This is a genomic window from Sphingobium sp. B2 (genome assembly GCF_007693735.1).
Classification (GTDB): Bacteria; Pseudomonadota; Alphaproteobacteria; order Sphingomonadales; family Sphingomonadaceae; genus Sphingobium; species Sphingobium xenophagum.
Genome location: NZ_VDBZ01000008.1, coordinates 1 through 51767, shown reverse-complemented (window position 1 = coordinate 51767; position 51767 = coordinate 1). Strand labels below are relative to the sequence as shown.

Genomic DNA, 51767 nt, shown 5'->3' with positions numbered 1-51767 from the left:
AACATGGCCAAAATCGCAGCTTCGGGCCGACTGGGCCACCTACGGAGACGTGGGCGGGGGCGTGGAAACCCTCTGATAATCGAGCCGGTCGAGCTTAACGACCGGGTGGCGGACGCGCATGTCCAGAAGCCACCCGGCTTTAAAGGCGTTCGCGCCTGACGATTATCAGGTTTCCAACACCCGGTTCCAAGCGGGCACGCCTCCAAAATGGGGGCGTGCCGCTGGCTTTCCGGCCTACTCCCGACAGCACAGTTTTGGAAATGGCGCGAGGTCGCTGCCATCGGTTTTGCTTGTTGGGGGGGTAAGTGACCAATTCGGAAAATTCATCCGGCTCGATACTGGAATGGCTTGGCTTTCGCGGCGCGCGCGGGGGGCGCAGCGCGGACGGGAAAGCAGCGTTCGCAAACGGCGCTGGCAATGTCTTCCAGCAGGCGCGCCGCCATCTGCTCGATGAAATTGCGGCCTTCCTGCTCACCTATGAGCTGGACGTGACGCCCAATAATCTTCTCACCGCGCACGGGGCCTTTTCCGGGTCCAATCCCGCCCTTGCGCGCAAGATCGCCCAGCATGTGACCGCTGGCCTAGCCGTGACACAGGAATGGCTGGACGAAATCACGGCGGCAGACGAGACGATCGACAAGCACGATGGCATCCAGCACCTCATGGCGAGGTTGGAAACGACGCTTGAAAGTTTCTCGAAGAACGCCAACGCCACGCGCAGCGCGACGGCCGATTATACCGACGAGCTGGAACAGCATGTGGCCGAGCTGGATCAGGTTCAGGGAACGGGGCAAATCCTTTCCAGCCTAGCCGATTTGGCGAAGGCGATGCTTGAGCGAACCCGCAAGCTGGAAACCGACATGCGGCGCAGCGAGGAGGAGGCCAAGGCGCTCCGCCGTAGTCTGGAACAGGCGCGGCGCGAGGCGGAGATTGACCACATGACCGGCCTTCCCAATCGCCGGGCTTTCGAGACGGTCCTAGAGCGGGAATATCGTGACGCCAGAGCGAGCTTTGACCCGCTGACCGTAGCTTTCTGCGATATAGACCATTTTAAGCGCATCAATGATACGCACGGCCATGATGCAGGCGATCGGGTCATTCGACTTATCGCGGAAATGCTTGCTACGATTTCGGACGATAATTGCCATGTAGCGCGCCACGGTGGAGAGGAGTTTGTTATGCTGTTCCGAGGCGTCAGCCTGTCCGAAGCGCATAAGAAACTTGACGGCTTGCGCGAACAAATGGCCGAACGTCGCTTGCGAAACCGCAAGACGGATGAACCATTGGGCCAAATTACATTCTCCGCTGGTATTGCGGACGTGTTTGATTTTCCTGATCCAAGGGCGGCCCTCAAAGCGGCCGATGAAGCCCTTTACGCCGCAAAACAGGGCGGCCGAAACCAAGTGATAATCGCACCCAAGGGAGGCGCGCAGGCCGCATGAGCGAGGGGACGCCAGATGAAGACGTATTCCCCGGCGCGAAGCTCTCCGATCCGGCAATGGTGCGGGCGATGGGCGGGGCGCTGGCGGTCCTCGCCGGGTTGCTGGAAGGGAAAGGCGTCTCAACGGTGGAGGAAACCTCCAATGTGCTGGGGATTTACGCTGTCATCACCGGGGAAACCGCACCCGATGAAGGTTTGATCCTCGCTTGCTGGGCGGGAATGTTGCGTGATGCGGCACAGGAGAAGGCCGAAAAGGACGGGGAGCCGGGAAAATGGGATTAGGATCGGGCAGCGCGGCCGTGCTGGTTGTGGAGGATGAACCCCTAGTGAGGACGATGGCGGCCGACATTCTTATGGACGCGGGCTATCGCGTCTTTGAGGCGTGCGAGGCGGCGGACGCTCTGGCGATCCTTGACGGCCGCGATGACATTGGCGCGGTGTTCACCGATATTGAAATGCCCGGAGGGATGACCGGCCTTGCCTTGGCCGCTGCCGTCCGCGACCGATGGCCGTCCATGCCGGTCCTCGTTACCTCTGGCCGCGTGCGACCAGGTGCTGGCGAATTGCCGAACGGCGCTGCCTATATCGCCAAGCCCTACATGCCCGGTGAATTGGTCGCCACGCTCGGCAAGATGCTTCCTCACCCCGATTCCGGCGATTAATGCTCCATCAGGCTGAATGAGCCGCGAACAAGGGCAAGCCCCACGGAAAGCCGTTCGGCCGCCTCTTTCTGCTCGATGCCTAGTCGTTTGGCGATTTGCTCGATCGAAAGCCCGTTCTGCCGATGCAGGAACAAGACGCGATCGGTCAAATGTGGCAATTCATCAACACAATCCCAAAATTCATCTTCGGGAAATGTCATGCGCGGTGACGCCATGCACGTATCTATTGATTGTTGCAGATAACAATCTGCGGCTGAATCATCGACCTCAACGAGTATCGCAAGAGCTTTTTCCATGAACTCTAGGGCAACCGCTTTCTGTTGCTCTCGATAGATATTGGAAGAATCAACCATAGCCTAGTCCTCCTTTCGGTCGCTGTAGGGAGGACGATGACTCAACAATAGGGAAATTGCACGCGCAACTAGGGCCAGATTGAGCAGTAATTTTATTACAACGGCAAGCAGCCCTCGCCTGCCCGGACAGGGGCGGCGCGTGGCATCGGCTAGATTGTTTGTTGGTCTTCCGACGATGGCTAGTCCTTGCGGGCCATCGTCGGAAGTGGACGGCCGCACAAATTGGGGGGCGTGGGCCGCGCCGGGCCTCTAGCATAAAATTACGGCCCTGCATCCCCGGCGTTGATACATTCGTCGCGCAGGGCGCTCGATTGAGCCGCCCCGATCGCGGTCGCCTCAATCGGCATAGCGAGCTGGCAATATGCACATACGCGCATAATTTCCGCTTGCGGGCTATGTATATTTGTGCATAATAGCCGCGATGGATACGGAACGGCCGGTTCGATGGGTGGCATCGTCAAAGCGCGATTTTCGGGAGTTCCCGGACGATGTGCAGGACGTAATGGGCTATGCCCTGCACCTTGCGCAGCAAGGCGGGCAGCACGCCAGCACTAAGCCGTTGAAGGGCTTTGGCGGCGCTGGCGTGGTCGAGATCATAGACGACCACCAAGGCGATACGTTCCGCACGGTCTATACAGTCAAATTCGCGGAGGCGGTCTATGTCCTGCACGCCTTCCAGAAGAAATCCAAGCAGGGCAAGGCCACGCCGCAGGCCGATATGGATTTGATCCGAACGCGGCTGAAATCCGCCGAGGAGCATCACCGGCAACACCAGACCCCGCGAGGCACAGCATGAGCGCACAGGACGAAATCATTGAGGAAGGCAGCGGCAATGTCTTTGCCGATCTAGGCTTTGCCGACCCCGACACCCACCTTTTGAAAGCCCAGCTCGTTACCCGTGTGGCCGAGGCCATGCAGGAGCGGAAGTTGACGCAGATCGCCGCCGCCAAGGTTACGGGATCTACCCAACCGGAATTGTCGCGCATCCTGCGAGGCCAGTTCCGCAGCGTCTCGGTTGAGCGGCTTCTAGCCATGCTCACCCGGCTTGGCTGCAAGGTCGATATTGTCGTGCGCCCGCAGGGGCGGACCACTGAATCGGCCGTGATCCACTTCGCCTAATGTGCGATGATTTCGCGCAAGCCCGGCTCGATATGTTCGAGGCCGGGCTATTCGGCCAAGGGCCTGCCTTCTGGCGCTGGATCGAAACCGACGCGGCGCAACCCTATCTTGCCGCTTTCGCCGCCGATCGACGGCCGCCCGAACCCGGCGAACCCTTCGCTATCGACCTTGCGGCCGACGACTTGCTTGCTCCCGATCGCCTCGCCCAGCTCGCCCTACAGATCGAGGCCGACCATGCTTGATCCCAATCCGTCCGTAGCCGACCTTGACGCATTGCTAGATCGCCACCGCAATGACGATGCGGCTATGGAAAAGATCGTTCGCGGGTATCTCCGTTGCGCGATCTACAGCTATCAGAAGCATTGCGTTTGGCGCGCCTTGCGCCACATCGGCAAGGACGATTGGAGTTTCAAAGAGGAAGACGTTGCCGCCTTGAGGGCCGAAGGCGCGAAATCCATTTCGGACTTTCGAGACTGGCTCATTGAGGAGCTGGCCGGGATGGGGATCAGCGCCCACACCGGCTTGCCGAATTGAGCGCCTAGCGCGCCGTCGCTTCAATTGCTGGCGGTGATTGTGCGCGGAATAAATCGCGGGTCCGCCGTGGGATCGGTAGGCGAAGGATGCAGCATGTCGCGCCGGAAATTCACCGCAACGGAAATAGGCGCGGCGTTCGGCCGAGCCGCCATGACGCGGGCTTGTGGAGCTGGCGCAGCCTCATAGCTGGCCATCGGCTGCACGGCCGCCGAGGTTAGGCCCCCTACCCCGCGTTCCGCTCTGGCGACGACAATTTGAGCGCGATCGAGCGGCCGAGTCTGATCGCCGGTATAGAAAGCCAGATGCCAATGATCGGCATGGCCCCGGTCCCCCGGCCCCAGCAGCTCCGCCACGCGAACACCATGTTGCGCCATCACGGCGCGGATTTGCTCGCGCGTGATCGTGTGCAGCCCGGCACGCGGCACGAAATCCACCGCCTGCCCATATTTGTGAAAGCTGTTGGCGGCCCCGTAATTGGCTTCCAGCGCCCGCCACGTATCGGTTATGCGAGCATTGAACGCAGCGGCCAAGATCGAGGCGACATAGCCCGCCGAGGCGTCGGCGCTGCCTTGGGGCTGGACGATCGCCGGTTGCGCCGCGAGCTGGCCCCCGCCCGTCGCGTCGGCCGCCGTGATCGTGAGCGGGATCGAGGCCGATCGCGCAGCAGGAGCGCCGCCGCTTACCGGGATGCCGTTCACGCTGTAGGTATTATAGCGCGAGGAAAGCCACGCCTCCCAGCGCGCACCTTTCGCCATAATCAGCGCCCGATAGCGGGCATTATGGACCGGCGTTCGGGAATGATAATTGGCAACCCGCGTCCACAGGTCGCCCTTGTCATCCCGGATATGGTTTCTGATACGCCATGCAGCGAGGTTGTAGGGATAGCACCCCGCCGCAAGCACATATTCGGGCCGGATGCCGTAGCGTGCCAGCGATTGAATATAGCTGGAATTGAGCTGCATCGAGCCAAGATCGGCGGTGTTATTGGTGTTCTGGACGCGCGCGCCGGGCCGACCGTTCTCTTGTTCCGCGACCGCCAGCATGACGTTCGCCGGAATGTTATAGCGCAGCGCCGCCGCGATCGAGCATTGCACCCGTTCTTCTATGACAACCGGAGGCAGATCAGCGGCCATGATTAGCTGTCCCCCCTTCTCTGGACGAAGGCCGCAACTTCATCCTCTGGCGTCTCCATGTCGCCCGCATCACGGGCGGCCGAAATGGTATCGCCCGCGAATTGCGCCGTGGGGGGTGGCGATGAATCGGACGAGCTGGCGGGACTGCCCGCGCCGGTCGCGGGAGCGAGCGTTTCACTTCCCGACGATGCCGAGGCGGCCGACGCGCGGATATTGGCCGCCAGTCGGCCGCCCACCGTATTTCCCACCCGCTCTTTCAAAGCGCCCACCGCCATACCAGCGGCAGCGCCGCCGAGGATGCTTGCGGTTTTCGCCGCACGGCTAAGGCCGGTGCGTTGCGTGCCGCCAGTGTCGCCACTTTCGGGCGCGCCTTCACCTTGCGAGCTGGCGGAGCTGGCCTCCCCCTCCCCCGCAGGCGAGCCACCGGCAGCGCCGCCGCCGTTGCCGTCTTCACGATCGGCCGCCTCGCTACCCGCAGCGGCGCTTGCAGCCGTGCCGCCGCCCGCGCTGGCGGCTTCCGAGCCGCCTTGAAGGCCGCTGTTGTCATTGGCCGGGGGGGAACCGCCATCGCCGCCCATAGCGACGCTAAGGGGCGTGCCGCCGCCCCCACCGCCACCGCCGCCGCCGTTATCGCCGCCTCCCGGCATGTCGCCCGCCGACGAAAGCGGTTGCCCGCCTCCCATGCCGGTTTGGCCGCCTTCACCACCGCTCCCACCAGCGGCAGCGAAGGCGGCCTTGATCGCGCTGGCTCCACCCGCAGCGTTCATCGCGCCAGCAGCGATCATAGCCCCACCCGTGGCCGCCGCCCCAGCGGCCATCCCGGCAGCACCCAGCGCGGCCCCTGCCCCAAAGGCTCCGATACCGCCCGCCGCGTGGATCGAGCCGCCGCTTATAACGCCCCCGACCATCGCGGGAACCTTGTTTACGAGCGCCAGAAGGACGACCGCGAAGACAAGCATGGTCCCTAAATCTTGGAGAGACGAACCCTCGCCCGTTGCGGCATAATATTGGTCAAGGAAGGTTTTGCCGACGCCGACGATAAGAACCATCGTCATCAGGGACGCGCCCACCGCGACCACCGTTTTGAAATAGTTCAGCGCAATATCGCTGGTCCACCGCGCGCCGCCGAAGCCCAAAAAGATAACCCCGGCATAGGCGAGGACATAGCCGGAGGCCAACAGCAGCAGCATATTCACGCCGACGAGAGCCAAAACAATCAGGATGCCCAGCGAAACCAAGATAGAAAGAGCGGAATCGACCGGAGTTAGGACGCTGGACGCTTCGACAGCTTGGCGGAAAATGTCGAAACCAATGTCCACAATACCCGATGGCGCGAGATTGTTAGGCAGGCCGGATGCCTGCGCACCCAACGAGCGCAGCCCTTCAATGATCGCCAAGCCGATCGCCGGGCCGTTGATGAGCAGCCACCAGAAGAAGCCGCAGAAGATGGCGAAGCGAATTGCTTCCGAAGCAAATTCGCCAAGATCGGCGCGGCGCAACGCCATTACCCCGAACGTCCAAATGAGGCTGACCGCCGCTAGTGTGCCGAATAGAATTGTCGCGTGCGTTGTGAAGACGCTCGCCCACGCCGCCGCCATGCTCTTATATTTGTTCAGAACATTATCGAGCATACCTTGCGATTGCGCATAGGCGGGAGTCGCGGCGAGCGTGAGCGCCACCCCCAAGGCGGACAGGTGTAGGCGAGCCAGAGCCTTCATAGTGCTATCCTCAATTCTGATAGGTTCCGATCGGCGTCGGCTTGGTTTCGTGCGCTAGTGCGCTGCCCGCTTCTTGGCACTCCGCGTCGGTTTCGACGCCGGATTTGCATCGGGCGACCTTCTCGCGGGCTTCGTCTAGGTGTTGAGAGTAATAGAGCATCGTTTTCGGTTCGGCCTCGGACTTGCCGCAGGCCGCGAGAAGAAGTGTAGCGGTGCAGCAGGACGCGGCGATAAGTTGACGCAATTTCGGCATGGGCTTTCCTTAATTCTGATAGGTTCCGATCGGCGTCGGTTTGGTTTTCCGCATTGCGGCCGATGCCTCTGTTGCCGCAGCATCGCGATCGAGCTGATATTGCGATTGAGCCGTCAGCGCGGCGCTTTGCGCGAGCAGGACGCCGCGAATTTTCTGCAACTCACTGGCTTGTTGGGCCGCAAATTGATTGGCGTAGGACAGGGCTTGCATTTGCCCGCTCGCACCCGTGGCATTGGCCTGCAACTGGTCGAGGCGCTGGCCGTCAGACGCAAGCGTTGTCATGGCGCTGTTGATGCCGTTCATAGCGTCGGCATTTGCGGCCATCTGGCTTGTCGTGCGGGCGCGAGTAGCGGACAGAGCCGCCGCGCGCTGCGCCGCCGTGCAGTTCCCGAACGTGCAAGCATTGGTCTGATAGTAAGACGGATTTTTGAATTGATTCATGTAGGTGTTCACGTCGCCAGCTTGACGAGCGAACGAGCTGATTTGATTGACCTGCCCTTGGAGGCTGTCGATCGTTTGCGTAGCCTGCTGCCAGAGCTGGACCGGCGCGCCGACCGTGTTCTGAATCATATTTTGGTATTGCTGTAGCTGCGTCTGATACTGCTGGATTTGCTTCGCCACCGTGGCGACGTTTTGCAGCGCGGAAACGGTTGTCTGGCGGACGTTCGCAACGTCGATAACCGAGATTTGCGCATTGGCGGACGGGGCCGCCAGCGCGAGAGTGATCGCCAAAGAAATTTTAGCGGCTAAAATTCGAGACTTCATTTTGCTTGCTCCCTTTCATCTGGCGTCAATAATCGAATGAGCGGTAAGGCTTTGAAAATGTGAGGTCTTTCACGACGACCACATTGAAGCGGAAGCCGGGCCGGATAATCAGCGTGGGCGATATGTTCAGATTGCGCTCAATCATCATCGCCGTGGTCTGTCCGAGCTGCTGGCCGAGAGCTTGGCTAAGGGCTTGGCTGGCGGACATGGTGCCATTGGCGTTGAGGCCGGTTTGCGGCTGACTAAGGGTTACGCCAGCGGTCACACCAGACATGAGCAGAGCGGAGCCGAAGATACGGAACCAATGCGCGTTCACTTGGTCATGGAACCCGGCATAGCCCGCGCTGTCCGACCCCGGCATAGCGCCAAGGTCGATCGCCTTGCCGTCAGGAAAGATGATCCGTTGCCACGCGATGAGCGCGCGCGTCTGCCCAAAGACCGGGTTGGAATCATACGCGCCGACAAGGCGGGAGCCTTGCGGGATCAGGAGATAGCGGCCCGTCGCGGTATCGAACACGTTTTGGGAAACTTGCGCGACAATCTGCCCCGGTATTTGCGAGTTGATGCCGGAGATCAGCGTGCCGGGAATTACGAAGCCCGCGCGGAGCTGGTAGCGGGAGGGCGCTTCTACTTGGCTGTTCGAGGCCCAGCGATTGCCACCCGCATTGTTGGCGAACTGGCCATAGTTGGCAGGCGGGCGGGCATTGGCGGCACCCTGCCCGGCTCCGGCTCCTCCCCCGGCCACTTGGTTTGACAGGGCCGTAAGGGTGGCAATGTCGGAGGCCGAGGGCTGGCGGCCCTGCGCCATTGCAGCGGCCATTTGCTGTTGCAGGGCGACGAGCTGGGTTGCCGGATCAGCGCCGCCACTCATGCCGCCAGCGCCAGAGGATGCCCCATTGCGGCCGTCCTGCCATTTCAGGGCGGTAGGAGAGCGCACGGCGCTGCCAAATTGGGCAAGGCGTGCTTCGCGTATCGCTTCCATGCGTGCCCGGCGCAGATCGGCCGCCGTGGGGCCGTTGGGTTGCGCTGGCGAGGCGGTGACGGTTGGCGGCGCATTGGGATCGACCGGCGCGACCGGGATGCCATCGGCAGGCGGCAGCGGGGGCGCGTTCGCCATGACTTCCGCAGCACCGCTTGGAGCGGTCCCCGCAACCTTGTTCGCAACATCGGCCGAGCTTTGACCGACAGCCGGTTGAACCTTGGTCGCCGCATTGTCCGAGGAGCGATCAATCATAATCGACACCACGATGGCGATGAACAGCGCCACAATGCCGAGGACGATCAGCAGCGGCGCATTATTGACCCTGCGAACTCCCGTCACCAAGCGCCCGCTGTTCCCGTCCGCTGCACCGCCCGGCGAGGCTTCCGGCGACATGCTATCAGCATCAGACATAAACCTATCCCCTTACCCGGCCTTGACGACGCCACAGCGCGCGGCACGGATGCCCTTGCACTTGGCGCGCGCCGTCGCGCTGGATTGAAACTGTCCGAATTGGATGCCGTGAGAGCGTCCGTTTTGGACAAAGCGCGGCGTCACGCTCGCCCACGAAGGGCGAAGGCGCGCCGTCGCGCGCCAATAGGCGCGTGCTGCGCTTTCGGAGGAGAAGCCCGTCAGGCTGACAGACCACGTTCCGGCCTCTGTTCCATTGCCGCCGAAGCCGGGTTGCGTGCTGGCGACGGGCGACGGAACGGGAGGAGGTGCGGCAGGCGCTACGGGCCGGTTCGCCCGTTCGATCAGCTCCGGCGTTGCGCCGGTCAGATCGAGCGCCCACCCGGCAGACGGGTAGATACCCTTTTCATCCACGCCATAGATGCGGGAGAAAGTTTGCGCGCCGACCCGCAGCGTCACGCGGTAGGAATCGGCAATTGGCTGATCGACGTAATAGCGCAACGGCGTGGCCGCAGGATCGGGCTTCACGCCCTTGCCCGCCTCAATCACCGCATAGCCTGCTTGGCGCATCGCGGAGCGCAAGCCGTCACCATAGGCCCCGCCCCCGGTAGTCGGGATCAGCACCCGGCTAATCGCAGGCGGGTAGAGTTTCACCAGCTCCGCCACGGAATCGTCAACGAGGGCTTGGGCCTGATCGGGAGGAGCCGGAACGGCGAAGCTGTCCCGGTGCGAAACGCCCGCGCAGCTCGTAAGCAGGAAAGCCACTGATACAAAAATCGCACCGCGCACGATCAGCCCCCCCTTGTGATGGTGACGCGCTCTTGGCGCTTGCCGACACCGGAGATGAGGACCGCTTGGTCAAAAATCTGATCGACAATGTAGCGGCCATCTTGGAGCCGGTAATTGACGATGGAGGTATCAGCCGCCTTGGAGACGCTGCCCCCGGCCCGGACGATCAGCAGCGATGGCGCTTCCGTCTGCTCCATCGCGTGCGGCATTTCGATGATGGTTTTGACGCCATCATTGTAAACCCGGACGGGCTTCCAGCGTGCGCGGCCGTCAACGCTATAGTGGAAATCGAGATTGGAGAGATATTCGCTCCCTCCCCTGCCCGTCCCGCGCGCGCCATCGGGCACCGCCATCGTGTTTTCGGCGCGCGCCGTGTCCGATCGAGCGCGGAAAGCGGCCCATTTGGCTTGCGCTTCATCGGGATAGGTGAACGCCACCCGCGACATGAATTGCGTCCGGTGCGACACCAACCGGATATGGTAGGTGCGGCGATCGGTCGTCACGATCAGCGTTGTATTCAAGTTCGCATCGAGCGGCTTGATGATAAGATGCTGGGTTTCGTTCGGCCCGGAATTGGAAACGGCCGGTTCGATCAGCCAGCGGGCGCTATCGCCCACGTTGACCGAATTGATGTTCTCGCCCGGCTGCAACTGCACATCGCAGATTTGCAGCACAGCACAGACCACGGAGGGTTCGGAGGTGCCGAAGGCGAACAATACCGCGCCTTCGGTGCCCGGCACCGGCTTGATGCCTTCGGCGCTTTCCGCCTGCCAGCGCCGCGCGATCGACAGACCCTCGCGCTGGGTGCGCGTCAGGTTCGGATTGCGCGGGCTGATATAGGCATTGGGATCTACTTGCGCCCCTCCCCCGGCAGGCATGGGCGCGTTCGCGGGCGGCATGTCGTCGGGAAGCGGCGGGCCGTCCTGCGCGGACGCGATCGAAGGCAGCGCCGCGAGGGCGGCGGCGAAATAGGCGATCTTCTTCATGTTGATTGTCCCTCCCATCAGAGTGTGCGCGACCAAGAGAAATCTTGGACGAACACGCCCAAGGGGTTTTGCTTAATTTGTTCCTCCGTGGTGGCCGAGCTGGGCGGCGCAACGCGGATCGTGACGAGCGCGCGCATTTTCGCCGGAGGCTGGATAGGCTGGCCTTGCCGATCGCGCTCCGTCTCGGTCCAATCGACCTGCCAAGAGGTCTTGGTTTGCTGAATTACCGAGGCGATTTCGACCGACACGGTTTCCCGCGCCGCGCGGGCGAAAGGCGTATTGTCGGGATTGCCGTTGAGATAGTCGGTCATCTTTGCCAACGCCGGATCGTTCGGCGCGAGCATCCCATAGACCCGGAAAATGGCTTGCTTTTGGAGTTCAACGTCAGCCGTCACCATGCGGGCCGACTGGATGAAGGAGCCGACTTGCGCTTGCACCACGCGCGCATCGACCGGCGAAGCCACATCGGCCCGCTGGGTCGCTATCGCGTCCCCCAGCGAGTCCACGCGGACCACGTAAGGGATGAATTTCGACTGACTGCCAATCGCTATGATGCCGCCGACAGCGGCGAGGACGATCAGCATCGAAAGGATTGCCATAGTCTGCCACAAGCGCCGCGAGGCAGCGATGCCGCCCACATGCTCATTCCATTGCCGCCGCGCGTTCAGGTAGGGGTTGGGATCAACCGGGGCGCTTTCCGCAGCTCGCCGCCCCCGCAGCTTGTCAAACAGACTCATGCAGCTTCTCCGAGGTATAGGGGGCCGCCGCCGCGCGGCCGATATTGATGGTGGATTCGACGCCACGGATGGCCAGCCACTCGTTGACCCATGCCGGGCCATAGGCCGCTTCAAGGGCCTTAATGGTGGCGATGGATTCCTTGTCGGTCGCGCCGACGAAGGACAGGGCCACGGGGCCTAGCGCCAGCTCAAAGAGCCGCCGCCCCTGTTCCGAGAGATAGTAATATTGGCGCTTGGGGATGGCCGTCGCCAAGATTTCAATCTGGCGTGTATTGAGGCCCATGCGTCTGTAGAGTTGGGCGGTATCGTCATCGCGCGCATAGACGTTCGGCAGGAAAATCTTGGTCGCGGTGGACTCCACGATAACGTCAAGGATGCCCGAATTTGCGGCGTCAGACAGGCTTTGCGTTGCCATGAGAACAAGGCAGTTGGACTTGCGCAGCACCCGGAGCCATTCGCGGATTTTGGCCCGGAAGGCGGGATGCCCCAGCATAATCCATGCTTCATCAAGGATGATCGCGGCAGGCTGGCCCTTCAAAGATCGCTCGATACGCCGGAAAAGATAGAGGAGGACCGGCAGCGCGTATTTTTCACCGAGGTTCATCAGCTCCTCGACTTCAAACACGGTAAATTCCGACAGGCTCAGGCCGTCATGTTCCGCATCGAGAAGATGGCCCATAGAGCCGTCCACCGTGTAGGGGTGACTGCACGAAAGTGACTTATCTGCACGCTAAGAGCGAACGGACCGGGAACGCTGGGACTTTGTGTTCTTCTCCGTGGCTTCGAGGGCTTTGTAGAGGGCGGTTTTGCCGATCTTGAGGCGCGCGGCGGCCTCGCGAACTGTGAGGCCGGAAGCGATATGTTCGCGCGCCTTGCGGAGCTTGTCAGGTGTGACCACTGGCCGCCGCCCACCGGGGCGACCTCGCTCGCGAGCGGCCTTGAGGCCTGCATGGGTGCGCTCCCGGATCAGATCGCGCTCAAACTGGGCAAGCGAGCCGAAGATGTTGAACACCAGCATCCCGCCCGAAGTGGTGGTGTCGATGTTCTCGGTGAGCGAGCGGAACCCGATACCTCGCGTCGCTAGCTCGCCGACCTTCTCAATCAGATGGCTCATCGAGCGCCCAAGACGGTCGAGTTTCCAAACCACCAGCGTGTCGCCGCTGCGCAGATAGGCGAGCGCCTCGGCCAGGCCGGGCCGATCGGCTTTTGCACCAGATGCGTGATCGTCGAATATCCGGTCGCACCCGGCCGCGTTCAGCGCGTCGAGCTGGAGTGAGAGCTTCTGGTCTGCCGTCGAGACGCGCGCATAGCCGATCAACGCCACATGCAGCCCAATCCTGTCCGTTTTCCCATCATTATCTGATCTTGTCCGAATCGCCGTTATAGGTCCAGAGTTAACGGACATATTCCTGCTGGCCGCCAGAGGACCGTCTGACGGACAAGGACGCGGAAGGAGATAGTGCTTGGCGAGACGGCGACTGGTGAGCGCGGAAATCTGGGCAGGGCATTATGGCGCGCCGCTCGATGAGCGCGAGATTGCGCGGCACTATACGCTGACCGGTGACGACCTGGAAATTGTCGGCCGCCGTCGCGGCGATGCCACCCGGCTCGGCTACGCGATGCTCCTACTCTATATGAGATGGCCTGGCCGTGCGCTGGAAGCGGGTGAAGTCCCGCCCGCTCCTGTGCTCGCCTATGTGGCGCAGCAACTCGGCGTCGCGCCCGAAGCCTTCGCGGACTATGCCCATCGGGACCAGACCCGTCGCGAACATCTCGTTGAAATCCGACGATCGCACGGGTTCAGGATTTTCGACCGCAAGGCTTTCCACGAAGTTGTCGCATTCTCGATCCCGATCGCACAGACCATCGTCCACCCCGGCCAGATGGCGGGGGTCATCGTTGACGAACTTCGGCGCCGGCAGATCCTCCTGCCTTCTTCATCGGTTCTCGAAGCGGTACTCCGGCGTGCTCGCCAGCAGGCCGAACAGCTTACCTATGAAGTGCTCACGAACGGCCTGCGGCCCGATACGCTGCAGGGGCTGGACGATCTGCTGGCCCGACGAACAGGGCAAGCCGCGACATGGCTATCCTGGCTGCGCAATGCACCACAGTCGCCGGCAGCGCGCAACATCCTACGCCTGATCGAACGGCTCACTCATATCCGCGCGCTGGATCTCGATCGCGCCCGTGCCGACATGATCCCGGCTTTGACTTTTGACAGGCTGGCGGACGAAGGCAGCCGGATCACACCCCAGCACCTTGGCGAACTCAATGCCCTGCGCCGCCATGCGACGCTGGCGGCGCAGGGCATCCGTCTTGAGGAAAGCCTGACCGATGCCACCCTGACGATGTTCGACAAGCTGTTGGGCAGCATGTCGCGTCGCGCCGAGAACCGGACCCGTGACAAAGCCCTCAAGACGGTGCGCGAGTTGCAAGGCCATCTCCGGACGCTCACAGGGTCTTGCCGCATTCTCATCGAAGCGCGCACCAACGGTGTGGACTCTCTGGCGCAGATCGAGGCGCTGGATTGGCAGCGCTTCGCCGTGGCGGTCGCGCGGGCCGAAGTACTCGGGCGACCGGAAACCGNGACTCTCTGGCGCAGATCGAGGCGCTGGATTGGCAGCGCTTCGCCGTGGCGGTCGCGCGGGCCGAAGTACTCGGGCGACCGGAAACCGTCGATCGCACCGCTGAATTGATCGAGCGGCATCGCACGGTGAAGCTCTTTGCCGGTGCCTTTCTCAACACCTTCGAATTTCGCGGCGCCGGTGCGGTGCAGGGACTCCTGTCGGCGCTTACCATCATCGCGGAGCTATACCGGACCGGCAAACGGCGCTTGCCTGATCGCGTGCCGCTGCGCTTTGTGCCCTCCGCATGGCGGCCGTTCGTCCTGCGGGACGGCATCGTCGATCGCGCCGCCTATGAACTATGCGCCTTGTCCCAGCTACGGGAGCGGTTGCGAGCGGGAGACATATGGGTCTCGGGAAGCCGCCAGTTCCGCGATTTCGATAGCTACCTCATCCCGCCGGCCACCTTCGACGCGCTTCGCGAGAAGGGGCCGTTGCCGCTCGCCATCGAAACGGACTTCGATCGTCATATCGAGGAAAGGCGCGCCAGGCTCGACACGGCGATCGAACAGGTGACGGTCCTCGCCCGACAGGGCGAGCTGCCCCAGGTCAGGCTTGACGAAAGCGGCCTTATCATCTCGCCGCTGAAAGCGGCAACGCCACCCGCCACCGAGATTGCCCGTCGCGCTGCCTATGACCGACTGCCGCGCGTGAAGATCACCGATCTCCTGCTTGAGGTCGATGCCTGGACCGGGTTCAGCGAATGCTTCATCCATCGGCGTTCGGGCCGGGAGGCCGACGACCGCAATGCGCTGCTCACCGTCATCCTTGCCGATGGCATCAATCTCGGCCTCACACGCATGGCGGAAACCTGCCGAGGCGCAAGCCTGCGCCAGCTCGCCCATCTCCACGACTGGCACATCAGCGAGGCCGCCTATGGTGAAGCGCTGGGAAGGCTGATCGACGCCCATCGCGCCATGCCGCTCGCCGCGCTGTGGGGAGACGGCACCACCTCGTCGAGCGACGGACAGCAATTCCATGCCGGGGGCCGTGGCGCCGCAATCGGCGACATCAACGCGCGCAGCGGCAACGAACCGGGCGTTGCCTTCTACACCCATGTCTCGGATCGATATGACCCCTTCGCGACCCGGGTAATCGCGGCGACCGCCGGCGAAGCTCCCTATGTGCTGGATGGCTTGCTGTATCAGCAGACCGGCCTGACAATCGAGGAGCACTACACCGATACAGGCGGTGCATCGGACCATGTGTTCGGCCTTATGCCCTTCTTCGGCTACCGCTTCGCGCCGCGCCTGCGCGACATCAAGCAGCGTCGTTTGCACCTCCTTCCCGGCCAGGAAGCCGGCCCCTTGCTTGCCGGCATGACGGCCGAACCGATCGCATTGGGTCATGTCGCGGCGCATTGGGATGAACTGCTGCGGTTCGCCACATCGATACGCACCGGCACCGCCACCGCTTCGGCGATGCTTCGCCGCCTGTCCGCCTATCCGCGACAGAACGGACTGGCCCTCGCGATGCGCGAGCTGGGCCGCCTCGAACGCTCGATCTTCATGCTCGACTGGCTGCGCGACATTGATCTGCGCCGGCGTACCCAGGCGGGCCTCAACAAGGGCGAGGCCCGCAACGCGCTCGCACGCGCGCTCTTCTTCAACCAGCTCGGCGAATTGCGTGATCGGCGGTTCGAGAACCAGACCTATCGCGCCTCCGGCCTCAACCTGCTCGTCGCCGCCATCATCCTGTGGAACACCCGCTATCTCGAAGTGGCGCTGGCTGATATCGGCACGCCCGACGAAATCGCACGTCACGTCGCGCCATTGGGCTGGGAACATATCTCGCTCACCGGCGACTATAGCTGGAATGTTGAAGATCGGCCCGATCCGGATGTCCTGCGGCCACTGCGCGCCATCAGTTCGTTGCTCGCCGCGTAACGTTCACCATACGTTCGCGCTTAGCGTGCGGATGCGTCACTTTCGTGTAGTCACCCCGTGTAGGTGCGGATCGCCTCGCGCACCGTTTCATCCTGAATCGTGACCACAAATTCAGAGAGGGTTTTGCCCCCGCTGGCGTGCATGTTGACGATGGCGTTGCCGATTTCGTTGCGTTGCGCGGGCGTGGTCGCCACGCCGTTGAGGGCTAGGATTGTGTCGATCCAATCCATTGCCCATGCGCGATCGGACTTGGTTTCGAGGAATTGGAGCGGGCAGAAGGCGAGCTTTTCGTCATCCCCGGCGACAGTGAAATGCGCCCCGCCCACCGCCTTCGCCAGCGGGTAGAGCGACAGGCCCTTGTCGAACGCGAAAATGGACATGCCGGGATAGCGGCGGAGCTGGGCGGCGAGCAGGCCGAGCAGCGTTGACTTGCCTGCGCCCGTGGGGCCGAAGATGAAGCTATGCCCCACGTCGCGGACGTGGAGATTGAGCCGGAACGGCGTGGAGCCGTTGGTGACGCCAGACATGAGCGGGGGCGAGCTGGGCGGATACATCGGGCACGGCGCATGATCGAGGCCGGTCCATATCGAGCTGGTCGGCATCAGGTCGGCTAGGTTCATGGTGTTGATGATCGGGCGGCGGACGTTTTCGACGCCATGCCCCGGCAGCGTGCCCAAGAACGCCTCTAGCCCGTATAATTCATCGCGTTGTTGATCGGGCGTCAGGATTTCGGTTTTTGGTTGGAGGCAGGCGCGGTGCATCACTCCCGGGGATGAGCCGAAGGTCGGGTATGTTGAGNCGAGATGGGTTTTCCACGACTTGATGTGATTTTCCGCCTGCCCCCGCCGGCAATAGACCTGCTCGTAGAGCCAGCGGGGCGAGCCCTTTTTGAGATTGGTGACGACGAAGCGGGTGTCGGCCCCCTGATCGCCGACTTCGACGCGGGCGATGATCCGCTCGACGCGGCTCCAGCTTTTAGCGCCGTCGTGGAATGCCTTGAAGCGGCGCACCTTGCCATCGTCGGTTGCGGCCTCGAAGCGCGCTTTGGTGCTGGTTTCGAGATCGGTGACATGGCGGCGCAATGTCGAGGTCGGCGCGACGCCCAGGATGAAGTCGTGTCCGCCCGCCCGGCACCAGTCGATGACCTCGGGACAGCAATAATGACTGTCGCCGCGCAGCATGATCTGCGTTCTTGGCCAGTTGGCGCGGATTGCACGCATCAGGCGGCGCAGGAAAGCCCTGATTTCCTTGCCGCCGGGTCGTTTGGCCGGGCGTAGCACGGCAGTGATGAAGCGGCCCTCGCCATCGAACACGACGATGGGTTGGAAGCCATATTCGTCATGATGGGCATTGAATAATCGCAACTGCTGGCCGCCATGCACGGCATCGAATGTGTCATCAATGTCGAGGACAATACGCTTGGGCACGGTGCGGAAGGAATCGCAATACAGATCAACCATCGCCCGGCCCATGCCCAGCAACGCACGCGTATCAGGCAGGTTCTCCAGTCGCGAGATCGTCGGCTGCGAACATAGCGCGCGATCCGAAGGTGCCAGATCAAGGGCCAGCTTGAACATCGGGTCGACGCGCAGACTGGAGGCGTCATTGCCATCCTCGTAACCCGCCGCAATCATCATCAGCCGGAAGCGGATAATGTCGGTAAGGCTGTGGGTGATCAGATCCGGCGCGCGGGGATCTTTGATGCAGGCCGCCATGCGATCCGCAACGCCAAGGCGCTGCTCCACCTCGCGCAACAGCAAAATCCCGCCGTCTGACGATAGCAGACCGCCGTCAAATCTGACGTCCAACCGCTTGCCCGAAACAGGTGACAGACCAGGTAGCGGCAGCGTAGGATCGTCCATGGCGGGTGTAGCTTTCTTGAAATGACGTTGATCGGATTAGACAACCAAATCATACGTTAAATCAGATGCTTACGCTACATCCGCCAACCCCCGATGAATTATACGGGCTAGGTTGTTCACCGTCTCGATACGGGCCGCGAAACCGAGTGCGTTGATAGCCTTTTCAAGCTGGCGCGCGGCCTGTTCTACCTTATCGCGGCTTTCGTCCGTTAGGACGACGACGCCGGTATAGTATCCTTGTGCAATAAGGCCGGAGTTGACTTCCTCCAGCGCATTATCGGCATCGGCCACCATCGAAAGGGCGTCCTGATCTATCTTGCCGCTGTTGGTCTGGAAAACCTGATCGAAGAAGCCGCGAACCTTTTGCCGCCACTTTTTGCGGAAATCCTCAAGGTGTTTCACAGCTTCATGGAGGTCCATAAATATGAACCGCGTGGACCAGCGATATTCAATCGGCAGCTCGCCCAGCGCCGAGAGGATGCCCGGCGTCGATTCCATCGGGAAACCTTCGATCGCTACCGTCTGGACGAACTTGTTGCCGATGCGCGGGATTACGCCCGTCCACATTTCGACACCGCCGATGATGGAATCGAGATACATCGGGTTCGAGGGCAGCACGACCGGCTGATTTTTGCCGGTGACGCAGAATTGCAGCCACCGCAAAAAGTCGTCGTGCGTCACGGTCGAGCCGTCCTCATTTTCGACCTTGTGAGCGCGAAGGCGGGTCAGCTTCACGGCCGAGGACAGACGGCTTTCAAATGTGGTGATTTCGCGCTTGAAGCGTTCAACCAGGTCGGCCGTGCGTTGCTTGTTGTTCGGCCGCTCCCGATCGTCGTCAAACATCAGCTCGACAAACTTTTGCTCCGCTATGACCGGAGGGAAATAGGTCGCGGTAATGACGAAATAGCCCTCATACATGGTGCCGAGGGACTGGAATAATTCGCGCCTTTCCTGATCTATGGCGTCCGTCACCGGGTCAGGAAAATGTGACAGACCCGCAGCCGAGTAGGCGGCAGCAGGGCGGCGCGGCGCGTCAACGTGGATCATCCAGCCATTGCCCAGCCCGGCGAGAGCTTGGTTGATCCGAAAGCTGACCATATCGCGCTGGCGGTCGGTGGAGCTGGCGTTATCGTCGCCCTCATAAATCCACGCGGCCATGAACGAGCCGTTCTTGCCGACGATTACGCCATCATCGACCATCGCCCCATAGTTGAGCAGATCGGCAAGCCCTTCATCCTTGGAGCGATACCGGGCCAGCTTGCGTTCGGCCGCGTTGGCGAAGGACGCAAAGGCGAGGACCGCGAGCAGGGCCGCCCCGAAGATCGCTATGACGACAGCGATTGTCTGGATCATTTTTTCTTCCCCGGTTGCCGGTAGCGGCGGAATTGCAGGCGGCCGTTCTTGCGGAAGGGCGTGGAGTGAGCCGGGTAGTAGGGGCGATAGGTGCGGTGCCGCATGTAAACGAACCGCATCAGCGGGTCCGATTTCGCCATGAGACGACAGGCCCACACGCCTGCAAACCAGATCAGCAGGCCAGCGGCCCACGCCTTCAAGGAATTGATGGCCGGAACGATCAGCGCCATCGACGCTAGGCCCGTGAGCATGACCAGCTCGCGGTCCCCACCCAAAAACAGATTGTTGCGGACGCCAGAGCGGCGAATAGGCACTGATCGCAGAGCCATGTTGACCGGCCCTCCCCTTTAGCCTGCCAGCGCGGGCGAAGCGGTGCCGGTAATCACCGCACCGCCGCCCGTGATGGAGGACAGGACCGAGTTAGCGCCGACGAGCATCGAGGCGACGAGGACGATCAGCAACAGCGTTCGCACAAAGCCGTTGAGATCGCCGCCGAAGATCAGGACACCACCGGCAACGACGATGCCGACGAGGGCGAAGGTATAACCGACGGTGCCGGTCATCGACTGGCGCACCTTGGTCAGATAGGATTCGTAAGGCAGGCCGCCCGTGGTATCCGAGGCCCAAGCCGCGTGAGGCCAGAGCAGGAGCATGACGAGCGCCAGCCCCAGCATACCCCATATGAGCGCCTTACGGCGGGCGGCGGCGTCATTCCAAAACAACGTCATATGTCATGCTCCTTCACAGTTTGCGCAAAATGTATTTCCCATCCACGAAGCCCCCGACTTCCAGCAGGCTTTCAATGCGGCGACCCTCTGGCGTGCGCGCGATGTGGACGATCAAATGCACCGCATCACCAATCAGCGGCTCAATCGGCCGTGGTGAATCGGGGTGCATACTGATGAGCATTTGGAGCCTGCTAAGGCCCGCTTCGGCGTTGTTGGCGTGCAGCGTGGCCGCTCCGCCCTCGTGGCCGGTGTTCCACGCCATGAGCAGGTCGAGGGCTTCCGGGCCGCGCACCTCGCCCACTAGGATACGATCGGGCCGCATCCGCAGCGTGGTTTTGAGCAGCGCCGTCATGGTGATTTGCGGGGACGTGTGGAACTGGACGTAGTTTTCAGCGGCGCATTGAATCTCGCCGGTATCTTCAATGATTACGAGCCGTTCGGTCGGGTCCGCGTCCACCATCCCGTTGATAATGGCATTCACTAGCGTTGTTTTGCCGCTGCCGGTGCCGCCAATCACCAGAATGTTGCGGTGCGCGCGGATAGCCTCATGGATGAGGCTGCATTGCTCCGCCGTCATAATCCCGCCCTCCACATATTGTTCGAGGGTAAAGATCGCCACGGCGCGTTTTCGGATGGCGAAGGTCGGCGCGGGCACGACCGGGGGCATCTGTCCGGCGAAGCGCGAGCCATCTATAGGAAACTCGCCTTCCAGAACCGGGGAGGCCCGCGTCACTTCCTTGTTATGATAGCCAGCGACCGCCTTGATGATCGCCTCGGCCCGGCTTGGGGCGACCTTACCGATGCAGATCATGCGTTCGCCAAGGCGTTCCAGCCATAGCTTGCCATCGGCGTTCAGGATCAGCTCAACGGTCTTGGGGTCGGCAAGCGCATCCAACATAAGCGGTTGCATGGAGCGGCGAAGCATCTCCTTCGCACGCTCTTTTACCGTATCTTGAGCGGGTTCCCCCTTGGCCTCCATGAAGCACCGTCCCTGCCAAAACAAAATGGACGCAAGGGATATACCGGAATTTTCATGGAGGCAACCAGAACGATTGCAAAGAATTAGGTTCAGATTGGGGGGATTGTCAGGACCGACGCAACTTAGCGTGGGCAGCCTTGTGCCATTGTGCTATCTGAAACGCTTGATGATCCGTGACGATAGCGGAAACGCGCTTATAACCGGGAGGAAGCCCCAGCTTTTTATCTTCTTTTGATAAGGTATCAGCTAGGCTGGCGTCCCAGCCATCGGTGCCGATAGGCGGCGGTTCCAGTAGCGCGACGAGCGGGACTTCCAGAGCATTTGCGATGGCGGCGATTGTTTCGAGCGACGGGTTTCCCTTACCGGCTGTAACGTCAGATACGAAGGACACAGACAGCCCCGCGTTCTCCGCGAGGTCTTTTTTCTTGAGCCGTCTTAAGGCCAAGAAGCGGTTAATGTTAATCGCGAGAACCTTCCGATACACAGGTTCGGTTTCTTTCTTCCGCAAGGGGGTTGGTTTTAGCCGCTAAAATTCCGGGTAGCTGCGGAGGATATGCCGGAGCGCGCGAGAAAGGAAGCGGTATGACGCCGAATATGATTGTTTATAGCATCATTTTTGGACGAGCCGGGCCGAGCGCGCGAGCGCGCATAACGGGTGGCAGCGAACGGATTGAAAGAAGAAAGTGACGCGCGAGAGACAAGATCAGGCTTCCGCGTAATTCTCTTTGGCGTCCATTCCGTAAATGCTCGCAGGATCGAGCGCAGGCCCCAAGATGCTAATTGCCGATCAGATCGCGGCGACCAATTTTGAAAATTACGGCTGTAGCGCGTAGCTCGATAATGTAAGGCTATAGCTTCGATTCTTTCAGTTGGTAGGCCCAAGAAGCCACTCGTTGATGCTCTTGAACTGCGGACTTCGACGTAAACGCAGACCGCTTTTCTATATATGTCTTTCAGTCGCCAGCATATTTTTTCAGCACTGAATTGCCAGAACCTTTAATGTCCTTTAAGCCGGGGCATTATGGCGAATCATACGCAACTCAAACCCTCCACGCTGTCCCAGCGCAAACGCGCCAAGGCACAGAGCGAGCAGGGCTTTAAGCGCATGAGTTTGGCCTTGTCCCCTAAAGCCGTCGAGATCGTGGAGAGGGTGAAAGCCAGCAAGGGATTCACGTCCCGCGAGGCTGCAATCAACGCGATCCTAGAGCGGATCGGGGACGATATGTTTCTGCAACAGGAGTTTCTGGCCGTGAGTGGATAAGAAAATGCCCGGCTCGAAGCCGGGCACCCTCAAAACCGCTTAGTGGGACAGTGCGCCAACACTGAACCTACAGACAATTTCCCACTTAGCGGTTTTCGGACTTCGGTTCAAGGGCGCTTGATTCGCGCAACGGGATTTTTTTGCCTGTCTCCCGGCCCTTCGCAAAGGAGGGACGACGATGAGTGACACCAGAAGAAAAGGGCCGCTGGCGATCGGGGAGCTGACCCAGCAGCTTTTCGGCCGAGCCTATGGCGACCGTAGCCGGGGCGGGAAGCACATCACCAAGGCCCGCGTGCGCGGCGGCAGCAAGGAAGCCGGGAGCGACGTAGAAAAGGGCTTCCTCGCGGCGCGAGACACCAAGACGCGCAAGGGATGCTGGCGTGCGATCAATCTGGCGTTTGAAAAGGGCCGCGCCCTGCGCGCGGAGCTGCGTCGCGAGCCGCGCGAGATAACGCAGTTCGAGCACTATTGCATGAGCATCACCAATTCCACGATCCGGGTGTATCAAGCCCTGTTGCGGATGGAGGAGCGTTTCAGGGGCAACGTGGTGCCCAGCTATGAAATGATAGCCGAATGGGCGACCGTCTCTAGGGCCACCGTCGCAAGGGCCTTGAACGCCCTTACCAGCATCGGCTTGCTGGCGCGCCTGCGGCGCTACGTCCACACCGTCACAGAGGACGGGGCGCGATCAGAGCAGACCTCCAATGCCTATCGGGTGGAATTGCCGAGGATGCTTCTCGAATTGCTCGACCGGCGCAAGCGCCCTGCCCCGGTGCCCGACGACGAGGCCCAGCGCCTACAGGACCGGCTTGAAGATGAGGCTTGGATGCTCTCCCGGTTGAGCAAGGCCGATTACATACGGGAGACGACGACATGCAAGGCCACAGCGGAGGCCCTAATCAGCCTATGGAACGGCATTTGCGCCCGTGATGGCGTTGTTGCCTAGCCGTGAGTCTCATAATGGTTCTGAACCTCCCCTTGAGTTTATTTATCTAAGGTGATGCGGAGTTGCGCTAGTCGCGCAACGCTTAATTGAGGCTGTTTGAACACCAAAAAGGGGGTAAGGCTCCGATTTGGGGAGCTGACATGCGTGTCCATTCGGGGCGCGGATAGCGGCACTCTGTAAAACTGCGGGGCAGCGACCAAATATGCCTTGCGATGGAGGCCATTTTAGCGGCTAAAAGATTTTCATGGCGGGCGAGCGTAACTTGACAGCAACCGGGAAACTTCCAATATATCGGATATGGCCGGGCTATGGTGCCAAGGTCGAAACCGGAGAAGTCCGATGAGCAACAGAGAGAGAATTGCCGCCGTGCTGGTTGGCGAAGAAGACCGGATTATGTGCCTGCCCCGGCTGTTCGGGCTGGCGCGCATGATCGAGGTCGAGGCCGTCACCTATGGCTATATGTCCAAGCTATCCGCCGACTACACGGGCGCATATTGGCATTTCTACACCCTATCGAACGGCGGGTTCTACATGGCCCCCGGCGATCAGCCCCAATATCGTCTGGAATGGGACGGCAACGGCTTCTCTGGCGACGTTTCGGCCGACGCGGCGGGCCTTATAGCCACCCTGTTCATGCTGGGGCATATGCACGAAAAATACGGCGAGGATCAATTTGCCCAGCTCTATGCGTGGGCATCTGCCTATGCCGCCCAACATTCGGAAGCGGGGCCGATCGGTGCCGCGCTCGACTAGCGCCACAGGGGGGCAGCGTGCCCCCCTTCCCTTCCCTGCCTATCGGGCATATTCCTCATTCGGCCGCCATGAGGAGCAACGCCAGCGAAGGAACAGACGCGCGCATGATTGATGTTCGGCCAGATTGCCTATTGCCCGCCGATCAGGGGTGGCAGCAGCCGACGCCGGATGAGGTAAGGGCGGTCCTCAAAGCAGCGGACATGACAGGGGGCAGCGCGTCCAAGTTTCTAGGCTTGAGCAATACCCGCGTTATTCGGCGCTGGACGGGCGGCGACGATCAGATTCCCTATTCGGCATGGGCGCTGTTGTGCGCGGCTGCGGGCTTGGGAAATATTTGGGAACACCAGAACGACGATTTTAGCGGCTAAAATTATTGCCGTTCAGACTTTACGGGGGCTTGACACGGTTCGGGATGCTGTCATTATATCGGTTGTGACCGGGCAACCCGCCAAGGTCGAAACCGGAGTATTCCGATGAAGGCGAAAATTCCCCCGCTGCCCGCACGTTTTGCGGTCATGCGGCTTCCCAATCCTCCACCCGCATGGGAGGGCAACCGCGTGGATTACGTCATTGCGGCCGTTTGGACGTTCGGAGTCCTGATCTGGACCGTCGCGCGCTTCATCATCCCGCTTGTCGTCTTCTGGCAGTTCTGCCGGATGCTCTGGTATTGGAACACGCCGGATGTTCATGCCGGTTGGCAGTTCCTCGCCTATTATGCGGTCTATATCGCCCTCTACATCTTCCTTGGCGTCTATGAGCCGAAGCTATACCGCGAGAAGAATCGCGGCAGGCGCAATGGATAAACGCTTGAGCGCGTCGGCCTTTGAGCAAGCTGCTGGACGGCTCAATATCGCGGCGCGTCCGCTCGACATGGCGCGCGCCGTTCTGGTGGACGGCGAGGCCCAATCGGCCGTGGCGAAGCGCGAAGGCGTGTCCCGCAATGCCGTTTGTCTGGCGGTCAACCGGATTTGGAACGCGCATAGCGAGGTTCCCGAAGGTTTCGAGCGTGTGACGGCGATTTTACCGAAACATAAAGCCTTCCTTGTGCGGCAATGGCAGCGCGAGGCGGTGGAAAGATTGGACGCCAAACGATGAAAACACTTGTCATAGCGAACCAGAAAGGCGGCGTTGGTAAAACTTCGACGACCGTTCATCTTGCCTATTACTTCAAAGAACAGGGATTGAAGGTCGCAGTTATTGACTTGGACACCCAAGGAAATGCCAGCTTCACCCTTGGCGAATATGATAGCGGAGCCTTGGCGAGCGGCCTTTTCGATGCCGTGTCACAATTCGACCTGGCTAACGCCGGGGGGATCGCTGTCTTTTCCGCCGACGCGCGGTTGGCCGATCTTGAGAAACTAGATCTCGGTGCGGCTGCTGGCGCGTTCAAGCGCAGTCTGGCCGTGATCGAGGCGGAAGGCTTTGACGTGTGCCTGATAGATACCCCCCCTTCCCTTGGGGTCCGAATGGCAGCGGCGTTGCTATCGGCCGACTTCGCCGCCTCGCCCATCGAGCTTGAAGCCTACAGCTTGCAGGGCATTGAGAAGATGGTGACGACGATCGCCAATATCCGGCGCGCGAACCCGGCGCTGAAATTCCTTGGCATGATACCGAGCAAGGTTGATGGCCGGAATCCCCGTCACGGGCAGCACCTTGACGAACTGACCCGTGCTTATCCCCAGTTGGTCATTCCGACGCCGATCGGGAACCGGAGCAGCGTTGCGGACGCGCTGGCGTCGGGCGTGCCGGTTTGGTCGATCAAACGGACTTCGGCGCGGAAAGCGGCGCAGGAAATGCGAGCGATGGCCCGCCACATTCAGGAAAAGATGGAGATTTGACGATGGCCGACAACACCGAGGACAAGAAGCCGGGCAAATCGTCCACCAAAGCCGCGCAGAAGCCCGCGCAGAACGCGGGGCTAGGGTTGGAGGGGTTGGGCGACCTTTCGAGCCTCCTAGCCTCTCCTGCGGCCCCGGAGGGCGGTTCTGGCGCTCCGCTCGAATTGGAGCTGGCGCTGATTGACGAAGACCCGAACCAGCCCCGCAAGCAGTTTGACGAAAATTCGCTGGCGGAAATGGCCGAGACGATCAGGGAGCGCGGCGTGAAGACGCCTATTTCCGTTCGGCCCAATCCCAAGGTGGAGGGGCGCTATCTCATCAACCACGGCGCGCGCCGCTATCGCGCATCCCTGTTGGCCGAGAAAGTGACAATTCCGGGCTTCATCGACCCGGATTATACCGAGGCCGATCAGGTCATTGAGAATTTGCAGCGGGACGCTCTCACGGCCCGCGAGATTGCCGACTACATCGGCCGCGAGCTGGCCAACGGGAAAAAGAAGGGCGAGATTGCCAAGGCCATCGGGAAATCCCCGGCCTTTGTCACCCAGCACGCGGCATTGCTCGATTTGCCGGAGCCGATCGCCAAGGCGTTCCAGAGCGGGCGTTGCAAGGACGTGACGTTGATCTATGACCTTGTGGGCCTCCACAAGAAGCATAGCGAGGGCGTTGCGCGCTGGCTGGCCGATGCCGATCAGGAGATTACGCGCGGATCGGTGCGGCTCTTGAAGGAGTTCCTTGAGTCCGGCTTGAGCGGCGAGGCCGAGGAGGAATCGGGCGACGACGAGGGCAACGGCGGCGCTAGTGACGACGCCGGGGCCGGAGAGGAGAAGGAACCGAAGGAGGAAGACCCGCTAAAGCTGAAAAAGGCCATTGTGCAGGTTTCTCATAACAAGCGCCCTGCCCGTCTGATCCTGAATAAGCGGCCCTCGCGCGATGGCGTGGCGTGGATCAAGTATGAAGACAGCGGCGAGGAAACCGAGGCCGATCTTGGAAAAGTGCAGCTTCTTGCGCTTCTTGAAGGATAGTCCCCTCCCCTGCCCAGCCTTACAGGCCCCGCTTGTGCGGGGCCTTTTTTATGGCGCGAGAGGTAAGAAAATCGGATATAGTGCAAGCTAGAAATTTTAGCCGCTAAAGGAACGGCCATGCAGGACACGCCGATTGCAGACCCGGACAAGTTTTCGCTGGACGAGGGAACGGGCGACCCACAGGCCGACGCCGACCGGCTGTTAGACGAGGCGCGCACGCTGGATAGTCAGGAAACGGCAGCTATCGCCACCGCGCCAACCGAGGAAACCTATAACGCCCAGCTACAGACGGTCATTGAGGAGAAGGTTGAACAGGCGAACCAGATCGAGGACCGCCTAGAAAGCATGATGGAGCAGCAAACCGCCCGTTTGCAGCAAATCCAGCAGCAGCCCCCCGGCTTCCTGTCCCTGCCCGGCAAGCGCCAAGCATGGCAGGCGCGGATTGCCAACGCGCAAGCGGCCGTGCAGCGGATCGCGGTAAGGCTGGAAGCCGTGCGCGAAATCCGCGACGGCATGGCCGTTCATGGCCCGCGCGTGGAGACGATCGCAGCGGCGAAGCTCGAATATCGAGAGCCGAAACTTGTCGATGATTTCGAGGAGCTGATGCAGGCACGCCGGTTGCATGAGCTGCACATGCGCGCGGAGCGGGAGAAGGAACAGATCAGGGAAAAGACGGTCGAGCGCGGGGCGGACGATCGGAAACCGGCAGGGCGCACGCTCGCGCGCGGATTGGCGAGAGACGGGGGATAGCGCGACATGGGGGAGGGGCCTTCGCTGGCGTCAATGATGGAACAGGGCAGCGGCCAACACTACCAGCGCCGCGATCAGCGTCAGGCCCGACGCTAGGAGATTACGGTTAGCGACGGCCCGGCCATCGTTCAGGGGCTTTTGCAGCCCCGTCCCGATATGCTCCCCCACTTCCTTGATGATCGCCTTCGCTGCGGCCTCCATGCGCTCGTTCATGGCGGCTTCCGAGGCATCCAGCGCCGCGTTCAGCACCGATTCTGCCTTGTCGGTGATGGCAATCGACCAACGATTGCTCATGTCTTCCAGCTCGCTTTTGAACGCCTTTAGTTGCTCCTCCTGCGCATCGGCGCTTTCGCCCAGCAACATCGCGTTGATGGTTTGGAGGATCATCAAGGGATCATCGGCGGACAGCGTGACCCCGTGCTGGCGCGAGATTTCCGCGATCAGCGCCGCGATTTTTTCGTGATCGGCCATTACACGACCTTAGCCTTGTCGAGTTCGGCAAAGACCGCATCACGAACGCGGCCGAGGCGGTGACGCTGCATCAGGGCTATGTCGCCATCGGCAAGCGTTTCCTCAAAAGTCTTGCGCGCGGCCAGCATGTCCCGAACGTCCGCCCCGAAGGTTTCCTTTTTCAGATCGGGAAGGGTGACGATCGCGGCGACCCGATCCTTTAGCTCCCGGTAGGCTTTGAGCTGTTCAAAGCTCTTGCCCTCTGCCTCCACAGGCCCATGATAAGGGTTGAGCCACACGACGATTGCAGCCGGATCGGGGAAGGCTTCGGCTACCGAGGCGAAGCCTTGAAGCGTGTCGATCAGCGATTGCCCGCCCACGATAATAGTGTGCAGGATGAGCTTATGGCCCAGATCGGCAATCACGTCTGGCGCGCCGTTGTCGAACATATAGGAGGATAGGGCGCTGTAGCTGCTCGCGCCGCTGTCAATGACCACCGATTCCTTGGAACCGGCGATCATTTCCATCATCGCATCGAATTTGCGCGGGTTTATGTCGCCGTTTTCCAGCAGCTCGACCTTGGACACGTTGAGGGACTGGAACCCGGCGAGGGTGGCGTTGATCGGATCGGTATCAATGCAGAGCGGGCTTTCCCCCCGCTTGGTCAGATATTGGGCGAGCATCGAGGCGGCGAGCGATTTGCCGACGCCTCCCTTGCCCTGCAAAACTATGTGGACGTTACTCATACCAAATCCTCTTTGTTCGGAGTGGCCGGGTGATTGAAGCGCGCCGGTTTGGGCCGGGGCGGCGGATCAGCGTCGGCCGAGGCCGCCGCTGATCGGGAAGGGGAGGGGGGCGCTGGCGCTGCCTTGGGCGGTTCCCCGGTAGCTGGCGCGCGATACCGGCGAACGAATTTGGCGAACCACGCATAGCCGAAGCTAATGCGGCCTTCCTCCGTCAGCAGCTCCCATATGCCGCGCACCGGCCATCCTTCCGCAAGGGCTGCATCTATGTCCGATCGAGCCGCGAGGAATTGTGCGAGGTTCCGGTTTTTGCCCCCCGGCTCCCGTGAGGCCGCCCGTTCGCGCAATCGCTCCGTGAAGGATTTTCCGCTGTCTGTCATTTCCACCTACGATATTTTTCGGCGCACAATCGGCTATAAAGCGTTCATAAACCGGCTACGATCCGATGAACTCCCGCTATATCCTATTTTTCTGCCAGATTGGGCCGGGTGGCGCTAGATATTTTCGGGGGTGAACGATATATGATCGTTCCAGCAACAGTTTCTATTTGGCGTCTAAACGTCGAAGACGGGGCAGGATAGGTAATGGAGGCATCCACGCAAGCGCGGACACCCCCATTACTCCCCTTATTCGCACCGGGGGCGCTCAACGGGAATCCTGCTCTGCGAGGCCCGCCGCTACCGCGTCGAAAGGGAGAGAGTTGAACGACAAGCCCAAGGCCAAACGCGAGCGGCACCACGTCAAGATATGGTGCAGCGCGGAGGAGAAAGCGGAGATCGAAGCCGCCGCGCAGGCAACCGGCTTGAGCGCATCCACCTATCTCCGCGTCCTTGGATTAGGGCATGAGCCGCGCCCTCTGATCGACATAGAACAGGGGCGCGAGTTGGTGCGCGTGAATGGCGACCTTGGCCGCCTTGGCGGCCTGTTGAAGCTATGGCTTACCGACGACGCCAAGTTGGAGGAGATGGCCCCGGAGCGGATGCCGGTTATCATCCGGGGCGTGCTGGCCAAAATCGAGGCCAATCAGGAGGAGTTATCCGGCATCATTCGGAAGGTCTTGCGCTCCCGGCAAGATTTTAGCGGCTAAAAAAGGGGCCGCGCCGATGATCGCAAAACACGTCCCCATGAAGGCGACTTCCAAGAGCGATTTTGGCGGGTTGGTGCGATACATCACCAGCGCGCAGGGACGTGACGAGCGCGTGGGTCTGGTGACTGTCACCAACTGCAACGGCCATACGCCAGAAGATGCTGCGCAGGACGTTATGCTTGTCCAATCCGCCAACCAGCGGGCGGCGTCGGATAAGACCTACCACTTGATTATTTCCTTCCGGCCCGGCGAGAATCCCAGCGCCGAGGTTATGCGTGACATAGAGGAGGCGGTATGCGCCGCGTTGGGCTTTGCCGAGCATCAACGGGTTAGCGCCGTCCACCACGACACCGACAACACGCATATTCATCTAGCGATCAACAAGATTCACCCTGTCCGGCACACGATCCACGCGCCGTTGCGGGATTATCAAACCCTTGCCGCTGTTTGTGAGCGGCTAGAGGTCAAGCACGGGTTAGAGCCGGATAATCATGCGGCCCGGCAGCGCGCGGGAGAAGCACGCGCGCGCGACATGGAGCAGATCGCGGGCACGGAAAGCCTGATAGGTTGGGCGCAGCGGAATTGCGCCGAGCCATTGAAGGCCGCCGCGAGTTGGGCCGAGTTGCACCAGATCGCGGCCAATTTCGGCTTGTCGGTGCAGGCGCGCGGCAACGGCCTGATATTTGCGGCGATGGACGGAACGACCGTAAAGGCCAGCTCCATCGCGCGCGAGCTGTCAAAAGGGGCGCTAGAGAAACGCTTGGGAGCCTTCCAGAGCGCACAGGGAGGGGAGGGGGCACCGAAGGCCCGTCAGACCTATGAAAAGCGCCCCGTGCCCTCCCGTATCGACACCAGCGCCCTATTCTCCGCCTACCGCGAGCAGCAGGGCACACGCGCCACGCGCCGAAAGGTCGAGCTGGCCGAGGCCGCAGCCAAGCGCCGCGCGGCCATTGAACAGGTGAAGCGCATCGGGAGGACGAAGCGGGCGGCGATAAAGCTGCTAGGTGGCGGCCCGGTTGTTAAGCGCCTCAATTACGCATTGGCGGCCCGCTCCACCAAGGCCGCCATTGCCAAGATTGTCGCCGCCCACGGGCGGGAACGGGAGCGCATTGCGTCGCGCAATTCCCGGCGCGGGTGGAATGACTGGCTACAGGAGCAGGCCAAGGCAGGCGACCAGACCGCCCTTGAGGCCCTGCGCGCGCGGGAGGGGCGGCGCACAGCCCCCAATGACGCGCTGCATATAGCCGCCATGCCGACCGCAGCGCATCCCGCAGCGATCAGGCAAGACCACATCACTAAGCGCGGGACGATCATCTACCGCACCGCCAATGCAGCGGTGCGCGATGATGGCCAGCGCCTGCATGTATCGCGCGGGGCGCAGATCGAGGGCGTTGTTGCCGCCTTGCGGCTTGCGCACGAACGCTATGGCGACAGGCTGGCGATTAGCGGCAGCGATCAATTCAAGGCCCTTGTGGTGGAGGCCGCCGCCCGTTCGGCCATGCCCATCACTTTCGCGGACCCCGATCTAGAGGCCCGCCGTCAAAATATCAGGCAAGAGGAGCGTGCGCGTGACAGACAAATCATTGGACGAGGAGATAGAGGCGGCGCTGGCGTTGTTGGGCGAAACGCCGTCAATGGCGCTGGACGAGACGCCAGCGCCACAGCGCCAGGTCGAAACGGGACATTCCGACCCGGTGCCGTCAGCGCCGGAGGAACCAACGCCGGAACCGGACTTGCAGCCGGAGGAGCCAGCACCGCCGCCGTTGGAGTTGGTCACGCACAGCCCGCCAGAAATGGACATTCTAGCGCCGGAGGAGCCGAGGCCCCCAGCGAGCGCGCCGTTAAGCCCAACATTGGCCGCGTTGGACGAGAGCCGCCGCCCGAAAGCCGAGGTAGTTTGCGCGACCTGTCCCAACTCGGTCTGGTTCAGCACGCCGAGCGAGGTCGCTTGCTATTGCCGCGTGATGTTCATTCAGACGTGGACGACCAAAAAGCCCGGCCAGATCGTGTTGTGCGACGGGACGACGATCGGCCGCGAATGAGCGACGATCAGGCCATAGCAGCGGATAAATACATTGCGGAACGTAATGCGAAGCGTCACATTGGAATGGATATACCGGCGCATCGGCTGTTCACTGGCGATCATGGGCCGCTGATTTACGCCGGGACGCGACAAATCGAAGGGCAGAAATTGATACTCCTAAGAGATGGCGCTGACATGCTTGTGCTGCCCGTGGACGCGCGTAGCGCCGCCCGCGCGGGCAAGCTGGCGATTGGCGCGCCGATCGAGATTGCCAGCAATGGCACCGTCAAAAGCAAGGGGCGCAGCCGGTAACGGCCGCGAGAAGGGCAAAGCATGGCAAAGAAGCGCAACACAGCCATCGGGCCGCAAGTGCGGGAGCGCGGAAGCAAGGGCGATAATCGCCCGTTGCTGGCGGCCCTTGTGTCCGGTTCCGCCCTTGGAGGCTTATGGAGCGCAACGCAGATGTTCGCGCACCAGATGGCCTATCAGGCAACCTTGGGGCCGAGTGCGGGCCATATCTATGTCCCGTGGCGTTTCCTGCAATGGTTCAGCAAATGGAGCGAGGTTCCGGCGCTGAAACCCGCCTTCGGGCAAGCCGTGGGCGTGGGCACCGTGGTTTTCGGCGTGGGCGTCCTGATAACCGCCGCTGTCAAACTGGCGAAATCGAACGCCGGGAAGGGCAATGCCTATCTGCATGGATCGGCCCGCTGGGCCGACATGGAGGACATTCGCGCGGCCAGCCTCGTTGAAAATGATGGGGTCTATATTGGCGCTTATCAGGAGAAGAACGGGAAGACGGTCTATCTACGCCATTCCGGCCCGGAGCATTGCCTTACCTATGCCCCGACCCGATCGGGGAAGGGCGTGGGCCTTGTCATCCCGACGCTGCTTTCGTGGCCGCATAGCGCCGTCATCACCGATTTGAAGGGCGAGCTATGGGCGTTGACCGCCGGTTGGAGGAAGCAACACGCCAACCAGATCGTCATGCGATTTGAACCGGCCAGCTCGCGCGGCTCCGCCCACTGGAACCCGCTGGACGAAATCAGGGTAGGGACTGACAACGAAGTCGCAGACGTTCAGAATCTCGCTACGCTGATAGTGGACCCGGACGGGAAGGGGGTCGAAAGCCACTGGCAAAAGACCTCGCGGGCGCTTCTGGTAGGCGTGATCCTGCATGTCATCTACAAAGCCAAGCATGGCGGCAACGCGGCGACCTTGGCCGAAGTGGATGCCGTGTTGGCCGATCCGGTTCGGCCCGCGCAGGAAGTTTGGGAGGAAATGCTTACGTTCGGCCATTTGCCGGGCGGCAAAAATCATCCCGTTGTCGGCAAAGCCGCGCGCGCCCAGCTCAATCGTCCCGATGATGAGGGCGGATCGGTTCTATCGACCGCGCAGAGCTATCTAGAATTATATCAAGACCCGGTTGTGGCCGCGAATACCGCCACTTCCGATTTTCTCATTCGTGACCTGATGAACAGCGAGAGGCCGGTTAGCCTCTACATCATCACCCAGCCCACGGATAAGGACCGACTGCGCCCGCTTGTCCGCGTCATGCTCAACATGATGGTGCGTATCCTCGCGCCCAAGCAGGAGTTCGAGGAGGGCCGGGTGGTTCAGAGCTACAAGCACCGCGCGCTATTTATGATTGATGAGTTTCCCAGCCTTGGGAAACTTGGAATCATTCAGGAGTCCTTGGCGTTCGCCGCAGGCTACGGCCTGAAATTCTATCTCATTTGTCAGGACACCAACCAGCTTAGGAGCCGGGAAACCGGCTATGGGCCGGATGAGCTGATAACCTCCAATGCTCATATCCAGAACGCCTATCCGCCCAACCGCGTTGAGACGGCCGAGCATCTTTCCAAACTCACCGGGCAGACCACCGTTCTTAAAGAGCAAATCACCAAAAGCACGGGACGCGGGGGCGGGGGGTTCTTTGGTGGCACCGTGTCCAAGACCGTGCAGGAAACCCAGCGCCCGCTTTTGACGCCGGATGAGTGTATGAGGATGCCGGGGCCGAAGAAGACCCCGGACGGAGATATTTCGGAAGCGGGCGACATGCTGATTTATGTCGCAGGCTATCCCATGATCTACGGCCGTCAGCCCCTCTATTTCCAAGACCCGACCTTTAGTGCCCGCGCCAAGATTCCCGCGCCGGATCGGAGCGACACGATCAGGGGCAATCAAGCGCCGAAGCCGCCCGAAGGGGGCCGGAGGATCAAACTATGAAGCGGCCGAGCTTCGCCAAGGTCAGCCGCTATGCGGTTTGTGGCGTGGCGGGGGCCATGATCGCCATGCTTGGCGCGAAGGCGGCGGGCCTTCGCTTCAACGCTACGCCGAGCATCCCGCTAGGCGTCTATCGGGCGACGGGCGGGACCGCGCAAAAGGGCGATCTTGTGGCGTTCTGTCCGCCCGCAGCGCCGCCCTTTTTGGAGGCGTTGCGTAGGCGCTACATCGAACCCGGCGACTGCCCCAGCGGAAGCTATGAAATGATGAAGCGGATTTTAGCCGCTAAAGGCGACCGCGTTCAGATTGGCGGGCAGGGCGTGCGGATCAACGGCCGCCTTGTCCCCGACAGCGCCCCGCAACTTGCCGATGGGGCAGGGCGGGCCTTGCCCCGGCTCAATGCCGATTGGACGCTAGGCGACGGGGAAATCCTTGTCCTTGGCGATGGCGCGGCCTCTTTCGACGGCCGCTATTTCGGGCCGATCAGCGCGCGGCAAGTGACCGCCCCTATCAAACCCGTAGTGACGTGGTGACGGCATGAGCGGGGAGATCATTGTCATTGCTGAAAAGCCCGAACTCGCGCGGGCCATTGCCGAGGGCCTTGGGGGAGGGGCGCGACAAGACGGCTTCATAGATTGCGGCCGTCATTATGTGACATGGGCGATCGGCCACATGCTTGAGCTGGTGGACCCGCAAGACCCGTGGAACATGGCCGCGCTGCCGATCAGCTTCATCCCGTGGGAAAAGCGGCCCGTCGCCAAGACGAGCGCCCAGCTCCGCACGATCGGCAAACTTCTCAAATCGGCGCGGAGCGTCATTCACGCGGGCGACCCCGACGATGAGGGCCAGCTTATTGTTGACGAGATTCTGCAATGGGCCGGGAGCCGGTTGCCGGTCCAACGCCTGCTAATCAATGACAACAATCTAAAGGTTGTGCAGCGGGCCTTGGCGTCCATGCGGGATAACCGTGAATTTGCCGGGTTGTCCGCATCGGCCGAGGCGCGCAGCGTGGGCGACTTGCTCTATGGCGTGAACATGACCCGCGCTTATACCCTCGCGGCGCAGGCGCGGGGGTTTCAGGGCGTTCTTAGCGTCGGCCGCGTGCAGACCCCTATCTTGGGCCTTGTCGTCCGCCGTGACCGCGATTTTGAGGCGCACACCAAGAGCTATTATTACACGGTTTCGGGCCAGTTCAGTTTCGCCGGGCTGACCTTTCCCGCGCGCTACCAGATCGGGGAGGGCGACCCGGTTGATGAGCAGCGCCGCTTGATCGACCGCAATTTTGCGACGGCGGTAGCCGGGGCGGTGCAGGGGCAACCGGCTCGCATCGCCAGCGCCAAGACCACGGCGAAAGAGGCAGCGCCGCCGCTGCCCTACAACCTCTTGAAGCTGCAAACCGATGCCGCACGGAAATTCGGCTATAAGCCCAATCAGGTGAAGGACATTACGCAGGCGTTGCGGGAGAAGCATCGCCTTATCACCTACAACCGCAGCGACAGCGAATATTTGAGTGATGAGCAGCACGCGGACGCCCCCGGCGTGCTGGCGGCCGTCGCCGCGACGGTCCCGATGCTGGCGGCGATCGCGCAGCGCGCGGACCCGGCGATAAAAAGCCGGGCCTTCAACTCGCAGAAGGTTTCCGCGCATCACGCCATCATTCCGACCGAAGCCACGGCCGATTTTGCCGCGCTGACAGAGCCGGAGCAGCGAATCTATATGCTGATCGCGCGCGCCTATGTCGCGCAGTTCTGGCCCGCGAACCAATATGACCAGACCGAAATCGAGATAGAGGTTGCGGGTCACGCCTTTGCCGCGCGGGGCAAGGTTGTGACCAAGCCGGGTTGGACGGTTCTCTATAAGAACGATGTAGGCAATGAGGACATTGCCGAGGACGAGGACACCCTTGCGGCCGATTTGCGTTCGATCGCGTCGGGCATGGCCGGGCAATGCCTTTCCGCCAGCGCCGACCAGCAGGAAACCAAGCCCAAGCCGCTCTATACGATGGCCACGCTTTTGACCGACCTAACGCGGGTGGCCAAATATGTTCGGGACGAGCGGCTTAGGAAACTCCTGATCGAGAAGGACAAGGGGAAGGCGGGCGAGCATGGCGGAATTGGAACCCCGGCGACCCGCGACAGCATCATAGCCACGCTTTTCGATCGCGGCTTTTTGATCGAGAAGGGCAAGAATATCGTCAGCTCCCCGCAGGCGCGCGGCTTCTATGACGCCTTGCCGGATCAGGCGAAATTTCCCGACATGACCGCCATTTGGCACGAACAGCAGCGCGCGATTGCCGAGGGCAAGAGCGATGCCATGACATTCGTTCGCGGACTGGCCGATTATGTCGGCCGCGAGGTCGCGCGGGTGAAAGAGCAGGGCCTTGCCATAGCGATCGACGCGCCGCCTTGCCCGTCATGTTCCAAGCCGCTGCGCCGGATCAAAGGGAGCAAGGGCTATTTTTGGTCCTGCACCGGCTATGCCGACGGCTGTAAATTCACCGCCAATGACAAGGCGGGCAAGCCGGAGCTGGTGAAGGCTCCCGCGCCCGTGCCGTCGCAGCAGCACAAATGCCAAGCGTGCGGCGCTGGCCTAGTGCGGCGTCCTTCCGCGAAAAAGAAGGGGGCCTTCTGGTGGAGTTGCAGCGCCTATCCCGGCTGCAAACAGACCTATTTCGACAACAAGGGACAGCCCGATTTCAGCAAAGGAGAACGAGCATGACGGATCAACCCAATGCGCAGGACGTGCCCACCCTTGACGAGCTGGTGACGCGCAAACTTGCCGACGCCGAGACGCCCGGCGCGGTTGTGGAGTTCGACCCGGAGGAGGCGGAGCGGGCGGGGGCCTTTGTTGAGGATGCCATGAGCGAGGCCGACGCGCGCGAGGCCGAGGAAGGGCTTGATGGTGACGCGGAGCCGATCGCCACGGGACGCGGCGAATTGATCGCGGCAGCGCGCAACGCCGACTAATCGGGAGGAGGCGAGGATATGGCCGAGGGCAAGATACCTTTTCACCAGCGCGTTGCCGACAAGCTGATAGAGCAGTTGAAGCAGGGCACCGCCCCTTGGCAAAAGCCTTGGGAGGCGACGGGCAGCAGCGGGTTGCCGTTCAACCCCACCACGGGGAAACGCTATCGCGGCGTCAATGTCCTCAATCTCATGTCCGAGGGCCGGGCTGATAATCGCTGGCTGACATACAAGCAGGCCGCAGCCCAAGGCGCACAGGTGCGGAAGGGCGAGAAAGGCTCCCTTGTCCAATACTGGCAGTTCGAGGAGGAGCGGGTAGTTCGGGACGAGAGCGGTAAGCCCGTTCTGGATGCCGAGGGTCGCCAGAGGAAAGAGAAGGTCGAGCTTGAGCGGCCCCGTGCGTTTTATGCCGTGGTGTTCAACGCCGAGCAGATCGACGGGCTTGCCCCGATCGTCACCACTACGCACGAATGGAATCCGGTGGAGCGGGCCGAGGCCATCTTGCGGGCGTCGGGCGCGAAAATCACCGAGGAAGCGGGCGACCGCGCCTATTATCGGCCTTCGACCGACAGCATCACCTTGCCGTTGCGGAGCCAGTTTCCGAGCGCGGATCGGTTCTACGCCACGGCGCTGCACGAGCTGGGGCACTGGACTGGCCACCCCAACCGCCTTGACCGGGATTTGGCGCACCCGTTCGGTTCGGAAGGCTATGCCCGCGAAGAATTGCGGGCCGAGATTGCGAGCCTCATAACCGGGCAGGAATTGCAGATCGGCCACGACCCGGAGCAGCACGCGGCCTATGTCGGATCATGGATCAAAGTCCTTGAGGAAGACCCGCTTGAGATTGTCCGTGCCGCATCGGACGCCGAGAAGATTCACACCTATGTTCTGGCGCTGGAACAAAAACAGGTTCAGCAGGTCGAGCAGGCACACGACCATACGCAATATTTCGTCAGCAACGAAAATACGCTTTGCTATCAGCAGCCGGGCATGGCGATGTTGGGCGTTCTTGCCAGCAATATAGACGGGCGCAACCCGATTAACGGGCCATTCTATGCCAGTCCGCTAGATCAAATCCGGCCTGCCACGCGCGAGGATTTTGACAGGTTCCGCGTTACTCTACCGCCAGACTTCCAGCAGGCGCAGGAGTATCGCCAGAATGATCTTGATGAGGGCGATCGGCTTGCGGTCGCGGACATGGCCAAGACTGTTCAAGCCTATGAGGAGTGGCAGAACGGCCCCCATTTCGAGGGGAACGAGGAAGCGGACCTAGTAATATCCGACGACCTCAATATGGAGCTGGACGAGCGTATAAAGGCCGCCTTCGCCAGACCGGGGCTTGCGGCGGCGCTCAATGCCTCCGGGTTTACGGTCGAGCGGCTGACAGACCATAGCGGCGACAGATGGGCCGCCGCAGCCGGGGCCGTTGCCGCCATAGGCGATCCTATACCGGAGCCGCAGCAGCACTATTCCGACCGCACTTTGCGCGCGCTGATCGACAAGCACGGTTGGGAGCCGGTTGATAGTGGCGGGCCGATGCACACCGTTCGACGGCAATTTGAGGGCGTCGGGCCGATCGGCACGATGATAACCCCGAACGGCGAGCGAAACCTTATGGCGGGCTATTCCGCAGATAGCGAACGCCGCCGCTATATCGCCTTGTCGCTTGGGCCGAACCAGATCACCGATTTTGACGGCCGCGACCAGAACCCGGAGGACGTTGCCCGCCTTGTCAATTTGAAGGCCGAGCAATATGCCGATGAGCGCCGCGAGCGGCAGGGCTTGGCCCCTCTCTATGCGGTCAATTCGCCGCCCTTGGGCATCGCCGCGACCGACCAGCGGGACGCCGCGCCAGAGCCTTCCACCCGCACATATCTTGCGGTCCCCTATCGGGAAAAGGACGAGGCGAAAGCCTTGGGCGCGAAATGGGATAAGGCCGAAAAGTCGTGGTATGTTCCGGCAGGCGCTAATGTCGAGCCGTTCCAGAAATGGCTTTCAAGCGCCGTAGAGGCACCCGCAGGAGATCTAGGCCAATCGCTCCCCGGCGAGCGCGCGCAGCGCCCCACGGCCCCGGAGCAGCCGCAGGAAGGGCAAACGATGCAGGAAACCCCGCGACAGGCACGCGAATATCTGGCGGTGCCTTATGGCGAACGAACCCTTGCCAAAGCCAACGGCGCGAAATGGGATGCCGCTCGCAAGAGCTGGTATGCGCCGGAGGGCGCGGACCCGGAGAAGCTGGCGCGCTGGAAAATAGACAATCAGCCGCGCCAGAAGGAGGCGAAAAGCCCGGAGGTCGAATTTGCCGACGCGATGAAATCTCTTGGCCTTGAGGTTCCCGCAGGGCACCCGATGATGGACGGCAAGACCCACCGCGTTCCGGCACAGGGCGATGGAAAGGGCGAGGCGGCGGGTTTCTATGTCGCCTTCACCGATGGCCACCCAGCGGGCTACATCAAGAACAACCGTTCGGGGCTGGATATGCGATGGAAAAGCACCGGCTACACGTTGAGCGAGGAGGAAAAGGCCCGGTTGAACGCCGAGGCCGCCACCAAGCGAGAGGAGCGCGAGCGGGAGCGGGCGGCGACATATGATGCGACGGCCGAGCGCGTGCAGCAGCGCGCCGCGCAATGCCGTCAGATCGAGCAGGCAACGCCCTACATGGAGAGGAAGGGTATTGCGCCGACGATCGGCGCGCTCGCCAGCGCCAGCGATACTACAATCCACCTTCCGGCGATCGACACCAGCGGCAAGCACTGGACGACGCAATATATTCAGGAAGACGGCACGAAGCGTTTTGCGAAGGAGAGCCACAAGGAAAGCTGTTTCCATGTGGTCAACGGGGGCGTGACGCCGCAGGCCGCACTAGCCGCGCTCGACAAGGCCCCGCGCATTATGATTGGCGAAGGCTACGCGACGATGGCGACCGTCTCTAGCGTGGTGGACCATGCGACCGTCGCGGCGTTCGATTCCGGCAACCTCCCCGCCGTCGCAGCCGCGTTGCGCGAGCGTTACCCCGACAAGCCGATTTTCATCATGGGCGAGGACGATCAGCGCGTCTTGGAGAAATTCGGCTACAATCCCGGCAAGGAGAAGGCGACCCAAGCGGCGCAGGCCGTGAACGGCGTTCCGGTCTTCCCGACCTTCGCCCCCGGCGAGCAGCAGGCCGACCCGGCACGCTTCACCGACTTCAACGACTTGCAGCAGAACAGCCGCTTGGGCCGTGAAGGCGCGGTGCGCCAGATCAGGGCGGCGATCGAGAACCCGCGTCAGCAGGAGCGGGAGGCTCCCCGGATCAAGCTGGACGACGAACGCGAAAGGAAGCGTTCCGGGCCGGTTATCGGAGACGATCAACCGGCCCAGCGCCGCAGCGTTCGACGCTAGATCAAGCGGAAACCAACTTCCTAGAATAGTCGAGGGAACGGAGCGCGGTTTTGAGATGGAAGGCGGTTATGTCGTCGTCCATCTCCACCGCGATAACGAGGCTTTCCCGTGCGAGGTCTATAGCGTGGAGGAGGCGGCGATATTGTTCATCGCTCAAGTCCGTGTCTCGCATTGTTCTCGCAGTTCGCGGGGCCTTCGCTTCATCCACGGTCAGGGTGACAGGCTCCCGATCGTCATGGCCTTCGGCCTCTAGCTCGCTAATGTAATGCAGCGAATGGAGCGCGTGTTTCAGTTGGAAGGCTGATAGATCGTCGCCCAGCTCCGCCGCGATAGCGAGGCTTTCGCGCGTGAGGGCTATAGCATGTTGGAGGCGGTGATATTGTTCGTCGTTCAAGTCCATCATCACCCGACTCCGAAGCAGGTTCCAGAATGGCAATATACCTACGTTTGGACGATATGGCGCACCCGTTGAGCAAATTATTCGGGAAGCGGTTGAGGGCGCGGAGGCAGGCCCTCAAAATGTCGCAAGCGATGCTGCATGAGCAAACCGGCGTCACGGCTTCCTACATTTCGTTTATCGAGAACGGGAAGGCCAATCCGACCTTGGATGTTATGGCGCAGCTCGCGGACGCGATCGGGTGCCCTGTCTCGGAAATGTTGGCCGCTGAAGCATAGTCGCCGCTGTCTATGTGCTGCAGCATAGCCGCCCGCGTCTATGTCGCCGGTGGCATAGACGTTCCCGTCTATGATGCGGGCCGGTGAAGCCTCCTTGCTGGCTTAGGAGGTTGCAGCATCGAGCCGGAGCCGTAATCATCCGGTGCCATGAAGGAATGGCCCGATCCGAACGACGATACCGGCAGCGACTTGCTTATCCACATCGAGTTTTGGGGATTGCTGGCGCTTACCGGGCTTGCCTTCCTCGCGGGCGTTGGGCCGCCGATCGTCCGCTTTGTCCGTTCAGTCATCGGATAGGCGCGCACGCCTATGATGCTGTCCCGTGGCGGGGAACAATGTAGGCCCATATGCCGCCTTGGCTCGCCCACTCTGGATGCGAATAATTATAGGCCATCATGGCGAGCGTGAACAGCAGCAGCAGAAGCGCCGACAAATCGCCGCGCGAAAAGGGCCTGTTGTTATCGCCGTTCATCGCCTCTTTTGACACAGGAGCGGTAATCGGACCCTTGCCCGCCTTGGTTAAATGTTGGTGGACGAGCTGGGGGCGCAAAAAGATGGACCCGACAGCTAATGCAGCCGGGTCCAGTGAAAGAACCTAAATGATCGAGAAAGGTTCTTCGGGTCGCAGGGCTGATCTAGGATGCTTTGGTTAATCATTTCACAACGGCAACGAGTGCGGTGCTGGCCTGCTATGAGTCCACTTCCAGCAGCGCGGCGAGGATCGCAATTCGCTCGCCCGCAGGCAGCTCGCTAAACATGCGTTTCCAACGTGCCGCCTTGCGCTTGATCCTCTGGCGATCGGTGAAATCCACCCCGGCATGGGTGGCCCAATGCGCCGCATCGGGCGCATAGTTCATCCATAGACATTCGGTGCGCGGCCCGCCTCGCGTCATGGCCTGATAGGACAGGACGCGCCAGCGCGGCGCGGGCAGCAGCTCGCTATACAGGGACGAGGGATAGCCTGAAATCATCACCGAGGCGGGCAGCGCATCGAGGACGGCCAGCAGTTCCCTATGGTCCGCGTCCGTATAGTCATAGCGGTAGCGCGTGCCCGGATGGGAGCGCGTGGCGAGGACATAGGGCGGATCAGCATAGATCAGCACGCGCCCAGCGGCCGAAAAGTCGAAATCGCGCAGGAAGGCGAGGCAATCGACGTTGTAGGTTTCGACGGCCGCGCCATCGAACGCGCTCGATTCCTCTGCCGCGATCGAGCCGAAGCACTCAAAGGTAGCCGGATCAATTTCGAGGCCGATCGAGCGGGCAGCGGGAGGCTTGCGCCGGAGGACGATGCCGGAGCCTAGATGCGTCTCAATGTAGGTATCGTGCGGCGGCATATTGGCAATCACAGCCTGATATGCGCCCGAAACCTGTTTCGAGCCGAGATAGCCGGTCATGGCACCTACTGGAAAAGAAGGGGCAGGCGGGGGAAGCGTCCCCCTGCGATCGGGCCGCCCAGCGTCCCGCTCGACCCCCACAGCAAGGGGCCAGCCCCTCGCAACGCTCCCCGGCTAACACCAAACGGAAGGTTGGGGCTGGGGGCGTTCATCTGGAACGCCGGGGCGACGGCGGCTTAGGCAGGCCGTGGCCGATTTCGTTGGATTTGGTTTTGCCGTCGCCTTCGCTCTGGCCTGTTTTGAGGGCGTCGGAGAGTCCGGCGAGCGAGCTTCCCCGCGCCGCGTTCAGGAGAGACGTTCGGCCACTTTCCGGCGTAGCTTTTCGTCCGTCGCCATGTGCGAGGCTCCCACCAACATCAGGGCCTCCAATCGCGTAAAGTTGCCCGTGGGGAGACTGTCCTTTGAATTGGAGGGCGCAATCGGCGCTGACGCGGCCGAGCTGGTTGAGCCGGTCGAACTCTCTTTCAAGCCTTTCTTGGACAGGTCCATTTTCCAATTCCTTCCGCCAGATATTTACACCGTCCATGCCTTCTAGGCGATGAACATTCGCACGATCGCGCACGTCATGGACCGCAACCGAAATCTGATCGCCAAAGCGACCTAGCAGGCTGCGGAAAAAGGCGCCGCAGTGGTCACCGTCGATCTGCGTTCGAAGGAGGGGGACTGGTCTGTCGCTGTCTCTTATACACATCTAGATGTGTATAAGAGACAGCTCCGGGGCCGCCTTCATCCTTGGGTCTGAAGCTTTTCGCGCTTGCCCACGCTTCGATCAACGTGCCGTCCACCGAGAAATGATCGTCCGAAAGAAGAGCTTGCACGCGTGGCTGGTTGATGATGGCCGACAGGAGCTTGGCGGCAACGTCCCCGGACAGCAGCCTCTCGCGGTTCTTGGTGAAGACCGTGACATCCCAGATCGGCGCATCCATCGCCAGGCCGACGAACCAGCGAAAGAGCAGGTTGTAGTCCTGTCTCTTATACACATCTAGATGTGTATAAGAGACAGCTCCGGGGCCGCCTTCATCCTTGGGTCTGAAGCTTTTCGCGCTTGCCCACGCTTCGATCAACGTGCCGTCCACCGAGAAATGATCGTCCGAAAGAAGAGCTTGCACGCGTGGCTGGTTGATGATGGCCGACAGGAGCTTGGCGGCAACGTCCCCGGACAGCAGCCTCTCGCGGTTCTTGGTGAAGACCGTGACATCCCAGATCGGCGCATCCATCGCCAGGCCGACGAACCAGCGAAAGAGCAGGTTGTAGTCCTGTCTCTTATACACATCTAGATGTGTATAAGAGACAGCTCCGGGGCCGCCTTCATCCTTGGGTCTGAAGCTTTTCGCGCTTGCCCACGCTTCGATCAACGTGCCGTCCACCGAGAAATGATCGTCCGAAAGAAGAGCTTGCACGCGTGGCTGGTTGATGATGGCCGACAGGAGCTTGGCGGCAACGTCCCCGGACAGCAGCCTCTCGCGGTTCTTGGTGAAGACCGTGACATCCCAGATCGGCGCATCCATCGCCAGGCCGACGAACCAGCGAAAGAGCAGGTTGTAGTCCATCTGCTCCATCAACTGGCGTTCCGAGCGGATCGAATAGAAGGCCCGCAGGAGCAAGGCCCGAAGAAGTTTCTCGGGTGGGATCGACGGCCTCCCGATACGAGAATACAGGCCGTCGAAGTCCGCGGACAGCACTTCGAGCGCTTCATCGACAATCGCCCGGATCGCGCGAAGAGCATGGTTCGCCGGCACCCGAGCCTCGCAACTCACGTACGAGAACAGCCCCTCGCTCCGTTCATCACCGCCGCGCATCCCGATCCCTTCAACATCCCTCTACGGGATCCTGGAATCAGCAATGCCACATCAAGGCAAGCGCCTTTTTCCGCAGCCTGCTAGAAGGGCCTCTAGGCCGTCAGGCGTGCCCTCCTGAATACGCACCATCACGGCCGCGCTCGCGCCCCTGCCCAGCTCCTCAAAGCGTTGGAACGTGTGCGCAAGCGCCTCCTCTGGCCGAGGCAACACCGCTATTACCCCGACTCTGCATCCGGCGCTCAATGCCTGTTCGACCTTGGCGATGCTCGCTTGCGGATCGACAAGCTGGCCCTCAAAGATCGCGCGCACGTCACGGCCGAGCCGGTTTCCTTCATGCAGCGCCGCATACTGGATTTCAGAGGTTTTCCCGGCCCCCGGCATCCCGGTTACGAACAGCACCAGGTTGCGGGCCGGATCGGAGCTATCGGCTCTGTTGCAAACTCTGACACGGTTTCCAAGATTGGGCTCATGTACCTGTCTCTTATACACATCTAGATGTGTATAAGAGACAGGTGCAGCGCTACGCGCCGGAGATGGAGAAGCGTCTCCGCTGGTTCTGGCCTGTCTCTTATACACATCTAGATGTGTATAAGAGACAGGTGCAGCGCTACGCGCCGGAGATGGAGAAGCGTCTCCGCTGGTTCTGGCCTGTCTCTTATACACATCTAGATGTGTATAAGAGACAGGTGCAGCGCTACGCGCCGGAGATGGAGAAGCGTCTCCGCTGGTTCTGGCCTGTCTCTTATACACATCTAGATGTGTATAAGAGACAGGTGCAGCGCTACGCGCCGGAGATGGAGAAGCGTCTCCGCTGGTTCTGGCCTGTCTCTTATACACATCTAGATGTGTATAAGAGACAGGTGCAGCGCTACGCGCCGGAGATGGAGAAGCGTCTCCGCTGGTTCTGGCCTGTCTCTTATACACATCTAGATGTGTATAAGAGACAGGGCCCAGGCATGGTGCCTGCAGCCAGGTATCATGGGGGAGGTGCGCCTGGTTGAAAGAGCATTCGGAATTGGACCCTCGGCCCTGACCGAAACCATGATTATGCTCAATAAGCATTTCGCCAATGCCGCCTAATCCCCCAACTGGGTGACACCGCGCGGCCGTGCCCCATGTTTGCAACAGAGCCGATCGCCGTATGGTCGACCGAAATGCCGCGTTCCGCCAGCATTTCCTCAAGGTCGCGATAGCTGATCGGATAGCGACAATACCAGCGCACCGCCCACAGGATCACATCACCCTGGAAATGGCGCCACTTGAAATCCGTCATCGTTCCGTCCGTCCAATCTCCGCCAAGCATGCTCAAGCTTCACGATTTTTGCAACAGAGCCTCCATGAGTATCCTCCCTGTTTTAGTAATAAGTCCGCCTGCCGGGGCCTATTCGTCGGCCGTGGCGAGCGTCGCAAATTTTCCGCCGCTGAAGACAAGCGGCTGGTTTCCGTTTTCACGGCCGATGTCCGTCACCCGGCCGATGAAGAGCGTGTGGTCCCCGGCCTCGATTTCCTGCTCGACATCGGTCAGGAACACCGCCAGGGCATCCGGGATCACCGGCAGTCCGTCACGCTCGGAAAAGACCCCGACCAACTCCGGGTCGTGCTTGCCGGCGAAATGCATCGCCAGCGGCTTCATGTCCTGGGCCAGGACATTCACGGCATAGCGCCCGGAGGAGCGCACCTTTTCCAGCATCCGGCTCTTGCGGTCGAGCGAGATGGTGATCAGGGGCGGGTCGAGCGAGACCGACATGAAGGCATTGGCCGTCATTCCGTGATCGCCGTCCTCGGTGCGGGTGCTGATTACCGTCACGCCGGTGGCGAAACGGCCGCAGGCATCGCGCAACTCGCGCGGGTCAAAACCAGACATCGAAACTCTCCTCATACCTCATGTCATTGGTTAACAGCGCCCCACAGAGCAGGGCGGAAGGCGCAGTCTCGCCTTGGAGCGAGGCCGCCTCGCTGAGCAGGCAGCTCTCGTGCAGCGCGCGGATGCGGCTGGACGAGATCGTCACGCCCCGTTCGCAAAGCACCGGGGGCGCAAGGACGACTTTGAAGTGGCGCGCCAGAAGATCGGTGTCGCCAGCCTGCCGCGCGCCGAAGCGGAAATCGGCCCCGACATGGATGCGCTTCGGCCCGATACGGGATAGATCAGCCAGGAAATCCGCAGGACTGCGCGCCGCATAGCTGTGGCCGAAATTTGAAAGTACGATGTAATCGGGACCGAGCCGGGCGATCCGGGCCAGCTTTTCCGACACCGGCGTCAATTGCCGCGCCTTGCCGAAGAACACCTTGGGCGGCGGATCGAAGGTCCAGACCACCGCTGGCAGCCCGGTCGCCCGCGCCTCGGCGACGACGCGGGTGATCAGCTCCTGATGGCCGCGATGCACGCCATCGAAGGCACCGATCGTCACGATGCTGGCCGGCAGGGCCAACTGATCGTCACGCATCACATTCGTTTGGCACCCGGAATAATCCAGAGACAACGGCCACCCCCCCTTCAAGTGTTCGGCGATGCGGCCGGCCGGACCGGCCGCATCGCGGCTCTCATTTCTGGAAGCCGGCTCGCAGGCGGTTGACATCCCAGGGATTGATCAGGTCGGGCGCTGTCCAGCCGTTCAGGTCGTATTCCGACATGAAGTCGCGGACCGTCTGCTGCATCTGCGCCAACTCGCCCGAGGCTTGGGCCGCCATCATGGTCTCGACGCGGATCGCCTCGTAGCTGCCGGCGTAGTTGGTTTCGTAAAGCTCGTGCCGGCCGCCGAATTCCGATCCGATCGCATCCCACAGCAGTTTCAGTAGCTTCACCCGGTCCAGCGCGACCATCCCGTTCGAGCCGCGGACGTAGCGGTCGAGATAGGGCCGTACCTCCTCGGATTCGAAGTCCAGCGACGAGGAGGGCAGATAGATCAGCCCCGAGGCGACATGGCGTTCGATCAGTTCCTTGATCCGGATGTAGGCCATCGGCGCAAGCACACGATAGGCGGTGCCGGCATTCAGGTTGGGATGGACGTAGCCGTCGGTCCCGACCCACGGCACCGGGCTTTTCACCAGTGCGTCGTTCAGCGCCCACATCATGTTGCGCCAGGCCACGACCTCGCCCACGGCGGTCTGCGGGCCGCGGAAGGCCGACACCCCGGTCGCGTCAAGCGCCATGGACAACAGGCCGGCGATGAAGTCGAGCTTGACCGCGAGGCGCGTGCTGCCGTGCATGGTGAAGCGCGCGCCGAAGCCCGAGGCGGGCAGGAAGGCGTTGATCTTCTCGATGTCGCCATAGACGAACAGGTTTTCCCAGGGCACCAGCACCTTGTCGAACACCAGGATCGCGTCGTTCTCGTCCAGCCGGCTGGACAACGGATAGTCGAAGGGCGTTCCCATCACCGCGGCATTCAGCTCATAGCTGGCGCGGCTGATCAACTTCACGCCGGGGCTGTCCATCGGGGCGGTGAAGATCAGGGCGAACTTCTTGTCCTTGATCGGAACGCCGTAATGGGCGACGAAGTTGTAATGCGTCAGCGCCGAGCCGGTGGCGACGACCTTGGCGCCCGAGACGACCACCCCGGCATCGGTTTCCTTCTCGACCTGCATATAGACGTCGCTGGCCTGTTCGACGGGCAGGTGGCGGTCGATCGGCGGGTTGACGATCGCGTGGTTCCAGTAGTCGAGCCGTTCCTGCGTGCGGGCATACCAGGCCTTCGCGTTGCCGGCATATTCCCCGTAGAAAGACGAATTGGCGCCCAGCGTGCCTATGAAGGCGGCCTTGTAGTCCGGCGCGCGGCCCATCCAGCCCTGCGCCACGCGCTGCGTCTCGGCGATAGCGTCTCGCCCCGCGATGAGTTCCTCGGCCGTCTTGGCTGCCTTGAAATAGGGGTGCGTCCAGCCGCCCGAGCCGGTGTCGGTCGGCCGACCGATCTGGTCCTTCTTCTCATGCAGCCTGTTGTACCAGCGCGCGACCATGCGTGCCGAGTTACGAAAGGCTGGATGGTCAGCAACCTTCTTGACCCGTTCCCCATGGATGAAGATCGTGCGACCGTCGTCCAGGCTGTCGAGATATTCGCTCCCCGTGTACGGCTGGGTCGCACTGACCCCCGCGTTGGGCTTGACATCGTCTTTCATTTTTCCTCCTCCCAAAGATCCGGCCACCGAAGCGCCGAAGTCTCATTCCGTATCGTCTTGCTGTAATGAGCACCCTACCTTGCAAAATTTGCATGGCTGTCGAAAGGTATGTTGAAATACCGCATACTTTTCCGGTAATACCGGAAAGCTGGTGCGGGGAGGGAGGGGGGTACCCATGAAAACGCTTCATAAGGTCGGAAGTCTGTTGCGGCAGTTCACAGCAGAGCAGCCGGAGCATTCCGTGACGGATCTCGCGCGTGCGATCAACAATTCGGTCAGCGGAACGCATGACCTTGTGAACGGGCTCGGGCGAATTGGCCTGCTCAGAAAGGTCGAACGGGGGCGGTATCGCCTCGGGCCGCTAGTGGCCACGCTCCATCGCGCGTTTGAGGATAGTTCGCCCCTGATGGGGGCCGCCCGCCCGGTCCTCGCCGAACTTTTGCGTGGCTATGGCGAGACCGTATATTTGACGATGGAGGACCACGGGCGGCTGCTGATTCTGGAGGCCTTGGAAGGCACGCAAGCCCTGCGCGTCTCGCGCGAGATGCTTGGGACCGGAGTCACGCTTCATGATAGCCCGCCGGGATTGTTGCATCTGGCGCAATACTCGCACCAGCAGATAGACGAATATCTCGATCACTACGCCCAGCCCGAAAACGCACTCCACAATCGGGAGAGCTTCCGCAACCGCCTCGCCGACATAGCAAGCGAGGGGTTTCTCGCCGGTCCACCCGCGAACGAGCCAGATGTCATCTGCGTAAGCGCAATGATCCAAAACCACATTTCCCAGCCTGTTGCGGCGCTGGTTCTAGTTGTTCCGCGCAGTCGTCACGAGATTCAGCCTCGGGCCTTTCGCAACATCGTCGTGGAAGCCGCGCGGCGTGTCTCGCTGCGTCTGCAGCGCCATCACGATCCCAACTAATAAGCGGCTTGCGCTGGCGCCGGGTCAGGCTGGTTCGGCCGGAAAAGCCTCGGGCCTAGGCTCCAGACTCATTAACTTTAGAGCCAGAAGAGTACGGTTGCGGCGAGTGCTATGGCCGATAGGAAGACGATAGGGCACCTGTCGTATCTGGTCGCCACCCGCCTCCAATCCTTGAGCCTGCCGAACATGATCTCAATGCGATTGCGGCGCTTATAGCGACGTTTGTCGTGCCTGATGACTTTCTTCCTGCCCTTCCGACCGGGGATGCATGCCTTTATCCCCTTGTCTTTCAACGCATCTCTGAACCAGTCAGCATCATAACCCCGGTCGGCCAGCATCCACTCTGCCTGCGGCAGGCTGCTCAGCATGGCAGCTGCACCGGTGTAATCGCTGACGGGGCCTGCGGTGACGAACATGCGGATCGGGCGGCCCTGAGCATCGGCTACGACATGAAGTTTTGTATTCATGCCGCCCTTCGTCCGCCCGATCAGCCTGCCACGCCCCCCTTTTTTACCCGCAGGCTGGAGGCCGTGCGATGGGCTTTCAGATAGGTCGCATCAATCATGATCGTCTTCTCGTCAGCCGCTTCGGCGGCCAGGCCGGCCATGATGCGGGTGAACACACCCATCCGGCTCCAGCGCTTCCATCTGTTGTAGAGGGTCTTTGGTGGGCCGTATTCCCTGGGCGCGTCACACCAGCGCAAGCCGTTGCGATTGATGAAGATTATGCCGCTCAGCACACGACGATCATCGACGCGGGGACGGCCATGACTTTTGGGAAAGAACGGCTCAAGCCGCGCCATCTGCGCGTCTGTCAGCCAAAATAGATGGCTCATCAGAAGGACCTCCAAGCGCCTCCTGAATCACCGAACAAAGCCATAATCAATGGGTCCTGACCCTAGGCGTCGAGCCTGTCGGGGAACATTCTGAAAGTGCTTCCTGGCAGACCGGACTTGCGAGCGCGCCAGCCAGGGTCGCGTGCGTTCCTGTCGAAAGCCGCCCGATCCATCATGGAACAACGGCAGGCAGTCGTCAGACGTGAACTGGCCAGCTTAGGGGCGGTTCAAAGTTTGCGTGCGAATCTCCGCGTCAGATCCATAAACTGCATGACCTGCGGCGCCCGATTGTCGAGACGGGTATGAACCATCAGCCCTATGCCGGGATTATATCCTTCATAGGGGCGCAAGATCAGGCCCGGCCGCGCCCCGAGACCTAGGGATTGGGGCACCAAGGCGATCCCCACTCCGACAGAGACGAGGCTGATCAGGGACTGAAAATCTGGGGCCAGTTCGGTGCTGCCCGGCGTAACACCCTCATGCGAAAGAATGTCCAGGACCACGGCGCCATAGCTCGGGCGCGACTGGGTGACAGATAGAATGATTGTTTGATCGGTCAGATCGGCAAGCCGTATCGTATCCCGGCTGCTTAAATCGGATCCTTCTGGTAACGCCAGAATGAATTTCTCGACACACAGTGGTTCTTTGCGGAATTCATCGTCCTCAAGCCCGGGCCGAGCCACGGCAACGTCGATCTCGCGTTGAACCAGCGAACGTTGCAGATTGGCGTTGTTCATCTCCCGCAGGCTGAGATGCACATCCGGGTACTCGCGCCGATAGCTTCGGATCAACGCCGGCAACACGCTGTAAGAGGCCGATCCGACAAAACCGATGCTGAGCCGTCCCGCCAAGCCCGAGCCGATGCGTTTTGTTTCGCTCAGGGCCAGTTCAAGCCGCTCAATAATCTCGCGGGCCCGGTCGCGCAGCACGCAGCCGGCCTGGGTAAGCTGGATCTGGCTGCGCGAGCGGTCAAAAAGATGAACCCCCAATTCCTCTTCAAGCAAGGCAATTTGGCGTGAAAGGGGGGGCTGTGCAATATCGAGCCTCGTAGCCGCGCGGCCAATATTCAGTTCTTCGGCAACTGCGATAAAATACTTCAACCGCTTGAGATACATGCGCCTTCCTCCCCCCGTCCCGCTTGGCAGAGCCGAGCGCGAGCGGATTCAGCATGCCTCCCTGGTCCGCATCGCGCAAGTTGAAGAGCCGCACAGTAAAGGCGGCTCTATCCGGCTTTGCTCAAAACGGCTCTGTTGCAAAAATCGTGAAGCTTGAGCATG

Annotated in this window: 55 protein-coding genes and 9 pseudogenes; 30 read left to right on the top strand and 34 right to left on the bottom strand. The window is 61.3% G+C overall.

All coding sequences use genetic code 11. The features are described 5' to 3' along the window. The first annotated feature begins 305 nt into the window (after positions 1-305). From FE851_RS24780 to FE851_RS24770, 3 genes are read left to right on the top strand one after another with little or no spacing between them, the layout of a single operon-like run. Positions 306-1442, top strand: coding sequence for a sensor domain-containing diguanylate cyclase (locus FE851_RS24780; RefSeq protein ID WP_238551640.1), 1137 nt, complete (start codon positions 306-308; stop codon positions 1440-1442). Then, on the top strand, positions 1439-1723 hold the full coding sequence (locus FE851_RS27095; RefSeq protein WP_014194372.1) for a hypothetical protein: 285 nt from the start codon (positions 1439-1441) through the stop codon (positions 1721-1723). Before FE851_RS24780 ends, FE851_RS27095 begins: the two co-directional genes overlap by 4 nt. Further along, positions 1714-2103: a response regulator gene (locus FE851_RS24770; RefSeq protein WP_014194371.1), complete on the top strand. Its 390-nt coding sequence runs from the start codon at positions 1714-1716 to the stop codon at positions 2101-2103. The genes FE851_RS27095 and FE851_RS24770 overlap by 10 nt, the downstream gene beginning before the upstream one ends. Here the strand turns inward: FE851_RS24770 and FE851_RS24765 are convergent. Next, entirely contained in the window at positions 2100-2456 is a 357-nt protein-coding gene (locus tag FE851_RS24765) for a sigma factor-like helix-turn-helix DNA-binding protein (RefSeq protein ID WP_014194370.1), read from the bottom strand. The genes FE851_RS24770 and FE851_RS24765 overlap by 4 nt on opposite strands. 421 nt (positions 2457-2877) lie before the next feature. On the opposite strand from FE851_RS24765, the gene FE851_RS24760 reads away from it, so the two are divergent. From FE851_RS24760 to FE851_RS24745, 4 genes are all read left to right on the top strand, one after another. After that, a complete protein-coding gene (locus tag FE851_RS24760; protein WP_013041565.1) occupies positions 2878-3252 on the top strand; it encodes a type II toxin-antitoxin system RelE/ParE family toxin in 375 nt (124 codons plus the stop codon). Then, positions 3249-3575, top strand: coding sequence for a helix-turn-helix domain-containing protein (locus FE851_RS24755; RefSeq protein ID WP_006964370.1), 327 nt, complete (start codon positions 3249-3251; stop codon positions 3573-3575). The genes FE851_RS24760 and FE851_RS24755 overlap by 4 nt, the downstream gene beginning before the upstream one ends. Further along, positions 3575-3817 (top strand): hypothetical protein, encoded by a 243-nt coding sequence (locus tag FE851_RS24750; protein ID WP_013041566.1) that lies wholly within the window; start codon positions 3575-3577, stop codon positions 3815-3817. The genes FE851_RS24755 and FE851_RS24750 overlap by 1 nt, the downstream gene beginning before the upstream one ends. A gap of 64 nt (positions 3818-3881) precedes the next feature. Further along, complete coding sequence (locus FE851_RS24745) at positions 3882-4109, top strand: hypothetical protein (RefSeq protein WP_019054791.1); 228 nt, start codon at positions 3882-3884, stop codon at positions 4107-4109. Between the two features lie 20 nt (positions 4110-4129). Here FE851_RS24745 and FE851_RS24740 read toward each other — a convergent pair whose 3' ends face one another. The 10 genes and pseudogenes from FE851_RS24740 to FE851_RS24695 form a co-directional block, all read right to left on the bottom strand. After that, positions 4130-5242, bottom strand: coding sequence for a transglycosylase SLT domain-containing protein (locus FE851_RS24740; RefSeq protein ID WP_145206862.1), 1113 nt, complete (start codon positions 5240-5242; stop codon positions 4130-4132). A gap of 2 nt (positions 5243-5244) precedes the next feature. Beyond that, a complete protein-coding gene (trbL, locus tag FE851_RS24735) occupies positions 5245-6960 on the bottom strand; it encodes a P-type conjugative transfer protein TrbL (RefSeq protein WP_030092735.1) in 1716 nt (571 codons plus the stop codon). 10 nt (positions 6961-6970) lie between these two features. Beyond that, complete coding sequence (locus FE851_RS24730) at positions 6971-7213, bottom strand: EexN family lipoprotein (protein ID WP_145206861.1); 243 nt, start codon at positions 7211-7213, stop codon at positions 6971-6973. A gap of 9 nt (positions 7214-7222) precedes the next feature. Then, positions 7223-7978, bottom strand: a complete 756-nt coding sequence (gene trbJ / locus FE851_RS24725) for a P-type conjugative transfer protein TrbJ (protein ID WP_022675885.1) — start codon at positions 7976-7978, stop codon at positions 7223-7225. A gap of 25 nt (positions 7979-8003) precedes the next feature. After that, positions 8004-9371, bottom strand: coding sequence for a TrbI/VirB10 family protein (locus tag FE851_RS24720; protein WP_026149855.1), 1368 nt, complete (start codon positions 9369-9371; stop codon positions 8004-8006). A 12-nt stretch (positions 9372-9383) separates the two neighbouring features. Continuing rightward, a complete protein-coding gene (locus tag FE851_RS24715) occupies positions 9384-10157 on the bottom strand; it encodes an SPOR domain-containing protein (RefSeq protein ID WP_145206860.1) in 774 nt (257 codons plus the stop codon). Between the two features lie 2 nt (positions 10158-10159). After that, positions 10160-11143, bottom strand: a complete 984-nt coding sequence (gene trbG, locus FE851_RS24710) for a P-type conjugative transfer protein TrbG (protein ID WP_006964392.1) — start codon at positions 11141-11143, stop codon at positions 10160-10162. 17 nt (positions 11144-11160) lie between these two features. After that, positions 11161-11880: a VirB8/TrbF family protein gene (locus FE851_RS24705; RefSeq protein ID WP_006964394.1), complete on the bottom strand. Its 720-nt coding sequence runs from the start codon at positions 11878-11880 to the stop codon at positions 11161-11163. Then, a pseudogene (locus tag FE851_RS24700) lies at positions 11867-12583 on the bottom strand (conjugal transfer protein TrbE); the annotation flags it as partial. The gene FE851_RS24705 and the pseudogene FE851_RS24700, both read right to left, overlap by 14 nt. Before the next feature lie 27 nt (positions 12584-12610). Beyond that, positions 12611-13204: a recombinase family protein gene (locus FE851_RS24695; protein WP_013039114.1), complete on the bottom strand. Its 594-nt coding sequence runs from the start codon at positions 13202-13204 to the stop codon at positions 12611-12613. Between the two features lie 139 nt (positions 13205-13343). Between FE851_RS24695 and FE851_RS24690 the strand changes: the two are divergent. Further along, a pseudogene (locus FE851_RS24690) lies at positions 13344-16390 on the top strand (Tn3 family transposase). 56 nt (positions 16391-16446) lie between these two features. Here FE851_RS24690 and FE851_RS27415 read toward each other — a convergent pair. From FE851_RS27415 to FE851_RS24655, 7 genes and pseudogenes are all read right to left on the bottom strand, one after another. Then, a pseudogene (locus FE851_RS27415) lies at positions 16447-17079 on the bottom strand (conjugal transfer protein TrbE); the annotation flags it as partial. A gap of 105 nt (positions 17080-17184) precedes the next feature. Beyond that, positions 17185-18252: pseudogene (locus FE851_RS24680) on the bottom strand (IS1380 family transposase); the annotation flags it as partial. Between the two features lie 69 nt (positions 18253-18321). Beyond that, a complete protein-coding gene (locus FE851_RS27090; RefSeq protein WP_261371180.1) occupies positions 18322-19095 on the bottom strand; it encodes a hypothetical protein in 774 nt (257 codons plus the stop codon). 506 nt (positions 19096-19601) lie between these two features. After that, positions 19602-19934, bottom strand: coding sequence for a conjugal transfer protein TrbD (locus FE851_RS24670; protein WP_026149854.1), 333 nt, complete (start codon positions 19932-19934; stop codon positions 19602-19604). An 18-nt stretch (positions 19935-19952) separates the two neighbouring features. Beyond that, positions 19953-20333, bottom strand: a complete 381-nt coding sequence (locus FE851_RS24665; protein WP_006964400.1) for a TrbC/VirB2 family protein — start codon at positions 20331-20333, stop codon at positions 19953-19955. A 13-nt stretch (positions 20334-20346) separates the two neighbouring features. Next, positions 20347-21312 carry a P-type conjugative transfer ATPase TrbB gene (trbB, locus tag FE851_RS24660; RefSeq protein ID WP_026149853.1) on the bottom strand — a complete coding sequence of 322 codons (966 nt, stop codon included), beginning with the start codon at positions 21310-21312 and terminating at the stop codon, positions 20347-20349. A gap of 106 nt (positions 21313-21418) precedes the next feature. After that, on the bottom strand, positions 21419-21820 hold the full coding sequence (locus FE851_RS24655; protein ID WP_019053950.1) for a helix-turn-helix domain-containing protein: 402 nt from the start codon (positions 21818-21820) through the stop codon (positions 21419-21421). A gap of 513 nt (positions 21821-22333) precedes the next feature. Here FE851_RS24655 and FE851_RS24650 point away from each other — a divergent pair. The 9 genes from FE851_RS24650 to FE851_RS24610 all read left to right on the top strand — a co-directional run bounded on the left by FE851_RS24650 (position 22334) and on the right by FE851_RS24610 (position 27885). Next, positions 22334-22573 carry a hypothetical protein gene (locus tag FE851_RS24650; RefSeq protein ID WP_019053948.1) on the top strand — a complete coding sequence of 80 codons (240 nt, stop codon included), beginning with the start codon at positions 22334-22336 and terminating at the stop codon, positions 22571-22573. A 178-nt stretch (positions 22574-22751) separates the two neighbouring features. Beyond that, positions 22752-23519 carry a helix-turn-helix domain-containing protein gene (locus FE851_RS24645; protein ID WP_006954207.1) on the top strand — a complete coding sequence of 256 codons (768 nt, stop codon included), beginning with the start codon at positions 22752-22754 and terminating at the stop codon, positions 23517-23519. A 339-nt stretch (positions 23520-23858) separates the two neighbouring features. Continuing rightward, positions 23859-24272 carry an antirestriction protein gene (locus tag FE851_RS24640; protein ID WP_006954205.1) on the top strand — a complete coding sequence of 138 codons (414 nt, stop codon included), beginning with the start codon at positions 23859-23861 and terminating at the stop codon, positions 24270-24272. A 104-nt stretch (positions 24273-24376) separates the two neighbouring features. Beyond that, positions 24377-24640: a hypothetical protein gene (locus tag FE851_RS24635; RefSeq protein ID WP_006954203.1), complete on the top strand. Its 264-nt coding sequence runs from the start codon at positions 24377-24379 to the stop codon at positions 24638-24640. Positions 24641-24745: 105 nt separating this feature from the next. Further along, positions 24746-25075, top strand: coding sequence for a KleE stable inheritance protein (gene kleE / locus FE851_RS24630; protein WP_006954201.1), 330 nt, complete (start codon positions 24746-24748; stop codon positions 25073-25075). Positions 25076-25079: 4 nt separating this feature from the next. Further along, the gene (locus tag FE851_RS24625; protein WP_006954199.1) at positions 25080-25367 is read left to right on the top strand and encodes a TrfB-related DNA-binding protein; all 288 of its coding nucleotides are present in this window, start codon (positions 25080-25082) and stop codon (positions 25365-25367) included. After that, positions 25364-26110, top strand: a complete 747-nt coding sequence (locus tag FE851_RS24620; RefSeq protein ID WP_019053943.1) for a ParA family protein — start codon at positions 25364-25366, stop codon at positions 26108-26110. Before FE851_RS24625 ends, FE851_RS24620 begins: the two co-directional genes overlap by 4 nt. Positions 26111-26112: 2 nt before the next feature. Further along, positions 26113-27135, top strand: coding sequence for a ParB/RepB/Spo0J family partition protein (locus tag FE851_RS24615; protein WP_006954195.1), 1023 nt, complete (start codon positions 26113-26115; stop codon positions 27133-27135). Positions 27136-27252: 117 nt separating this feature from the next. Further along, positions 27253-27885: an IncP plasmid survival protein KfrC family protein gene (locus tag FE851_RS24610; RefSeq protein WP_019053941.1), complete on the top strand. Its 633-nt coding sequence runs from the start codon at positions 27253-27255 to the stop codon at positions 27883-27885. A gap of 30 nt (positions 27886-27915) precedes the next feature. Here FE851_RS24610 and FE851_RS24605 read toward each other — a convergent pair whose 3' ends face one another. From FE851_RS24605 to FE851_RS27410, 3 genes are read right to left on the bottom strand one after another with little or no spacing between them, the layout of a single operon-like run. Further along, a complete protein-coding gene (locus FE851_RS24605) occupies positions 27916-28356 on the bottom strand; it encodes a hypothetical protein (protein WP_019053940.1) in 441 nt (146 codons plus the stop codon). After that, the gene (locus FE851_RS24600) at positions 28356-29081 is read right to left on the bottom strand and encodes an ArsA-related P-loop ATPase (protein ID WP_026149851.1); all 726 of its coding nucleotides are present in this window, start codon (positions 29079-29081) and stop codon (positions 28356-28358) included. The genes FE851_RS24605 and FE851_RS24600 overlap by 1 nt, the downstream gene beginning before the upstream one ends. After that, a complete protein-coding gene (locus FE851_RS27410; RefSeq protein ID WP_158011146.1) occupies positions 29078-29458 on the bottom strand; it encodes a TraK family protein in 381 nt (126 codons plus the stop codon). The genes FE851_RS24600 and FE851_RS27410 overlap by 4 nt, the downstream gene beginning before the upstream one ends. A 320-nt stretch (positions 29459-29778) precedes the next feature. On the opposite strand from FE851_RS27410, the gene FE851_RS24595 reads away from it, so the two are divergent. Genes FE851_RS24595 through FE851_RS24565 form a run of 7 tightly spaced genes read left to right on the top strand, consistent with a single transcriptional unit; the run spans position 29779 to position 40755 of the window. Then, the gene (locus tag FE851_RS24595) at positions 29779-30165 is read left to right on the top strand and encodes a plasmid mobilization protein (RefSeq protein ID WP_006954189.1); all 387 of its coding nucleotides are present in this window, start codon (positions 29779-29781) and stop codon (positions 30163-30165) included. A 16-nt stretch (positions 30166-30181) separates the two neighbouring features. After that, complete coding sequence (gene traI / locus FE851_RS24590) at positions 30182-32500, top strand: TraI/MobA(P) family conjugative relaxase (protein ID WP_145206859.1); 2319 nt, start codon at positions 30182-30184, stop codon at positions 32498-32500. Positions 32501-32521: 21 nt separating this feature from the next. Further along, positions 32522-34414 (top strand): type IV secretory system conjugative DNA transfer family protein, encoded by a 1893-nt coding sequence (locus FE851_RS24585; RefSeq protein WP_145206858.1) that lies wholly within the window; start codon positions 32522-32524, stop codon positions 34412-34414. Beyond that, positions 34411-34944: a conjugative transfer signal peptidase TraF gene (gene traF, locus FE851_RS24580; RefSeq protein WP_006954186.1), complete on the top strand. Its 534-nt coding sequence runs from the start codon at positions 34411-34413 to the stop codon at positions 34942-34944. Before FE851_RS24585 ends, traF begins: the two co-directional genes overlap by 4 nt. A gap of 4 nt (positions 34945-34948) precedes the next feature. Further along, complete coding sequence (locus FE851_RS24575) at positions 34949-37129, top strand: DNA topoisomerase 3 (protein ID WP_019053936.1); 2181 nt, start codon at positions 34949-34951, stop codon at positions 37127-37129. After that, positions 37126-37377, top strand: a complete 252-nt coding sequence (locus FE851_RS27195) for a hypothetical protein (RefSeq protein ID WP_006954184.1) — start codon at positions 37126-37128, stop codon at positions 37375-37377. Before FE851_RS24575 ends, FE851_RS27195 begins: the two co-directional genes overlap by 4 nt. An 18-nt stretch (positions 37378-37395) precedes the next feature. Continuing rightward, positions 37396-40755 carry a zincin-like metallopeptidase domain-containing protein gene (locus FE851_RS24565; RefSeq protein WP_145206857.1) on the top strand — a complete coding sequence of 1120 codons (3360 nt, stop codon included), beginning with the start codon at positions 37396-37398 and terminating at the stop codon, positions 40753-40755. Between the two features lies 1 nt (position 40756). Here FE851_RS24565 and FE851_RS24560 read toward each other — a convergent pair whose 3' ends face one another. Beyond that, positions 40757-41158 carry a hypothetical protein gene (locus FE851_RS24560; protein WP_019053934.1) on the bottom strand — a complete coding sequence of 134 codons (402 nt, stop codon included), beginning with the start codon at positions 41156-41158 and terminating at the stop codon, positions 40757-40759. A gap of 26 nt (positions 41159-41184) precedes the next feature. Here FE851_RS24560 and FE851_RS24555 point away from each other — a divergent pair, with 26 nt between their 5' ends. Further along, complete coding sequence (locus FE851_RS24555) at positions 41185-41430, top strand: helix-turn-helix domain-containing protein (RefSeq protein ID WP_019053933.1); 246 nt, start codon at positions 41185-41187, stop codon at positions 41428-41430. 147 nt (positions 41431-41577) lie between these two features. Further along, positions 41578-41727: a hypothetical protein gene (locus tag FE851_RS26455; protein ID WP_006954178.1), complete on the top strand. Its 150-nt coding sequence runs from the start codon at positions 41578-41580 to the stop codon at positions 41725-41727. Positions 41728-41737: 10 nt separating this feature from the next. Here FE851_RS26455 and FE851_RS26450 read toward each other — a convergent pair whose 3' ends face one another. From FE851_RS26450 to FE851_RS24530, 6 genes and pseudogenes are all read right to left on the bottom strand, one after another. Continuing rightward, positions 41738-41902 (bottom strand): hypothetical protein, encoded by a 165-nt coding sequence (locus FE851_RS26450; RefSeq protein WP_019053931.1) that lies wholly within the window; start codon positions 41900-41902, stop codon positions 41738-41740. A 217-nt stretch (positions 41903-42119) separates the two neighbouring features. Further along, on the bottom strand, positions 42120-42824 hold the full coding sequence (locus FE851_RS24550; RefSeq protein WP_014194362.1) for a DNA adenine methylase: 705 nt from the start codon (positions 42822-42824) through the stop codon (positions 42120-42122). A gap of 148 nt (positions 42825-42972) precedes the next feature. Continuing rightward, complete coding sequence (locus FE851_RS24545) at positions 42973-43515, bottom strand: hypothetical protein (RefSeq protein WP_261371179.1); 543 nt, start codon at positions 43513-43515, stop codon at positions 42973-42975. Between the two features lie 25 nt (positions 43516-43540). After that, positions 43541-43789: pseudogene (locus tag FE851_RS24540) on the bottom strand (transposase); the annotation flags it as partial. A 42-nt stretch (positions 43790-43831) separates the two neighbouring features. After that, positions 43832-44089 (bottom strand): annotated as a pseudogene (locus FE851_RS24535) (transposase); the annotation flags it as partial. Positions 44090-44122: 33 nt separating this feature from the next. Next, a pseudogene (locus tag FE851_RS24530) lies at positions 44123-44623 on the bottom strand (transposase); the annotation flags it as partial. 177 nt (positions 44624-44800) lie between these two features. On the opposite strand from FE851_RS24530, the gene FE851_RS26445 reads away from it, so the two are divergent. From FE851_RS26445 to FE851_RS24515, 3 genes and pseudogenes are all read left to right on the top strand, one after another. Then, complete coding sequence (locus FE851_RS26445; protein ID WP_186378983.1) at positions 44801-45118, top strand: hypothetical protein; 318 nt, start codon at positions 44801-44803, stop codon at positions 45116-45118. A gap of 2 nt (positions 45119-45120) precedes the next feature. After that, positions 45121-45624 carry a hypothetical protein gene (locus tag FE851_RS24520; protein WP_145206856.1) on the top strand — a complete coding sequence of 168 codons (504 nt, stop codon included), beginning with the start codon at positions 45121-45123 and terminating at the stop codon, positions 45622-45624. Beyond that, positions 45572-45703 (top strand): annotated as a pseudogene (locus FE851_RS24515) (IS6 family transposase); the annotation flags it as partial. The gene FE851_RS24520 and the pseudogene FE851_RS24515, both read left to right, overlap by 53 nt. A 52-nt stretch (positions 45704-45755) precedes the next feature. Here the strand turns inward: FE851_RS24515 and FE851_RS24510 are convergent. From FE851_RS24510 to FE851_RS24490, 4 genes and pseudogenes are all read right to left on the bottom strand, one after another. Next, a pseudogene (locus FE851_RS24510) lies at positions 45756-45896 on the bottom strand (IS6 family transposase); the annotation flags it as partial. 108 nt (positions 45897-46004) lie between these two features. Next, positions 46005-46487, bottom strand: a complete 483-nt coding sequence (locus tag FE851_RS24500) for a flavin reductase family protein (RefSeq protein WP_145206855.1) — start codon at positions 46485-46487, stop codon at positions 46005-46007. After that, a complete protein-coding gene (locus FE851_RS24495; RefSeq protein WP_222422996.1) occupies positions 46474-47199 on the bottom strand; it encodes an FAD synthetase family protein in 726 nt (241 codons plus the stop codon). The genes FE851_RS24500 and FE851_RS24495 overlap by 14 nt, the downstream gene beginning before the upstream one ends. After that, positions 47165-48733, bottom strand: coding sequence for a 4-hydroxyphenylacetate 3-hydroxylase N-terminal domain-containing protein (locus FE851_RS24490; RefSeq protein WP_145206854.1), 1569 nt, complete (start codon positions 48731-48733; stop codon positions 47165-47167). The genes FE851_RS24495 and FE851_RS24490 overlap by 35 nt, the downstream gene beginning before the upstream one ends. A gap of 175 nt (positions 48734-48908) precedes the next feature. On the opposite strand from FE851_RS24490, the gene FE851_RS24485 reads away from it, so the two are divergent. Further along, positions 48909-49655, top strand: coding sequence for an IclR family transcriptional regulator (locus FE851_RS24485; RefSeq protein WP_145206853.1), 747 nt, complete (start codon positions 48909-48911; stop codon positions 49653-49655). A 77-nt stretch (positions 49656-49732) separates the two neighbouring features. Here FE851_RS24485 and FE851_RS24480 read toward each other — a convergent pair. Together FE851_RS24480 and FE851_RS24475 are read right to left on the bottom strand one after the other, a co-directional pair. After that, positions 49733-50490, bottom strand: a protein-coding gene (locus FE851_RS24480) for an IS5 family transposase (RefSeq protein WP_145206863.1) whose coding sequence is annotated in 2 segments (ribosomal slippage) — positions 49733-50169 and positions 50169-50490 — 759 coding nt in all. Because the reading frame shifts where the segments join, the coding sequence is not laid out codon by codon here. Positions 50491-50717: 227 nt separating this feature from the next. Continuing rightward, the gene (locus FE851_RS24475) at positions 50718-51605 is read right to left on the bottom strand and encodes a LysR substrate-binding domain-containing protein (protein ID WP_145206852.1); all 888 of its coding nucleotides are present in this window, start codon (positions 51603-51605) and stop codon (positions 50718-50720) included. Positions 51606-51767 lie beyond the last annotated feature (162 nt).

Excerpts from the sequence above, each read along its gene's own strand:
- FE851_RS27095 (WP_014194372.1), top strand. The coding sequence starts at position 1,439 with ATGAGCGAGGGGACGCCAGATGAAGACGTATTCCCCGGCGCGAAGCTC.
- FE851_RS24770 (WP_014194371.1), top strand. The coding sequence starts at position 1,714 with ATGGGATTAGGATCGGGCAGCGCGGCCGTGCTGGTTGTGGAGGATGAA.
- FE851_RS24765 (WP_014194370.1), bottom strand. The coding sequence starts at position 2,456 with ATGGTTGATTCTTCCAATATCTATCGAGAGCAACAGAAAGCGGTTGCC.
- FE851_RS24760 (WP_013041565.1), top strand. The coding sequence starts at position 2,878 with ATGGATACGGAACGGCCGGTTCGATGGGTGGCATCGTCAAAGCGCGAT.
- FE851_RS24755 (WP_006964370.1), top strand. The coding sequence starts at position 3,249 with ATGAGCGCACAGGACGAAATCATTGAGGAAGGCAGCGGCAATGTCTTT.
- FE851_RS24750 (WP_013041566.1), top strand. The coding sequence starts at position 3,575 with ATGTGCGATGATTTCGCGCAAGCCCGGCTCGATATGTTCGAGGCCGGG.
- FE851_RS24745 (WP_019054791.1), top strand. The coding sequence starts at position 3,882 with ATGGAAAAGATCGTTCGCGGGTATCTCCGTTGCGCGATCTACAGCTAT.
- FE851_RS24740 (WP_145206862.1), bottom strand. The coding sequence starts at position 5,242 with ATGGCCGCTGATCTGCCTCCGGTTGTCATAGAAGAACGGGTGCAATGC.
- trbL (WP_030092735.1), bottom strand. The coding sequence starts at position 6,960 with ATGAAGGCTCTGGCTCGCCTACACCTGTCCGCCTTGGGGGTGGCGCTC.
- FE851_RS24730 (WP_145206861.1), bottom strand. The coding sequence starts at position 7,213 with ATGCCGAAATTGCGTCAACTTATCGCCGCGTCCTGCTGCACCGCTACA.
- trbJ (WP_022675885.1), bottom strand. The coding sequence starts at position 7,978 with ATGAAGTCTCGAATTTTAGCCGCTAAAATTTCTTTGGCGATCACTCTC.
- FE851_RS24720 (WP_026149855.1), bottom strand. The coding sequence starts at position 9,371 with ATGTCTGATGCTGATAGCATGTCGCCGGAAGCCTCGCCGGGCGGTGCA.
- trbG (WP_006964392.1), bottom strand. The coding sequence starts at position 11,143 with ATGAAGAAGATCGCCTATTTCGCCGCCGCCCTCGCGGCGCTGCCTTCG.
- FE851_RS24705 (WP_006964394.1), bottom strand. The coding sequence starts at position 11,880 with ATGAGTCTGTTTGACAAGCTGCGGGGGCGGCGAGCTGCGGAAAGCGCC.
- FE851_RS27090 (WP_261371180.1), bottom strand. The coding sequence starts at position 19,095 with ATGTTTGACGACGATCGGGAGCGGCCGAACAACAAGCAACGCACGGCC.
- FE851_RS24670 (WP_026149854.1), bottom strand. The coding sequence starts at position 19,934 with ATGGCTCTGCGATCAGTGCCTATTCGCCGCTCTGGCGTCCGCAACAAT.
- FE851_RS24665 (WP_006964400.1), bottom strand. The coding sequence starts at position 20,333 with ATGACGTTGTTTTGGAATGACGCCGCCGCCCGCCGTAAGGCGCTCATA.
- trbB (WP_026149853.1), bottom strand. The coding sequence starts at position 21,312 with ATGGAGGCCAAGGGGGAACCCGCTCAAGATACGGTAAAAGAGCGTGCG.
- FE851_RS24650 (WP_019053948.1), top strand. The coding sequence starts at position 22,334 with ATGGCGAATCATACGCAACTCAAACCCTCCACGCTGTCCCAGCGCAAA.
- FE851_RS24645 (WP_006954207.1), top strand. The coding sequence starts at position 22,752 with ATGAGTGACACCAGAAGAAAAGGGCCGCTGGCGATCGGGGAGCTGACC.
- FE851_RS24640 (WP_006954205.1), top strand. The coding sequence starts at position 23,859 with ATGAGCAACAGAGAGAGAATTGCCGCCGTGCTGGTTGGCGAAGAAGAC.
- FE851_RS24635 (WP_006954203.1), top strand. The coding sequence starts at position 24,377 with ATGATTGATGTTCGGCCAGATTGCCTATTGCCCGCCGATCAGGGGTGG.
- kleE (WP_006954201.1), top strand. The coding sequence starts at position 24,746 with ATGAAGGCGAAAATTCCCCCGCTGCCCGCACGTTTTGCGGTCATGCGG.
- FE851_RS24620 (WP_019053943.1), top strand. The coding sequence starts at position 25,364 with ATGAAAACACTTGTCATAGCGAACCAGAAAGGCGGCGTTGGTAAAACT.
- FE851_RS24615 (WP_006954195.1), top strand. The coding sequence starts at position 26,113 with ATGGCCGACAACACCGAGGACAAGAAGCCGGGCAAATCGTCCACCAAA.
- FE851_RS24610 (WP_019053941.1), top strand. The coding sequence starts at position 27,253 with ATGCAGGACACGCCGATTGCAGACCCGGACAAGTTTTCGCTGGACGAG.
- FE851_RS24605 (WP_019053940.1), bottom strand. The coding sequence starts at position 28,356 with ATGGCCGATCACGAAAAAATCGCGGCGCTGATCGCGGAAATCTCGCGC.
- FE851_RS24600 (WP_026149851.1), bottom strand. The coding sequence starts at position 29,081 with ATGAGTAACGTCCACATAGTTTTGCAGGGCAAGGGAGGCGTCGGCAAA.
- FE851_RS27410 (WP_158011146.1), bottom strand. The coding sequence starts at position 29,458 with ATGACAGACAGCGGAAAATCCTTCACGGAGCGATTGCGCGAACGGGCG.
- traI (WP_145206859.1), top strand. The coding sequence starts at position 30,182 with ATGATCGCAAAACACGTCCCCATGAAGGCGACTTCCAAGAGCGATTTT.
- FE851_RS24585 (WP_145206858.1), top strand. The coding sequence starts at position 32,522 with ATGGCAAAGAAGCGCAACACAGCCATCGGGCCGCAAGTGCGGGAGCGC.
- traF (WP_006954186.1), top strand. The coding sequence starts at position 34,411 with ATGAAGCGGCCGAGCTTCGCCAAGGTCAGCCGCTATGCGGTTTGTGGC.
- FE851_RS24575 (WP_019053936.1), top strand. The coding sequence starts at position 34,949 with ATGAGCGGGGAGATCATTGTCATTGCTGAAAAGCCCGAACTCGCGCGG.
- FE851_RS27195 (WP_006954184.1), top strand. The coding sequence starts at position 37,126 with ATGACGGATCAACCCAATGCGCAGGACGTGCCCACCCTTGACGAGCTG.
- FE851_RS24565 (WP_145206857.1), top strand. The coding sequence starts at position 37,396 with ATGGCCGAGGGCAAGATACCTTTTCACCAGCGCGTTGCCGACAAGCTG.
- FE851_RS24560 (WP_019053934.1), bottom strand. The coding sequence starts at position 41,158 with ATGATGGACTTGAACGACGAACAATATCACCGCCTCCAACATGCTATA.
- FE851_RS24555 (WP_019053933.1), top strand. The coding sequence starts at position 41,185 with ATGGCAATATACCTACGTTTGGACGATATGGCGCACCCGTTGAGCAAA.
- FE851_RS26455 (WP_006954178.1), top strand. The coding sequence starts at position 41,578 with ATGAAGGAATGGCCCGATCCGAACGACGATACCGGCAGCGACTTGCTT.
- FE851_RS26450 (WP_019053931.1), bottom strand. The coding sequence starts at position 41,902 with ATGAACGGCGATAACAACAGGCCCTTTTCGCGCGGCGATTTGTCGGCG.
- FE851_RS24550 (WP_014194362.1), bottom strand. The coding sequence starts at position 42,824 with ATGACCGGCTATCTCGGCTCGAAACAGGTTTCGGGCGCATATCAGGCT.
- FE851_RS24545 (WP_261371179.1), bottom strand. The coding sequence starts at position 43,515 with ATGTGTATAAGAGACAGCGACAGACCAGTCCCCCTCCTTCGAACGCAG.
- FE851_RS24500 (WP_145206855.1), bottom strand. The coding sequence starts at position 46,487 with ATGTCTGGTTTTGACCCGCGCGAGTTGCGCGATGCCTGCGGCCGTTTC.
- FE851_RS24495 (WP_222422996.1), bottom strand. The coding sequence starts at position 47,199 with ATGTCAACCGCCTGCGAGCCGGCTTCCAGAAATGAGAGCCGCGATGCG.
- FE851_RS24490 (WP_145206854.1), bottom strand. The coding sequence starts at position 48,733 with ATGAAAGACGATGTCAAGCCCAACGCGGGGGTCAGTGCGACCCAGCCG.
- FE851_RS24485 (WP_145206853.1), top strand. The coding sequence starts at position 48,909 with ATGAAAACGCTTCATAAGGTCGGAAGTCTGTTGCGGCAGTTCACAGCA.
- FE851_RS24475 (WP_145206852.1), bottom strand. The coding sequence starts at position 51,605 with ATGTATCTCAAGCGGTTGAAGTATTTTATCGCAGTTGCCGAAGAACTG.